The sequence below is a fragment of the Aliiroseovarius sp. genome (assembly GCF_030148435.1).
Classification (GTDB): Bacteria; Pseudomonadota; Alphaproteobacteria; order Rhodobacterales; family Rhodobacteraceae; genus JASBTN01.
Genome location: NZ_JASBTN010000081.1, coordinates 164,130 through 219,208 on the forward strand (window position 1 = coordinate 164,130; position 55,079 = coordinate 219,208).

55 protein-coding genes, 1 tRNA gene and 1 riboswitch (2 of these 57 cut by a window edge) are annotated in these 55,079 nt (G+C 64.3%); of the genes, 23 read left to right on the plus strand and 33 right to left on the minus strand.

Going from position 1 to position 55,079, the window contains the following annotated elements; translation table 11 throughout:
- The 3 genes in view from moeB to Q1V43_RS15570 are tightly spaced (at most 15 nt apart) and all read left to right on the plus strand, a layout consistent with a single transcriptional unit that may run on beyond the window.
- Positions 1–377, plus strand: partial view of a molybdopterin-synthase adenylyltransferase MoeB gene (gene moeB, locus Q1V43_RS15560; protein WP_300519981.1) — the 3' end only. It extends 658 nt beyond the left edge of the window; the window shows 377 of its 1,035 coding nt (coding positions 659–1,035); its start codon lies off the left edge, out of view; the stop codon is at positions 375–377.
- Entirely contained in the window at positions 374–559 is a 186-nt protein-coding gene (locus Q1V43_RS15565) for a hypothetical protein (RefSeq protein WP_300519984.1), read from the plus strand. The genes moeB and Q1V43_RS15565 overlap by 4 nt, the downstream gene beginning before the upstream one ends.
- A gap of 15 nt (positions 560–574) precedes the next feature.
- Positions 575–847 carry a GNAT family N-acetyltransferase gene (locus Q1V43_RS15570; protein WP_300520131.1) on the plus strand — a complete coding sequence of 91 codons (273 nt, stop codon included), beginning with the start codon at positions 575–577 and terminating at the stop codon, positions 845–847.
- 223 nt (positions 848–1,070) lie between these two features.
- Here the strand turns inward: Q1V43_RS15570 and Q1V43_RS15575 are convergent, their stop codons facing one another.
- Positions 1,071–2,279 (minus strand): PLP-dependent aspartate aminotransferase family protein, encoded by a 1,209-nt coding sequence (locus Q1V43_RS15575; RefSeq protein WP_300519986.1) that lies wholly within the window; start codon positions 2,277–2,279, stop codon positions 1,071–1,073.
- Positions 2,280–2,391: 112 nt separating this feature from the next.
- Here Q1V43_RS15575 and Q1V43_RS15580 point away from each other — a divergent pair, with 112 nt between their 5' ends.
- Complete coding sequence (locus Q1V43_RS15580; protein ID WP_300519988.1) at positions 2,392–4,416, plus strand: M3 family metallopeptidase; 2,025 nt, start codon at positions 2,392–2,394, stop codon at positions 4,414–4,416.
- Between the two features lie 244 nt (positions 4,417–4,660).
- On the opposite strand, the gene Q1V43_RS15585 is transcribed toward Q1V43_RS15580, so the two are convergent.
- From Q1V43_RS15585 to Q1V43_RS15595, 3 genes are read right to left on the minus strand one after another with little or no spacing between them, the layout of a single operon-like run.
- Positions 4,661–5,575, minus strand: coding sequence for a cation diffusion facilitator family transporter (locus Q1V43_RS15585; RefSeq protein ID WP_300519991.1), 915 nt, complete (start codon positions 5,573–5,575; stop codon positions 4,661–4,663).
- 38 nt (positions 5,576–5,613) lie between these two features.
- Entirely contained in the window at positions 5,614–6,603 is a 990-nt protein-coding gene (locus Q1V43_RS15590) for a hypothetical protein (protein WP_300519994.1), read from the minus strand.
- Positions 6,604–7,107, minus strand: a complete 504-nt coding sequence (locus tag Q1V43_RS15595; protein ID WP_300519996.1) for an SH3 domain-containing protein — start codon at positions 7,105–7,107, stop codon at positions 6,604–6,606.
- Positions 7,108–7,258: 151 nt separating this feature from the next.
- On the opposite strand from Q1V43_RS15595, the gene Q1V43_RS15600 reads away from it, so the two are divergent.
- The 5 genes from Q1V43_RS15600 to Q1V43_RS15620 all read left to right on the plus strand — a co-directional run bounded on the left by Q1V43_RS15600 (position 7,259) and on the right by Q1V43_RS15620 (position 13,343).
- Positions 7,259–8,245, plus strand: a complete 987-nt coding sequence (locus Q1V43_RS15600) for a D-glycerate dehydrogenase (RefSeq protein WP_300519998.1) — start codon at positions 7,259–7,261, stop codon at positions 8,243–8,245.
- A gap of 239 nt (positions 8,246–8,484) precedes the next feature.
- Positions 8,485–8,931 carry a hypothetical protein gene (locus Q1V43_RS15605; protein ID WP_300520000.1) on the plus strand — a complete coding sequence of 149 codons (447 nt, stop codon included), beginning with the start codon at positions 8,485–8,487 and terminating at the stop codon, positions 8,929–8,931.
- A gap of 56 nt (positions 8,932–8,987) precedes the next feature.
- Positions 8,988–9,653 (plus strand): hypothetical protein, encoded by a 666-nt coding sequence (locus tag Q1V43_RS15610; RefSeq protein WP_300520003.1) that lies wholly within the window; start codon positions 8,988–8,990, stop codon positions 9,651–9,653.
- 211 nt (positions 9,654–9,864) lie between these two features.
- Positions 9,865–12,369, plus strand: coding sequence for an FAD-dependent oxidoreductase (locus tag Q1V43_RS15615; RefSeq protein WP_300520005.1), 2,505 nt, complete (start codon positions 9,865–9,867; stop codon positions 12,367–12,369).
- A gap of 230 nt (positions 12,370–12,599) precedes the next feature.
- Positions 12,600–13,343, plus strand: coding sequence for a 1-(5-phosphoribosyl)-5-[(5-phosphoribosylamino)methylideneamino] imidazole-4-carboxamide isomerase (locus tag Q1V43_RS15620; RefSeq protein WP_300520007.1), 744 nt, complete (start codon positions 12,600–12,602; stop codon positions 13,341–13,343).
- A gap of 69 nt (positions 13,344–13,412) precedes the next feature.
- On the opposite strand, the gene Q1V43_RS15625 is transcribed toward Q1V43_RS15620, so the two are convergent.
- Positions 13,413–14,003: a phosphohydrolase gene (locus Q1V43_RS15625; protein WP_300520010.1), complete on the minus strand. Its 591-nt coding sequence runs from the start codon at positions 14,001–14,003 to the stop codon at positions 13,413–13,415.
- Between the two features lie 95 nt (positions 14,004–14,098).
- Between Q1V43_RS15625 and Q1V43_RS15630 the strand changes: the two genes are divergently transcribed.
- The gene (locus Q1V43_RS15630; protein ID WP_300520013.1) at positions 14,099–14,944 is read left to right on the plus strand and encodes a LysR family transcriptional regulator; all 846 of its coding nucleotides are present in this window, start codon (positions 14,099–14,101) and stop codon (positions 14,942–14,944) included.
- Here Q1V43_RS15630 and Q1V43_RS15635 read toward each other — a convergent pair.
- The 12 genes from Q1V43_RS15635 to Q1V43_RS15690 form a co-directional block, all read right to left on the minus strand.
- Positions 14,902–15,258 carry a carboxymuconolactone decarboxylase family protein gene (locus Q1V43_RS15635; protein ID WP_300520015.1) on the minus strand — a complete coding sequence of 119 codons (357 nt, stop codon included), beginning with the start codon at positions 15,256–15,258 and terminating at the stop codon, positions 14,902–14,904. The two genes, Q1V43_RS15630 and Q1V43_RS15635, sit on opposite strands and share 43 nt — an antisense overlap.
- Before the next feature lie 199 nt (positions 15,259–15,457).
- Positions 15,458–16,516 carry an SH3 domain-containing protein gene (locus tag Q1V43_RS15640; protein ID WP_300520018.1) on the minus strand — a complete coding sequence of 353 codons (1,059 nt, stop codon included), beginning with the start codon at positions 16,514–16,516 and terminating at the stop codon, positions 15,458–15,460.
- Positions 16,517–16,695: 179 nt separating this feature from the next.
- Positions 16,696–16,771: transfer RNA gene (locus Q1V43_RS15645), tRNA-Ala, on the minus strand.
- A 53-nt stretch (positions 16,772–16,824) separates the two neighbouring features.
- The gene (gene trxC, locus Q1V43_RS15650; protein ID WP_300520021.1) at positions 16,825–17,271 is read right to left on the minus strand and encodes a thioredoxin TrxC; all 447 of its coding nucleotides are present in this window, start codon (positions 17,269–17,271) and stop codon (positions 16,825–16,827) included.
- A 71-nt stretch (positions 17,272–17,342) separates the two neighbouring features.
- Positions 17,343–18,272, minus strand: a complete 930-nt coding sequence (locus tag Q1V43_RS15655) for a glyoxylate/hydroxypyruvate reductase A (RefSeq protein WP_300520025.1) — start codon at positions 18,270–18,272, stop codon at positions 17,343–17,345.
- A 7-nt stretch (positions 18,273–18,279) separates the two neighbouring features.
- Positions 18,280–19,425 carry a rod shape-determining protein RodA gene (gene rodA, locus Q1V43_RS15660; protein ID WP_300520028.1) on the minus strand — a complete coding sequence of 382 codons (1,146 nt, stop codon included), beginning with the start codon at positions 19,423–19,425 and terminating at the stop codon, positions 18,280–18,282.
- On the minus strand, positions 19,422–21,365 hold the full coding sequence (gene mrdA, locus Q1V43_RS15665; protein WP_300520031.1) for a penicillin-binding protein 2: 1,944 nt from the start codon (positions 21,363–21,365) through the stop codon (positions 19,422–19,424). The genes rodA and mrdA overlap by 4 nt, the downstream gene beginning before the upstream one ends.
- The gene (locus Q1V43_RS15670) at positions 21,362–21,907 is read right to left on the minus strand and encodes a rod shape-determining protein MreD (RefSeq protein ID WP_300520034.1); all 546 of its coding nucleotides are present in this window, start codon (positions 21,905–21,907) and stop codon (positions 21,362–21,364) included. Before Q1V43_RS15670 ends, mrdA begins: the two co-directional genes overlap by 4 nt.
- The gene (gene mreC, locus Q1V43_RS15675; RefSeq protein ID WP_300520037.1) at positions 21,904–22,818 is read right to left on the minus strand and encodes a rod shape-determining protein MreC; all 915 of its coding nucleotides are present in this window, start codon (positions 22,816–22,818) and stop codon (positions 21,904–21,906) included. The genes Q1V43_RS15670 and mreC overlap by 4 nt, the downstream gene beginning before the upstream one ends.
- Before the next feature lie 32 nt (positions 22,819–22,850).
- Positions 22,851–23,888 carry a rod shape-determining protein gene (locus Q1V43_RS15680; protein ID WP_300520039.1) on the minus strand — a complete coding sequence of 346 codons (1,038 nt, stop codon included), beginning with the start codon at positions 23,886–23,888 and terminating at the stop codon, positions 22,851–22,853.
- 327 nt (positions 23,889–24,215) lie between these two features.
- Complete coding sequence (locus Q1V43_RS15685; protein ID WP_300520041.1) at positions 24,216–25,757, minus strand: 2-isopropylmalate synthase; 1,542 nt, start codon at positions 25,755–25,757, stop codon at positions 24,216–24,218.
- 349 nt (positions 25,758–26,106) lie between these two features.
- Entirely contained in the window at positions 26,107–27,549 is a 1,443-nt protein-coding gene (locus Q1V43_RS15690; RefSeq protein ID WP_300520042.1) for a 2-isopropylmalate synthase, read from the minus strand.
- Positions 27,550–27,722: 173 nt separating this feature from the next.
- On the opposite strand from Q1V43_RS15690, the gene Q1V43_RS15695 reads away from it, so the two are divergent.
- On the plus strand, positions 27,723–29,396 hold the full coding sequence (locus tag Q1V43_RS15695; RefSeq protein ID WP_300520044.1) for an NAD+ synthase: 1,674 nt from the start codon (positions 27,723–27,725) through the stop codon (positions 29,394–29,396).
- A gap of 7 nt (positions 29,397–29,403) precedes the next feature.
- Here the strand turns inward: Q1V43_RS15695 and soxR are convergent, their stop codons facing one another.
- Positions 29,404–29,877: a redox-sensitive transcriptional activator SoxR gene (soxR, locus tag Q1V43_RS15700; protein WP_300520046.1), complete on the minus strand. Its 474-nt coding sequence runs from the start codon at positions 29,875–29,877 to the stop codon at positions 29,404–29,406.
- Positions 29,878–29,952: 75 nt separating this feature from the next.
- On the opposite strand from soxR, the gene Q1V43_RS15705 reads away from it, so the two are divergent.
- The gene (locus Q1V43_RS15705) at positions 29,953–30,327 is read left to right on the plus strand and encodes a VOC family protein (protein WP_300520049.1); all 375 of its coding nucleotides are present in this window, start codon (positions 29,953–29,955) and stop codon (positions 30,325–30,327) included.
- On the opposite strand, the gene Q1V43_RS15710 is transcribed toward Q1V43_RS15705, so the two are convergent.
- Positions 30,318–30,758 carry a hypothetical protein gene (locus Q1V43_RS15710; RefSeq protein ID WP_300520052.1) on the minus strand — a complete coding sequence of 147 codons (441 nt, stop codon included), beginning with the start codon at positions 30,756–30,758 and terminating at the stop codon, positions 30,318–30,320. The genes Q1V43_RS15705 and Q1V43_RS15710 overlap by 10 nt on opposite strands.
- 101 nt (positions 30,759–30,859) lie before the next feature.
- Between Q1V43_RS15710 and Q1V43_RS15715 the strand changes: the two genes are divergently transcribed.
- Both Q1V43_RS15715 and Q1V43_RS15720 read left to right on the plus strand, forming a co-directional pair.
- Entirely contained in the window at positions 30,860–31,291 is a 432-nt protein-coding gene (locus Q1V43_RS15715; protein ID WP_300520055.1) for a DUF1801 domain-containing protein, read from the plus strand.
- 66 nt (positions 31,292–31,357) lie between these two features.
- Positions 31,358–32,077 (plus strand): hypothetical protein, encoded by a 720-nt coding sequence (locus Q1V43_RS15720; RefSeq protein WP_300520058.1) that lies wholly within the window; start codon positions 31,358–31,360, stop codon positions 32,075–32,077.
- Here Q1V43_RS15720 and Q1V43_RS15725 read toward each other — a convergent pair.
- The 4 genes from Q1V43_RS15725 to Q1V43_RS15740 all read right to left on the minus strand — a co-directional run bounded on the left by Q1V43_RS15725 (position 32,070) and on the right by Q1V43_RS15740 (position 34,615).
- Positions 32,070–32,903 carry a glycosyltransferase family 2 protein gene (locus Q1V43_RS15725; RefSeq protein ID WP_300520060.1) on the minus strand — a complete coding sequence of 278 codons (834 nt, stop codon included), beginning with the start codon at positions 32,901–32,903 and terminating at the stop codon, positions 32,070–32,072. The two genes, Q1V43_RS15720 and Q1V43_RS15725, sit on opposite strands and share 8 nt — an antisense overlap.
- 2 nt (positions 32,904–32,905) lie before the next feature.
- On the minus strand, positions 32,906–33,706 hold the full coding sequence (locus Q1V43_RS15730) for a hypothetical protein (protein ID WP_300520062.1): 801 nt from the start codon (positions 33,704–33,706) through the stop codon (positions 32,906–32,908).
- Between the two features lie 73 nt (positions 33,707–33,779).
- Positions 33,780–34,178, minus strand: a complete 399-nt coding sequence (locus Q1V43_RS15735) for a metallopeptidase family protein (protein WP_300520064.1) — start codon at positions 34,176–34,178, stop codon at positions 33,780–33,782.
- Positions 34,178–34,615, minus strand: coding sequence for a CopD family protein (locus tag Q1V43_RS15740; RefSeq protein WP_300520066.1), 438 nt, complete (start codon positions 34,613–34,615; stop codon positions 34,178–34,180). Before Q1V43_RS15740 ends, Q1V43_RS15735 begins: the two co-directional genes overlap by 1 nt.
- Before the next feature lie 82 nt (positions 34,616–34,697).
- Between Q1V43_RS15740 and gltX the strand changes: the two genes are divergently transcribed.
- Entirely contained in the window at positions 34,698–36,023 is a 1,326-nt protein-coding gene (gene gltX, locus Q1V43_RS15745; protein ID WP_300520069.1) for a glutamate--tRNA ligase, read from the plus strand.
- Positions 36,024–36,129: 106 nt separating this feature from the next.
- The gene (locus tag Q1V43_RS15750) at positions 36,130–37,536 is read left to right on the plus strand and encodes an MATE family efflux transporter (protein ID WP_300520071.1); all 1,407 of its coding nucleotides are present in this window, start codon (positions 36,130–36,132) and stop codon (positions 37,534–37,536) included.
- Here the strand turns inward: Q1V43_RS15750 and Q1V43_RS15755 are convergent.
- Positions 37,533–38,099: a gamma-glutamylcyclotransferase family protein gene (locus tag Q1V43_RS15755; RefSeq protein WP_300520074.1), complete on the minus strand. Its 567-nt coding sequence runs from the start codon at positions 38,097–38,099 to the stop codon at positions 37,533–37,535. The genes Q1V43_RS15750 and Q1V43_RS15755 overlap by 4 nt on opposite strands.
- 71 nt (positions 38,100–38,170) lie before the next feature.
- Positions 38,171–38,258: riboswitch (glycine riboswitch) on the plus strand.
- A 147-nt stretch (positions 38,259–38,405) separates the two neighbouring features.
- On the opposite strand from Q1V43_RS15755, the gene gcvT reads away from it, so the two are divergent.
- From gcvT to gcvP, 3 genes are all read left to right on the plus strand, one after another.
- Complete coding sequence (gcvT, locus tag Q1V43_RS15760) at positions 38,406–39,518, plus strand: glycine cleavage system aminomethyltransferase GcvT (RefSeq protein WP_300520076.1); 1,113 nt, start codon at positions 38,406–38,408, stop codon at positions 39,516–39,518.
- 27 nt (positions 39,519–39,545) lie between these two features.
- Positions 39,546–39,905, plus strand: coding sequence for a glycine cleavage system protein GcvH (gene gcvH, locus Q1V43_RS15765; RefSeq protein WP_300520079.1), 360 nt, complete (start codon positions 39,546–39,548; stop codon positions 39,903–39,905).
- Positions 39,906–39,974: 69 nt separating this feature from the next.
- On the plus strand, positions 39,975–42,821 hold the full coding sequence (gcvP, locus tag Q1V43_RS15770) for an aminomethyl-transferring glycine dehydrogenase (RefSeq protein WP_300520081.1): 2,847 nt from the start codon (positions 39,975–39,977) through the stop codon (positions 42,819–42,821).
- Positions 42,822–42,873: 52 nt separating this feature from the next.
- On the opposite strand, the gene dtd is transcribed toward gcvP, so the two are convergent.
- On the minus strand, positions 42,874–43,311 hold the full coding sequence (dtd, locus tag Q1V43_RS15775) for a D-aminoacyl-tRNA deacylase (RefSeq protein ID WP_300520084.1): 438 nt from the start codon (positions 43,309–43,311) through the stop codon (positions 42,874–42,876).
- Positions 43,312–43,435: 124 nt separating this feature from the next.
- On the opposite strand from dtd, the gene Q1V43_RS15780 reads away from it, so the two are divergent.
- A complete protein-coding gene (locus Q1V43_RS15780; RefSeq protein ID WP_300520087.1) occupies positions 43,436–43,852 on the plus strand; it encodes an Hsp20/alpha crystallin family protein in 417 nt (138 codons plus the stop codon).
- Positions 43,853–43,886: 34 nt separating this feature from the next.
- Here Q1V43_RS15780 and Q1V43_RS15785 read toward each other — a convergent pair whose 3' ends face one another.
- The 8 genes from Q1V43_RS15785 to Q1V43_RS15820 form a co-directional block, all read right to left on the minus strand.
- Positions 43,887–44,555: a nitroreductase gene (locus Q1V43_RS15785; RefSeq protein WP_300520089.1), complete on the minus strand. Its 669-nt coding sequence runs from the start codon at positions 44,553–44,555 to the stop codon at positions 43,887–43,889.
- A gap of 64 nt (positions 44,556–44,619) precedes the next feature.
- Entirely contained in the window at positions 44,620–45,735 is a 1,116-nt protein-coding gene (locus Q1V43_RS15790; RefSeq protein WP_300520092.1) for a TFIIB-type zinc finger domain-containing protein, read from the minus strand.
- A gap of 65 nt (positions 45,736–45,800) precedes the next feature.
- Positions 45,801–46,913, minus strand: coding sequence for an SPFH domain-containing protein (locus tag Q1V43_RS15795; protein WP_300520095.1), 1,113 nt, complete (start codon positions 46,911–46,913; stop codon positions 45,801–45,803).
- A 24-nt stretch (positions 46,914–46,937) separates the two neighbouring features.
- Complete coding sequence (locus Q1V43_RS15800) at positions 46,938–47,747, minus strand: DUF2927 domain-containing protein (protein ID WP_300520097.1); 810 nt, start codon at positions 47,745–47,747, stop codon at positions 46,938–46,940.
- A gap of 128 nt (positions 47,748–47,875) precedes the next feature.
- Positions 47,876–49,066: a toxic anion resistance protein gene (locus tag Q1V43_RS15805; RefSeq protein ID WP_300520100.1), complete on the minus strand. Its 1,191-nt coding sequence runs from the start codon at positions 49,064–49,066 to the stop codon at positions 47,876–47,878.
- Positions 49,067–49,088: 22 nt separating this feature from the next.
- On the minus strand, positions 49,089–49,976 hold the full coding sequence (locus tag Q1V43_RS15810) for a 5-bromo-4-chloroindolyl phosphate hydrolysis family protein (RefSeq protein WP_300520103.1): 888 nt from the start codon (positions 49,974–49,976) through the stop codon (positions 49,089–49,091).
- 243 nt (positions 49,977–50,219) lie between these two features.
- Complete coding sequence (locus Q1V43_RS15815; protein ID WP_300520105.1) at positions 50,220–50,612, minus strand: hypothetical protein; 393 nt, start codon at positions 50,610–50,612, stop codon at positions 50,220–50,222.
- Between the two features lie 6 nt (positions 50,613–50,618).
- Positions 50,619–51,677 carry an alkane 1-monooxygenase gene (locus tag Q1V43_RS15820; RefSeq protein WP_300520108.1) on the minus strand — a complete coding sequence of 353 codons (1,059 nt, stop codon included), beginning with the start codon at positions 51,675–51,677 and terminating at the stop codon, positions 50,619–50,621.
- A gap of 171 nt (positions 51,678–51,848) precedes the next feature.
- Between Q1V43_RS15820 and Q1V43_RS15825 the strand changes: the two genes are divergently transcribed.
- From Q1V43_RS15825 to ftsY, 3 genes are all read left to right on the plus strand, one after another.
- Positions 51,849–53,534, plus strand: coding sequence for an NAD(P)H-dependent oxidoreductase subunit E (locus Q1V43_RS15825; RefSeq protein ID WP_300520111.1), 1,686 nt, complete (start codon positions 51,849–51,851; stop codon positions 53,532–53,534).
- Between the two features lie 116 nt (positions 53,535–53,650).
- On the plus strand, positions 53,651–54,295 hold the full coding sequence (locus Q1V43_RS15830) for a lysoplasmalogenase (protein WP_300520114.1): 645 nt from the start codon (positions 53,651–53,653) through the stop codon (positions 54,293–54,295).
- A gap of 68 nt (positions 54,296–54,363) precedes the next feature.
- Positions 54,364–55,079 carry the 5' portion of a signal recognition particle-docking protein FtsY gene (gene ftsY, locus Q1V43_RS15835; RefSeq protein WP_300520117.1) on the plus strand. Its footprint extends 580 nt past the window's final position, so 716 of the gene's 1,296 nt are visible here — the first part of the coding sequence; it begins with the start codon at positions 54,364–54,366; its stop codon lies off the right edge, out of view.

The window sequence follows — 55,079 nt, forward strand, 5'->3', positions numbered from 1 at the left end:
CGGACAATTTTGCCACCCGCTACCTGGTGAACCGCGTTGCCGCCAGACTGGGCAAACCGGTAATCGGCGCGGCGCTGAGCCAGTGGGAAGGGCAGATCTCAACATTTGACCCCGCCAAGGGCGCGCCCTGTTACCAATGCGTCTTCCCGGAAGCCCCCGCGCCGGGGCTTGCCCCGTCCTGTTCCGAGGCCGGCGTGGTCGGCCCGTTGCCCGGCGTCATGGGCTCGATGATGGCGGTCGAGGTGGTCAAGGAACTGTCCCGGGCGGGCGAAGGCCTGCGCGGCCGCATGCTGATCTATGACGCCATGTATGGCGATGTGCGGGTTATCCGGACGAAAAGGCGAGAGGACTGCCCGGTCTGCGGGAACGCTGCGTGAAGATCGTTTTACGGCCCCTGCGGGTCGGGGATGCCGACACGCTCTGGCAATTCGAGATCGAAAACCGCGCCTGGTTCGAACGCTGGGTCGGGCCACGTCCCGACACCTATTGGAAGCTGGGATCGCTGAGGAAGATCGTCGAGGCAAAGCAGGCGGAAACCGACGCGATGTACCCGGTCTGAGAAGGCGCGCCCCTTCTGGGCCGGGTAAACCTGGCCGGGATCGATGGCGGAGTCGCACAGTTGGGATACCGCATAGGTGAGGCATATGTCGGGCGCGGCGTGGCCTCGGTTGCCGTGGCGCTGGCGCTCGACGAGGCCCGCGCGCGGGGTCACTGGGCAGTGGAGGCGCGGGTGGCATCGGGCAATCCGGCCTCGATCCGGGTTCTGGAAAAGACCGGGTTTTACCGGACCGGTGCTGCGCAGGTCGGTGAACTGGACATGGCCCTTTACAGTTGCGACCTCGATTGACAGGCAAACGGCCCGGTTCCCGGCACTGCGAAGCTCGAAACTCTTGTGGGCACCCCGTCGCTCCGGGCACCGTTCACCTTTATCTTGCAAAAATATCCTGGGGTGAGCGCGCGAGCGCGAGGGGCAAAGCCCCTCCACCCGTTTTGCCTGGCAAAACGGGCCTGGCCCAACAGGTGCCAAGCCGAGGGCGCAGGCGGCTGGCGGGAGCCCGCATTGGCTCTGTTCACAGCACCCGGTCGAGGTCCGCGATCAGGTCTTCTGCATCCTCCAACCCCACGGACAGGCGGAAAATCCCATCCCCGGCATAGGCGCGATACGCCTCCAGCGCCGCCCCCTCCAGACGAAACGAGCTTTCCATCAGACCTTCGGTCGGCATCCAGAACACCAGGGACCGGTGATGGCCCAGCGACACGGCATAGTGGATCACTTCGAGCCGCTCCATCATGCGTTCGGCCAACGCTTCCCCCTTGGCCGCATCCCCGACCTGAAAGGACAGCATGCCCGAAAAATTCGTCATCTGGGCCCGCGCCAGCCCATACTGCGGATGTGAGGCCAGACCGGGGTAGATCACCTGGCTCACCCGCGGGTCGGCCTCCAACCAGCCAGCGACCGTCATGGCCCCGGCCTCATGCGCCCGCATGCGCAGGGGCAGGGTCGCGGCCCCACGGGCAATCAGCCAGGCATTGAAGGGCGACAGGATACCGCCATGGTGGATCGAGGCCTCGCCACGCATTTTGGCCACCAGCTCGCGCGAGCCCGCCACCGCGCCACCCACCGCGTCGCCATGGCCGCCAATGTATTTGGTGATCGAATGCATCACCAGGTCCACGCCGAACTCTGCCGGCCGGGTGCCGATGGGGGAAGCGAAGGTGCTGTCCACCGACATGATCGCCCCGGCGTCATGCGCCAGCTTCGCCACCGCCGCCAGGTCGGTCAGCCGCCCGATCGGATTCACCGGGGTTTCGGCATGAACCAGCCTGGTGTTTGGGCGCAGCGCCCCGGCCACCGCCTCCGGGTCCGACATGTTCACCACCGTGGCCTCGATCCCCAGACGGGGCAGGGTGTCGCGCACCAGTTCGGCCACGCCGGCATAAGACACATCCGAGACCAGCACATGATCCCCCGCCGACAGGAAGGTAAAGAATATTGCGCTGGCGGCCGCCATGCCCGAGGCGGTGCAGAGGCAGGCCTCGACCCCTTCCAGCGTGGCAATCTTGCGTTCCAGCATGTCCACGGTCGGGTTGCCCCAGCGCGCATAAAGCCAAGGGGCATCTTCGGGGATGTCATGGGCGGAAAAGCCCGCGGCTTCTTCGACCACGAAGGTCGATGACATGTGCAAGGGTGGCGCCGAAGCCTTGGTCGCCGGGTCGGGAGCTTCGCCCGCGTGAATGGCGGTGGTCATCGGGCCCATGGGGCGGTTCGGCTGGGACATGGCGGAAACTCCTTTGCGCCGAGGAAACGCGCGCTGCTCGACGAAGTCCAGCCCGTTTGCGTATGGACATGTCGCAATCCGTCCCTAGGTTGCATCTGCAAAGGAGACCCGCATGACCAACCCGCTTCTGTCCGCCTGGGACACGCAATTCGACCTGCCGCCCTTCGGCGCGATCACGGACGAGGATTTCGCACCCGCTTTCGAGGCCGCCCTGGCCGAGGCGCGCGGCAATCTGGCTGCCATTGCCGACAATCCCGAAGCGCCCACATTCGCCAATACGATCGAGGCGCTGGAACGGGCGGATGCCACGCTGAACCGGGTGCTGGGGGTATTTTACAATTTGGCCGGGGCGGATTCGACGCCCAGACGGGAAGAGTTGCAACGTGCCTTCTCGCCGAAACTCGCCGCCTATGCTGCCGAGATTTCGATGAATGCGCAGCTTTTCAAACGCGTTGAAACACTGTGGCTTTCGCGCGATGACCTGGCCCTGTCTGCGGAACAGGCCCGCGTTCTGATGCTGACACGGCGTGGCTTCGTCCGGGCAGGCGCGTTGCTGCAGGGGCAGGATCGCGACCGGTACAAGCAGGTTCAGGAACGCCTCGCGGTGCTCGGCACCGAATTCATGCAGAACCTGCTGGCCGACGAACGCGACTGGCATATGGAAATTTCAGGCGAGGATCTGGACGGTCTTCCCGATTTCGTGCTCGACACCGCCCGCGCCGCCGGGGCCGAAAAGGGGGCGGACAGCCCGGTCGTGACCCTCTCGCGTTCGCTGATTACCCCGTTTTTGCAATTCTCGCCCCGCCGCGACCTGCGCCAAACCGCCTTTGAGGCCTATACCGCGCGCGGCGCCAATGGGGGCGAGACAGACAACCGCGCCATCGCCACCGAAATCCTGTCGCTGCGCGAGACCCGCGCGCGGCTCCTGGGCTATGACAGTTTCGCCCAGTTCAAGCTCGAAACCGAGATGGCCGGCCATCCCGATCGGGTGCGCGATCTGCTGATGGAAGTCTGGGAACCGGCCAGGGCCGCCGCGCTGAAGGATGCGGCCACCATGACCCGGATGCTGCATGCCGACGGTTACAACGGCGATCTGGAGCCCTGGGACTGGCACTACTACGCCGAGCGTCGCCGCCAGCAGGAACACGATCTGGACGAGGCGGAACTGAAACCCTACCTGCAGCTCGACCGCATGATCGAAGCTGCCTTCAGCGTGGCCAACCGCCTGTTCGGGCTGGAGTTCACACCCCTGGAGGTCCCGCTTTATCACGAGGACGCCCGCGCCTGGGAGGTGACGCGCGACGGTCGGCACCAGGCGGTGTTCGTGGGGGATTACTTCGCGCGCGGCTCGAAGCGGTCCGGTGCCTGGTGTTCGGCCATGCGCAGCCAGCAGAAGCTCGACGGCGATATTCGCCCCATCGTGGTCAATGTCTGCAACTTTGCCAAGGCCGAGGCGGGCAAACCGGCGCTGCTGTCCTGGGACGACGCGCGCACGCTGTTTCACGAATTCGGCCACGCGCTGCACCAGATGTTGTCCAACGTGACTTACGAGTCGATCTCGGGCACCTCGGTGGCGCGCGATTTCGTCGAGCTGCCAAGCCAGCTTTACGAACATTGGCTGGAAGTGCCCGAGGTGCTGGGCGAGTTCGCCACCCATGCCGAGACCGGCGCGGCGATGCCGAAACCGATGCTGGACCGGCTGCTGGCGGCGGCCACCCATGACATGGGGTTCCAGACGGTTGAATTCGTGGCCTCGGCCCTTGTCGACCTGTCCTTCCACGACGGGGCGGCGCCCACCGACCCGATGCAGGCCCAGGCCGAAGTGTTGGAGGCCATCGGCATGCCGAAAGCCATCCGCATGCGCCATGCCACGCCGCATTTCGCCCATGTCTTTGCAGGCGACGGGTATTCCTCGGGCTATTACAGCTACATGTGGTCGGAGGTGATGGATGCCGACGCCTTCGAGGCGTTTCTGGACGCGGGTGATCCCTTCCACGCCGAGACCGCGCGGCTGCTGGAAAAACACATCCTGTCGGCCGGCGGTTCGGTGGAGGCCGAAGACCTCTATCGTGCCTTCCGCGGCCGTCTGCCGGGCGTCGAGGCGCTCTTGAAAGGCAGGGGGCTCGCCGCGGCATGACCTGAAAACCCCGGCCCGGCTCCCACCCTCGGTCGGAACTGCGGCGGGGCGGCCGGGCGCCACCCCGCTACGCCGCGTCGGGCAAGCCCCCCCTGTTCTTTATCTTGCCAAAAATATCCTGGGGTGAGCGCGTCAGCGCGAGGGGCAAAGCCCCTTCGCCCGTTTTGCACAGCAAAACGGGCCACGCCCAACCAACGACAAGCCCCACAGGGGCGCAGGCGCTGGGCGGGTGCGCCCCATTGCCTTATTGCGGCGCGCGCGAAGGGTCTTCCGGATGCGGCAGCACCCCGACCGGATCCTTGTGCAACATGACATCCGTTTGCGGATAGGCGCGCAAAATGGCGCGGCGCAGGGCGGCGCCGGTGGCGTGGGCCTCGTCCAGGCTTTGCGCGCCGTCCAGTTCGATATGCATGTTGACGAACACCTTGCTGCCGGCGCGCCGAGTCTTGAGGTCGTGATACCCGTATACGCCCGGCCAGCCGTGGGCAATTGCCTCGATCCCGGCGATCATCTCGGGGTCGGCGGCGCGGTCCATCAGCCCGTCCCAGGCGGTCTTGAAGATCCGAAGCGCACCGACCGCCAGCAGGATGGCCGCGCCGATGGCCACGGCGCTGTCGATTGCTTCCATCTGGAACCAGCTCGCCGCCCAGAGCGACAGGATTGCGCCGATGTTCGGGATGAGGTCGCCCAGGTAATGCAGGCTGTCCGCCTTGACCACCGCCGACCCGGTGCGCGCGGCCACGAAGCGTTGCCACAGCACCAGCGACAGGGTCAGCACGATCGAGGTGCCCATGACGATGATGCCCTTGCCATGGGCCATGATGGGGGCGGGTTCGCCGGACCAGAGCCGTGTCACGGCGGCAAAGGCAATGATGCCGGCGGAAACCAGGATGAACAGGCTCTGCCCCAGCGCCGCCAGGTCCTCGGCCGACGTATGGCCGAAAGTGTGGTCGTCGTCGGCGGGGCGCGCGGCGTACCAGATCGCCGCCAGGGCGCCCAATGACACCATCAGGTCCATCGCCGAATCCGCCAGGGACGCCGCCACGGACAAGGCATTGGTTTCGCCAAGGGCCCAGAGTTTCAGCAGCACCAGCGTCGCGGCGACGGAGGCCGAGGCGATCCCGGCGGAAAGGTTCATGCGTGTGCGTGTGTCGGCCATGGCACTGCGCTATCCGATTCCCTGCCCGGCTCGCAAGGTCACAGCAGTGCCTTCTCGCGGATCCGTGCCCAGGCGCGCGTCTCGACCCCCTCCTTCGCCGGTTCCAGGCAGCGCTGGCCCAGGTACCAGTAAAAGAACCTGGCGAAGGGAAACTCCGCCATCGCCTCCGGTCCGAAGCTCAATGCCTCGCGCAGGTCCGACACCCGCCGTGCGGTCAGGGTGGCTTGCCAGTAGTCCACCTTGCCGCAAGTCACCACCGCGCAGCGCTGCATCAGGGCCTCGAACCCCACTGCCGAGGTCTGAGTGACCACCAGATCCGACGCCTCGATCAGGTCATGTACCGAGGCTTCGGACAGTTTCACGTTCGGATAGTCCCGCGTGATGTCCATGATGGTGCGGCGGGCAGGTTTCGATGTTGCCGGGTGCAGCTTTACATAGATCAATGCCTCGCGATCATGTTCGGCGCAGGTGCGGATCATCTCTTCGGTGGTCAGATGGTGGAGCCGCTCGCCCGGCCTGTCCTCGATCTCCTGGCAGAACACGGTCGCCCGTGCGCCTTGCAGAGGCGCATGCACGCGCACTTCCTGCGGCCGGCCGGAGATATTTTCGCGCAGCATGTAGCCCGAGACCCCGTCGAAGAAATAGCGCGCCTTGCCCGGGTCCACCCGGTCCGCGCAGAATCCCCCGAACCGCAGGGAACTGTGGGCGCGCAGGCCCAACTCGTCCAGGTGCCAGAAGCCCCAGATGTAGCTGGGTTGAACATGCAGCGTCCGTGGCGCATAGCCCGGCGCGTCGGCGCAGATCAGGCGGATGTCCTCGGGGCGGCGGTCCAATTCGGCGGCCTCGCGGCTGCCGTGAGCGACCAGCAGCATGGGCCAGCCTTCCCTGGCGGCCTTTGCTTCGAGCTTGCGAAACAGGTCGAGATGCCCCTCGGCGATACGCTCCAGCCAGCCCGCGTCGGCATGGATGACGATGGCCCGCCCGACCCTCAGCCTCCGTGCGCCCCGGGGGGAGTCTATCAGGTCCATCTAGTGGATTACCTCGTCTGTACGAACCCCCCAGAACGCGGATTTTGGCGCCCAGCCCTTTTGCCCGTCAGCGCGCAACAGGCACCAGTCGGTGGCACATTCCTCGACCCGCGCAATGACCCCGGCTTCGAGATAGGCATTGACCCGCGTCGATGAATCGGGGCGCTGGAAAAGCGCAGTAAGGTCGGTTTCTATGATCACCGTGCGCGCGCCGGACAGAAGCGAATAGTGCATCCAGCCGCCGACGCCGTCGCGGTCGCGGACCTGGCGCCAGTGGCCAAATTCTCCGATGATCTCCAGGGGCATGCCCGGTGCCGTGAACACCCAGTCGATCCGGTGGGTCAGCGATGGGCCACGGCGCACATTGCCCTCGTCGGTCTTCAGGGAAACATAGCGCGGGATCGGCAGGTTTGTGACCGAGCCGCGCTCCTCGTTCTTTGCCGCAAGCGCAGGCAGGCCGTACACCACCATGCATCCGGCCAGAATTGCCCCGATCAACCGCATGCGGCCCCCTTCGTCCACCCGACGTAATTCACCTGACAGCCCTCGAACGTCATTCTTTTCTTTCTGCACGTGCGTTGGTGCTTGTGCAGCATCGCGTTCCTTGCCAGTTTGTCACCGTGAGCCGAGAAAGAAAAGAAGAAGGGAGGGCAGCATGGCCCCTGAACGTCTGAGTGTTGTCGTGACGCGACGGTTGCCGGAACCGGTCGAGACCCGGATGAAGGAGCTCTTCGACGTCGAGCTGCGAGAGGACGACACGCCGATGTCGCGCGACGAACTGCTCGGTGCGATGAAACGGGCCGATGTGCTGGTGCCCACCCTGACCGACCAGATCGACCAGAGCATGCTGGCGGCGGCCGGTGGCAAGCTGAAACTGATCGCCAACTACGGCGCGGGCGTCGACCATATCGACATTCATACGGCGCGGCAGCGCGGCGTTCTGGTGTCGAACACGCCCGGCGTGTCGGCGGATGATACGGCGGATATGGCCCTTGCGCTGATCCTGGCCGTGACCCGCCGTTTCCCGGAAGGCATCCGCCTGATGTCCGAAGGCAAGTGGGAGGGCTGGTCGCCCTCGGGCATGTTGGGCCACCGCATCCAGGGGCGCCGTCTGGGTATCCTGGGCATGGGGCGCATCGGTCAGGCCGTGGCCGCCCGCGCCAAAGCTTTCGGCATGCAGGTGCATTACCACAACCGCAAGCGCCTTCACGCGGAAATCGAAGAGCGCTACGAGGCGACATATTGGGAAAGCCTCGACCAGATGGTGGCGCGCATGGACGTGCTGTCGATCAACTGCCCGCATACGCCCTCGACCTTCCACCTGATGAACGCGCGCCGTTTGAAGCTGATGAAGCCGGATGCGGTGATCGTGAACACCTCGCGCGGAGAAGTGATCGACGAGAACGCGTTGACCCGCATGCTGCGCGCGGGCGAGATCTCCGGCGCCGGGCTCGACGTCTATGAACACGGGGCCGAGATCAACCCGCGTCTGCGCGACCTGCCCAGCGTCGTGGCGCTGCCACATATGGGCTCGGCCACGCATGAAGGCCGGATCGAGATGGGCGAGAAGGTGATCATCAACATCAAGACCTTCGCCGACGGCCACCGTCCACCGGACCAGGTGGTGCCGGGAATGCTGTGAGTCTCCGACGCCCATCCGAAGGCACAAAGTCACGCCGAGTCTGGAACCTGGCGGATCGGCTGACAGCCGAATTTGGGCGTCCAGCTGGACGTGCCGAAGTTTGCGGTCACCCCGAGGTTTCGGACATACTGCACAAAACCGTTTCCACGCAATATGGGGCGTGGAAACGCGCCTCCCATCCCGAGTTGTCCGGGCGTCGGTATGACCCGGGAAATGAAGAAAAACACACAGGCTGGCCTTTGAATGAGGTGCCGCCCTCTGGCGGGAAGGAACTGCTCCGCGATACGGAGTACAAGTGGGACATTCTGTTGAAGAACGGGTTTTCCTATCTGGGCGATTGGGAGGAAGATGGCGCGGGGGAAATGCGTCTGGAGCGTCAAGCCCCGGATGCGCCGGGAGTTTACGCATTCGTGGTTGGCGAAGAGGTAGTCTATGTCGGAAAGACCTCTCGCACTCTTAGGGCGCGCATGGCCGACTATCGTCGTGGGCACTACCGCCAGCGGACCAGCGCGGCAGTGAAACGGCAGATTGGCGAGGTTTTGAGGCAGGGCACAGGTGTCCGCGTTCTGGTGGCCACCCCTCCGGATGGGCTTTGGAATGGGTTGCCGATAGTCACTCTGCACGGGCTGGAGGCGGGCCTCATCCAGCTGTTGACCCCGCTGTGGAACAGGCAGGGCAAAGGCTGACTCGCCCGCTTTGGCGGGGTCTTGCTTTTTCGGGGGGCGTGCCGAAAGCTGGGCGCATGGCGCGCCTGTTTCATCTGCCCGTGATTTGTCTGTCCGTTGCCGCCTGCGCCCGTGGGCTGGCACCGGGCGAGGCCGATTTCGCCCGGGTGCTGTTCGGTGACAGTCTGGACCAGGGGCGCGTCGTGATACAGGCCGGGCTCGGGCTGACACCGCCGCCCGGAGACCCGGAGCCTGAGGCATCGGGCGAAGACCCGGCCCCCCCGCCGAACCGCCCCCCTGAAGGCATCTGCACCCGCGAGCCCAGCCCGCGCGAAGGGCTCCAATGGCCGGCCGGCATGGTGCTGTGGAACCAGATCTTTCTGAAACGCGACGTCTACCGTTCCGACATGATGGCCGGCTGGCCCCGCGTCGTGCCGCTGCCACAGGCGCTGCTGATGGCACATGAGCTGGTACATGTCTGGCAATGGCAGAACCGCGCGCGTACCGACTATGACCCGGCGACCTCCGGCGCGGAAACCGTACGCAGCCGCGACCCCTATTGGTACGCGCCCGAGGCGGACCGCGCCTTTCTGACCTACGGGTTCGAGCAACAGGCGGCCATGATCGAGGATTACGTCTGCTACACGATGTTCGACCCCCGCGCGCCGCGCCGCGCCGCACTGCGCACCCTGATCGACCCGGTGCTGCCGCTGGACGGATTCGACGCGCGGCTGGGGCGGTAAGTGGCTCGCCCGACGGGCGTGTACACGCTCTTGATTCTTGCCGCTTCAAGCCGGCCTCCGCCGTGCACGGGCCGCAATTGCCTGCGGGAAACCGACGCGGGTAGTCGTTTTTTCGCGAATTAGCGTCGGGCTGGTTTTGCGCGGGCCCCGGCAATGCGCCATGTTTGATCAGCACAAAATTTCCGACACTGTTTCCCCAAGGGAGTCGTCCATGAAAACCAATGTCAAAGCGCTTGTCGTCGGCGGGGGTGCCGTCGGGGCCTCGATCGCCTATCACCTGGCCAAGGCGGGCTGGGATGACGTCATGCTGATCGAGCGTGACGAGTTGACCGCCGGGTCGACCTGGCACGCCGCGGGCCTGCTGCCGCTGTTCAACATGTCCTATGCGACGACCCATATCCACGACTATTCGGTCAAGTTCTACAAGCAGCTTGAAGAAGAGACCGGCCTGAATGCGGGCTTCGCCGTGGTCGGCAACCTGCGCATGGCGCAGACGGATGAGCGTATGGATGAATACATGCTCTATGCCTCGACCGCGGACACCGTGGGTATCAACTATGAGTTCCTGAGCCCGGACCAGATCAAGGAACGCTGGCCGCTGATCAAGACAGACGACCTGAAAGGCGCGCTGTATCACACCGAGGACGGCTATATTAACCCCGCCGACGTAACCCAGGCCATGGCCAAGGGTGCGCGCCAGCACGGCGCCGAGATCGTGCGCAAGCTGCAGGCCGATGCGTTCCACTGGAACGGCACCCACTGGGAAGTGACCTGCACAAAGATGGTCGAAAAGGGCGGCAACCTGGTCGAAAGCGACGAGCAGGTGGTGATCACCGCGGAACATGTCGTGACCGCTTCGGGCAACCACGCACAGCGAACTGCAAAGATGCTGGGCATCAAGATGCCGGCGATCCCGGTTGAACACACGTTCATCGTCATGGACAAGGACCCCGAACTGGTCAAATGGCGCGAAGCGGGCAACCCGGAACACCCCGTCGTGCGTGACGCCGACAACGAGAGCTATGCCCGCGAAGAGCGTGGCGGCTGGATCCTGGGCATCTATGAGCGCGGCGCGCCCGCGCGCTTCGAACATGGGGTGCCGGACAGCTTCCGCGCCGACCTGTTCCCGCTGGATCTGGACCGCATCGCCGATCAGTACATGGCGATGGCGGAACGTGTGCCCTCCTGCGCCGAAAGCGGGTTGAAGGACGATTTCAATGGTCCGATCTGCTACACCCCCGACGGCAACCCGCTGGTCGGCCCCGCGCCGGGCCTGCGCAACATGTGGCTGGCCGAGGGCTTCTCGTTCGGGATCACCGCAGCGGGCGGCACCGGCTATTACCTCGCTCAGATGATGGTCGATGGCGAGGCCGAGATCGACATGGCGTCGCTCGACCCCAAGCGGTATTCGTCCAACTGGATGACCACCGAATTCGCCGCGCGCAAGAACGAGGAGTGCTACGAGCACGTCTACATCCTGCACCACCCGGACGAAGAACGCCCGGCGGCCCGGCCGCTGCGCACCTCGCCCGCCTATGACCGTCAGGCCGCCAAGGGCGCGCAATTCGGCTGGGTCAACGGCTGGGAGCGTCCGAACTACTACGGCCCCGTGGATGCGCCCGCGAACTTTGACGAGGAAAGCCGTTCGTTCCGCCGTGGTGAGTGGTGGAAATACGCCGTGGAAGAAGCCAAGGCGATCCGCGAAGGTGTCGGCCTGATCGACGCCACCGCCTTCACCAAACATGTGGTCAAGGGCCCCGGCGCGACCCGGTTCCTGGATTGGTTTACCTGCAACAAGCTGCCGCGCGTGGGCCGGATCAACCTGACCTACGCCCTGACCAGCCACGGCACCACGCGCACGGAATACACCATCGTGCGCAATGGCGAGGACAACTACTACCTCGTCTCCGCCGGGGCCTGGACCGAATATGACGCCGACTTCCTGCGCAAGGCCGCCGAGGACAAGATGGAGGAATTCGGCTACATCGAGATCCAGGACGTGACCACCCAGTGGGGCGTTTTCGCCATCGCCGGACCCAAGTCGCGTGACGTTCTGAACGAGGTGATCGTGGATGCCGAGCCGTCCACTGCCCTGTCCAACAAGCGCTTCCCCTGGCTGTCGGCCAAGCAGATCGAGCTGGGCATGTGCCCGGTCAACGCGATCCGCGTGGCCTATACCGGCGAGCTGGGCTGGGAACTGCACCACCCGATCGAGATGCAGAACTACCTGTGGGATCTGCTGACCAAGGCTGGCGAAAAACACGGCATGAAACTGGTCGGCGCCCGCGCGCAGAACTGGCTGCGTCAGGAGAAGAGCTACCGCGCCTTTGGCACCGAGCTGGGCCGCGACGCGACCCCGCAAGAGGCCGACCTGCCGCGTTTCATCGATCTGGAAAAGGATTTCCACGGCAAGGAAGCGATGCTCGCCAAGGGCATTCGTTCCAAATGCGTGACCCTGTTGATCGACGGGCCGGACGATGCTGACCCCTGGGGCCGCGAAGCCCTGTTCGACGGTGACACCAAGGTGGGGCGACTGACCTCCGGCGGCTACTCGGTGCATTTCGGCAAGTCGATCGGTATGGGCTATGTCTCGCCCGAGCTGGCAAATGTCGGGCAGAAACTGAAAGTGAAACTGCAAAACCAGCTGTGGGATGCCGAGATCGTCGAGGACAGCCCCTATGATCCGACCAACGCGAACATCCGCGTGAACGGCTGATCCTGCCTAACCCTTGCGAAAAGCCCCGCCTCGGCGGGGCTTTTCCTGTTTTTGGACCGGCCGTGCTAGGCTGGGGGTTCAGGGAAATGCCAGCGCGATTCCCATGTTGACGTTGTTTGGGTCTTATTCAGCGTATCCGGTGTCGTTTTCGCCTGTGACGGCGACGCGGGAATCGCGCTTGCTGTGATCGGGTCGCAAGACCCGTGATGAACTCTATGAGGAGGGCCGAAATGATCATTTATCCCCTGATCGAACTGCAGGAAGGGCGCTGTGTCAGCCTGCATCGCGGACGGACGGAAGAGCCGCAGATCTGGCATGTGGATCCGGTGAAACGGGCCCAGGAATATGTCGAAGCCGGTGCCGAGGCGATCCACGTGACCGATTTTGATGCCATGTCCGGCGATCATCGCAATGACGAGTTGATCCTCGAAATCATCCGCGCCGTGCATGTCCCGGTGACGCTGGGCGGTGGTTTCCGCACGATGGAGCGCATCGAGGAATGGATCGACGCGGGGGCGGCGCGTATTGTCGTCGGCTCGGTTGCGGTCTATCAGCCCGACCTGGTCAAGGAAGCCGCGCTGCGCTACCCCGACCAGATCGTGCTGTCGGTCGATGTCTGGGAAGGCCACGTTGTGACCGATGCCTGGCGCAGCTCCTCGGCGATGGATCCGTCCACCTTCCTGAAAAGCTATGCCGCCGACCCGCTGGCAGCGATCGTGATCACCGATATCGGTGCCGACATCGGCGAGGCGCTGGACAGCCTGGCGCTGGTCACGCAGCTGGCCGGTGAAGCCAACGCCCCGGTCATCGCACGCGGCACCATTCGCGAGCTGGATGATGTGTCGCGCCTGAAATACGTGCCCTATGTCTCGGGCACGATCATCGGCCGGGCTCTGTTCGACCGCTCGATCGACCTTGGCGCAGCGCTGGATCTGGCCAGGCCCGAAGTCGAGGAACGTGCGGAGTTCGTCTGATCCCGCCGTACCGGAATGAAAGAAGGCGGGCTTTCGGGCCCGCCTTTCCTGTTTTCGACTGTTGCGCGATCACCCCTCGGCGGTTTCGTTCAATTCCATATGCCCCTCGCCCCTTGACAGCACGCGGCGCAGGATCGGTTCGAAAAAGGCAAGGTCTTTGGTCGGGTAATCCGGGTCGAAGGCGCATTGATCGTATTCGTGGCAGAAATAGCGGCAATCCTCCCAATATGGGCTGTCGCGATACTTGTCGCGCGCGTTGCGGTCCCCGCCCAGATGGTGGTTGTAATACCAGCCCTGAAAGACACAGTGGTGCTTCAGGATCCAGTGAGTGCGCGCGCTGACATAGGGTTTCATCATGGCCGCGGCCAGCTCGCCATGGTTGTAGGGCGACAGGATGTCGCCCACGTCATGCACCAGGGCGGCGACGATAATCTCATCCTCCGCGCCATCGGCCCAGGCGCGCGTCGCGGCTTGAAGGCAATGCTGGTACCGGTTCACCGGGTAGGGGGTCCAGTCCTCGTCCAGCGAGCGGATCGCATCGAGGATCCGGTCGGGCAGGGCGGCGTTATAATCCTCTTCGTAGGCCATCACCGCGGCCCAGTCGGCGGGCGTGGCCTCTTCGAAACTTGTCCATTTGGGTTTGTGGCTCTTGTCCAGCATGCGCGCGTCTCCTTGTTGCTCGGATCAGGATAGGTGCGTGGATGTGAGCAGAAAAGAGAATTGAATTGCTCGCTGTGATATAGAAAACTGCTCACATGCAAATTGACGCGCTTGAAACCTTTCTGGCCATTGCACGGGGGGGCAGTTTCCATGCTGCAGCCCGCGAGCAGAACGTGACGCAAACGGCCGTGTCCGCGCGCATTCGCACCCTGGAGCGGGCGCTGGGCGTCAGCCTGTTCGATCGCGGGCCCGCCGGGGCGCGGTTGAGCCCATCGGGGCAGCAGCTTCTGCCCCATGCCGAACAGATGTTGCGCAGTTGGGAGGCGGTGCAGAACGGACTTGCCGGCAACCGGGCTGCCTTGCGCCTGGGCACCCAGCTGTCGATCTGGGACGGGGTGCTGGTCGATCTGGCGGTGTGGTTGGAAAGGGCGCAGGGGCAAGTACCATTGACGCTGAACTTCGACCACAGCCTGGATATGGGAGAGGCCGTGCGCCAGGGGCTTCTGGACATCGCCCTGGCGCCCGAGCCCGTGCCGGGGCTGGGGGGCGAACGTCTGGCAGATGATGTGCTGGTCCTGGTCTCGGATCAGCCCCGCGCTTTGGGCGAGGGTGCGCCCCTGTTCATCAACCTCGAACTCGGCGCGGCCTATACCGCCGGGTGGCAGGCGGTGATCCCGGCAGAGGCGCGTCAGCATATCGTTTTGGGCTCGGCCCGGATGGGGCTGGATTATTTGCTGAAACGTGGGGGGATCGGCTATTTCCCCGCCGCCATGGTGGCCGGGGTGCGAGGGCTTTACCCCGTCGTGGGCGCCCCGGAACTGCACCTGCCCTGCCACGTGTTATTCGCGCGGCGTTCAGGGCAGATAGCGCCGGTTCTGACCGGCCTGGCCGCGCTTCGTCAGGCCGGGACGGCAGCGGCCCTGACCGAAAGCTCGTCGTAGCATTCCAGCGCCTTGGAGGCATACATCAGGCCCGGGCCGCCGCCCATCTGGATGCACATGCCCAGCACATCGGCGATCTCTTCGCGGGTGGCGCCAGCGCGGATCAGGGCGTCGATGTGGAACATGATGCAGGCCTCGCATCTGGTGGCGACGGCGATGCCCAGGGCGACGAATTCCTTGGTCTTGAAGTCGACCGCGCCACCTGCCTTCACCGCTTTGCCGATCCCCTGAAAAGCCGTGGTCGCCTCGGGGTTGGCGCCCTTCATCCCGCGCACCTGGTCTTTGAGGGCGACAAACTTGTCGTTCCAGCTCATCGCGTTGGTCCTTTCGCGTTGCAAATCACGCGAGAGCAAAAACACAGGGGGCGCAGGCGGGCCTTGACTAAAATCATGTCATTTGAAAATTGCCTGCAAGTCCGCGCCCGCCGTAACGGCACGTGGCGTCGCCCTGATAACAGACGGACGCGGGAGATAGGAAATCGCGACGTGCAATCACAAGGGCGTGGGATGAGGATCAGCCCTCCCAGGTTGTATAGCCGATACGCATGGTGCGACCGGAATACCCGTTCACGCGGAATTGGCTGATCCGCCCTTCGCTGGTCTTCACGCAGACATAGGTGCCGACGGTCAGCCGGCTCATGTTGACGGGCCGGTTCGAGAAGGCGCCGCGCCGGCAGCCGTCAAAGCCGCGATTGGACCCGTCGCCCAGAGCGATCTGCGCACCGTTGCGCGGCACCAGGCGCCGTGTGCTGCTGTTGATGACCCTGTACCAGAAATCCGCGCCCTCGGTGGTTACGTCCCCCTCGTCCAGATCGAACATCCATGTGCCATCGACCGAGAGCTGACCGGTGGAGTAGGTGCGCAAACGGGGGGGGACGGGGGCCGGTGGCGGTGTGGGATCTCCGCCTCCCCCCCACCAGGTGGTGTAGACCGCCAGGGATGAGATCCGGTTATCGGCCAGTGGGCCAAGCGTGGCCACGTCCGAGTTGACGACCCAGCAGAAGCCACGCTGGTTCGGCTCGGAACAGACCCGTGCGCGGGCGTCGCCTTCGATGCGGATGGCGCTGATCCGGTTGTTGAACCCGTTGTCCAGACGGTCGAACCGCCCGCCTCCCAGGCAGAAATGTGCACCGGAGAACCCGGCGCCGTCATAGAAACAAGCCAGATCCTCGCTTGGGGTGGGAAGCGGTTCGGCTGGTGGTTCCGGGCTTTCGCAGACGACGCTCAAACGAGGGCGATCGCTGTCGAAGGACAGCTCAAGGCGGCAATCGCGCCCGGCGCTGCTGTCCGCCGGGGCAACCTCCAGATAGCTCGAGCTGACCCAGCCGTTCGGCCCGTCCTGGTTCACATAGCACCAGCGGTCGCGCTGGCATTCGATCACCTCGACTCGTTCCCCTGCATCCAGAGTGTCGACGACACCGTAGCTGGTGCCAGGCCCGGTCCGCACGTTCAGATCGACGCGGGCGATGGCACCGGTCTCCTGGGCATCGGCGTTCTGGCCGAGCAGAGCAAGCCCGGCAGCCAATAGGGGTGCGGGCCCGAAATACCGTAAAAGTTGGGCAATCGGTCTCATGGATCCTCCCAATCCGGGAGCAGGGCGGTTGTCCCGGCCCCCAATCGCCATGGTTGAAACAAATCGATTTCCCCCAGCCTAACCCCGCCCCCATGGGGCCTGTCAAATGCCTCAGAAGGGCAAAGTGAAGGGAAAGCACAGGTGCGTTGCCCGGAGGTCTGACTGAAACGGAAAGATTTTGGTGGAGCCGATCGGGATCGAACCGACGACCTCGTCATTGCGAACGACGCGCTCTCCCAACTGAGCTACGGCCCCATCGGGGGGGTATTTGCCCCTGCGCGGCGGGGAAGTCAAGCGGTTGTCGCGACTTAGTGGGGCATTTTCGCGTTGGACTTGATGAAGGCCTCGATCGCGTGGGCGGGCATGGCCCCGGCCTGCCGCGCGACCTCGCGGCCATTCTGGTAGAGGATCAGCGCAGGGATGCCGCGAATGTTGTTTTTCTGCGAGACTTTGGGGTGGTCCTCGGTGTTGATCTTGGCGAAGCGGGCATGCGGCGCGAGGCTCTGTGCGGCCTGGGAAAAGGCCGGCGCCATGGCGCGGCAGGGACCGCACCAGGGGGCCCAGAAATCCACGAGCAGGGGCGTCTGATCCATCTTCGCGGCCTTGGCCAGGGTGGCCGGGTCCAGCGCGCGTACCTTGCCGTCATTCATCCGCCCGCCGCAGGTGCCGCATTTCGGACCAGCGCCCAGCTTGGCCACCGGCAAACGGTTCACCGCGCCACATTCGAGGCAGGTCATCTTTACGCTGTCGGACATGTGACGGCTCCGTTCCATATTTAATATCTGGTTTTTAGAATATAAGATGCCAGCGCGGCCCCGGCAAGGGGTCAATAGCCGGCTTTTCGATCCACGAGATACAGAAACGGTTCCCCCGCCTCACCGCGCCGAATATTCTCGGCAATCACCTTGGCCGCCGTGCCCGGGCGGGTTTCCGAGGCGATGTGCGGTGTGACCGTCACATTCGAATGCGCCCAATAGGGATGGTCGTCGGGCAGGGGCTCGATGCGGAAGACGTCCAGCGTGGCATGGGCGATATGCCCGGTGTTCAGCGCGTCCAGCAGGGCGTCGTCGTCAATCAGTTCCCCGCGTCCGGGGTTCACGATCCGTGCGCCCGTCGGCAGCATCGCAAGGCTGTGCGCGTTCAGGATGCTCTCGGTCGCGGGTGTCGCGGGCAGGAGCAGCACCAGGATGTCCGAATGCGCCAGAACCGCCTCCAGCCCGTCATCTCCATGGTGGCAGGTCACGCCCGCGACCGATTTGGGCGAGCGGCTCCAGCCCGCTACATCGAAGTTCAGCCCGGCCAGGGCCCGCGCGCAGGCCGTGCCCAATTCCCCCATGCCCAGCACGCCGATCCTGCGGTCGCGGGCCAGTGGCGGAATGTGCACCTGCCAGGCGGTATTCCGGCGGCAGATGTCCCGGTCCATGTCGAGGTGATAGCGCAACACATGACCGGCGACCCATTCCACCATGCCCTCGGCCAGACCCTCGTCGACCATGCGGGTCAGGGGCTGGGTCAGGCTGGTGTTGCCGACAATCTTTTCGACCCCGGCCCAGAGGCTCAGCACGCCTTTGGCGCGGGTAAAGGGGGCGAAATCGGCAACAGGCCCGTTCGGGGCGTAGATGATGTAATCGACCTCGGCCGGTGGCACATCGGTGGAAAGGTTTATGTCCAGGCCGGCCTGGGCAAAGGCCGCCCTCAGCGGTGCCTCGTAGGTCTCCCAGCGCTCCGGTCGGGCGGAGAACAGCACGTTGATCATCTAACCCTCACTTCTGTCTGGCCCTGTGCACATGGGCGCTTTGAACCAGTCCGAAGCCAAGCAGCAGCACCAGCATGGCCGAGCCGCCATAGCTGACCAGCGGCAGCGGCACGCCGACCACCGGGGCCAGCCCCATTACCATGGCCATGTTCACCGCGAAGAACAGGAAAAACGTCATCGCGATGCCCAGGATCAGCAGCGACGAGAACCGGTCGCGGTTCTGCAAGGCCGACACGACGCAGAAAAAGAGGATCAGCACATAGAGCGCCAGCAGGCTTGCCGCGCCCACGAAGCCGAACTCCTCGGCCAGCGTGGTGAAGATGAAATCCGTGTGTTTCTCGGGGATGAAGTTTAGCCGCGACTGTGTGCCCTGCATGAACCCCTTGCCGGTCCAGCCGCCGGAGCCCAGCGTGATCTTCGACTGGGTGATGTTGTAGCCCGCCCCCAGGGGATCGCTGGCCGGATCCAGAAACGTGTCGATCCGCCGGTACTGATAGTTGTTCAAAAGCTGCCATTCCGTGCCACGGGACAGGATCACCGCAGTGACCAGCCCGACGCCCCCGGTGATCACCACGGCGAAGTACCACAGGCTGACACCGGCCAGCAGCATGACGGTGCCTCCACCTGCCACCAGCAGGATCGAGGTGCCCAGGTCCGGCTGACGCAGCACCAGGGCGGTGGGGATCACGATCAGGATCAGCGGAAGGGCGACCCAGAGCGGGCGCGAGACCTTGCTGACGTCCAGCCAGTCGTAATAGGCTGCCAGAAGCATCACCATGGCGATCTTCATAAGCTCGGAGGGTTGCAGGCGCATGAAGCCCAGGTCGATCCAGCGCTGTGCGCCCATGCCGCTGGCGCCCACAAGTTCGACCAGAACCAGCAAGGCCAGCCCGACCAGATACGCCAGTCCCGCCATGTTACGCCAGAACCAGATCGGCACCATGGCGGTGATGAACATGAGCACCATGCCCAGGGCGAAACGCTCCATCTGCGGGCGGGCCCAGAGGTCGAAATTCCCCCCCGCGACCGAATAGAGCATCAGAAAGCCGACGCTGCTCACCGCCGAGACCAAGAGCACCAGCACCCAGTTGATATAGAGCACTTTGCGCAGCCCGGTGGGCACGTGTTTGACCTTGTATTCAAGGTAGCTCACGACCGGGCCCTCCCTTCCGTCGGAGCCTGCGGTTCGCGCAACTCGAGCTTCTCGAAACGCGACCGGATCGTACCGCGCTGCGAAGACGGGTAGGCGGAGAGAGGGGGCAGGGCGTCGTAGTGGGCTTGCAGCAGGATATCGCGCGCGATCGGGGCCGCGACTGTCGAGCCGCCTCCGCCATGTTCGACAACCACGGCCACGGCAATGCGGGGGGCGTCGAATGGCGCGTAGCAGACAAAGAGTGCGTGGTCGCGCCGACCCCAGGGCAGATCCTCGTTGCTGATCACGCCGCGCGCACGTTCGGCGGTGGTGATGTTGCGCACCTGGCTGGTGCCGGTCTTGCCTGCCATGCGCAGACCCTCGGCCACAATGCGCGAACTGCCCGCCGTGCCACGCGGCGCGTTCACCACTTCGAACATGCCGTCACGGGCGAGGGCGAGGTGCTCGGGGTTGATGCCTTCCAAGGGGGTGGCGCCGCGAACTGGGGTCTCAACCCCGTCCACCGACCGGATCAGGCGCGGTTCGATCGCATTGCCGGACGCAATACGTGCGGTCATCACCGCCAGTTCCAGCGGCGTTGTCAGCACGAAGCCCTGGCCGATCGCGGCGTTCAGGCTGTCGCCAACAACCCAATCGCCCTTGCCGCTTTCCAGCTTCCAGGCTTTGGTGGGCATGACCCCGCTGACAATTCCGGTCAGGGGCAGATCGTGCCGGGTCCCCAGGCCAAGACGCCGGCCCATCTCGGAAATCCGGTCAATGCCCACGCGTTGGGCCAGTTCGTAGTAATAGACATCACAGCTTTCGCGCAGCGATTTGATCAGGTCCGTACGCCCGTGACCCGACCGTTTCCAGCAGTGGAACCTGCGATCGTGCAACTCGATAAAACCGACGCAGTTGATCTGTTCTTCCGGAGTGATCAGCTCGGCTTCGAGCGCGGCCAGCACCGTGGCCATCTTGAAGGTCGAACCGGGCGGGTAGAGGCCGGAGGTGGATTTGTTGAAGAGCGGGCGATAGGGGTCTTCGTTCAACGCCTTGTAATCGCCGACCGAAATGCCGTGCACGAACTTGTTCGGGTCATAGGTCGGGGCCGATCCGAGCGCCAGGATGTCTCCCGTAACTGTGTCCATGACCACGGCAGCGGCGCTTTCGCCCGCCAGTCGCGCCTGCACGAAGTTCTGCAGCGCATGGTTTACTGTCAGCTGGACGTTGGCGCCCGCGATGCCTTCTTCGCGGTTGAGCTCGCGCATGATGCGGCCAAAGACGTTCTTTTCCACCTCCCGCGTGCCCGCCTTCCCGCGCAGGTCGCTTTCGGCCTTGTTCTCCACCCCGATCTTGCCGATCTGGAACCGTGGCAGGCGCAGCAGCGGATCCTGATCATCAAGCCGGTTGAGGTCATAGTCCGATACCCGCCCGACATAGCCCACCACGTGAGCGAAGTCAGTGTCCAGCGGGTAGACGCGGCTGAGGCCCACCTCTGGCCGGATGCCGGGCAGGGCGGGGGCGTTCACGGCCACGCGCGACAGCTCCTCCCAGGTGACGCGATCGGCGATGGTGATCGGGTCGGCGGGCTTGCGCCTGGCCTGTTCCAGCGCCTCAGCCAGGTCCGTGGAGTCGAGGCGCAAAAGGCGGCCCAGATGTTGGGTTACTGCCTCGGCATCGCCGACGTCCTCGCCGACCATGACCACGCGGTAGGTCTGTTCATTGCCTGCCAGAAGCACCCCCTTGCGGTCGAAGATCAGCCCGCGCGCGGGCGGGAGCAATTCGAAAGCGATGCGGTTTTCCTCGGCCAGCGTGCGATAGCGGTCGGCCTGATCGACCTGAAGGTAGCGCATGCGGCCCAGCAGCACCCCGGCAAAGCCCAGCTGGAGCCCGCCGACAAGCAGGCCCCGGCGCGAAATCAGGCGCACCGAGCGTTCGGTATCCTGGGGCGCGCGCCTCATGTCGCGGCCTGTCGGCGCATGGCTTCGGCCTCGGCTGCCGTGATGCGGCGCACACCGAACAGGCTGGCCGACAGCAGCACAACGAGCGGGTAGATGGCCACCGTCATGAGCAGGCGCATGACCGACAGCCCGACGCCGACCCGGTCGATGAAGAACAGGCCCAGAACCATGCGCTCGACCACCAGGACCGCGCTCAGGGCCACGGCGACCATGGCCCATTCCGCCGCGAAGGGCAGGTCGCGCATATGCGTCTCGCGGCGGCGCAGGAATTCAAACGCCAGCACGACCAGCGCAGTATGCAGGCCGGGCGGGCGCTGGAACAGCATGTCGGTCAAAAGCAGCACCATGGCGATCAGCAGGACCGGCACGTAGTCCGGCCGTCGCATCACCCAGGCCGCGCTCAGTGCCAGAATCACGTCGGGGCCGGGAAAACGGCTGGGGCCGGGTTCCAGCGGCAGAAGGCGGGCAAAGATCACCAACGAACAGAGCGCCAGCAGCAACAGGGCGTAAAGCCAGCGATGCAGGGTCAGCCGGTCGATCATCCGTCACCCTCCTCGGGCTCGGGGCCGGGAGCGGCGGGTTGGGGCGGTAGCGGGTTCGTGACTACAAGGGCACCGGGGTCGGTCACTGCTTCGGTCCCGTGGCTGCGCAGCACGCGCAGGAACTCCAGCCGTTCATAATCGGCCGCCAACCGCACCCGAAGGCGCCGGTCATTGCCCTGGGCCACGTGGCCGACCAGCAGGCCGGCGGGGAAGACGCCGCCGTCGCCGGAGCTGACCACCCGGTCGCCCGGGCGGACCAGGTCAGGCAATTCGATGAAGTCGATGGGTGGAAAGATGGTATTGTCCCCGACCATCAGGGCGCGTTGACCCGAGGGCTGAATCGTCACCGGAATGCGCGAGTTGGTATCGGTCAGCAGGATGACCCGGCTGGTCTGGTTGCCGACGCCGGAAATCCGGCCCACCAGGCCGATCCCGTCCATTGCCGCCCAGCCGTCCAGCACCCCGTCCCGTTTGCCGATGTTCAAGAGGACCGACTGGCGGAAAGGGGAGCCGCTATCGGCCAGCACCACGCCGGAAACGTAGGACAGGCGCGCATCCAGGCGCACGTTGTTCAGGTCCAGAAGGCGGGCGTTTTCCTGTTCGAGCTGGGTCGCGGCCTCTTTCCAGGCCTTCATCTGCTGAAGCTCGCGGCGCAGCTCCTGGTTCTGTTCGTAGATGCGCGCGTAGCTTTGGAAGCCCTCGATCATCTGGGACACCCTGGTGACAGGCACCAGCGCCCATTCGAAACTGGGCACCACCCGGTCTACCAGGTTTGCCCGCAGCCGTTCCACACGCGGGCTGTCGATACGCCAGAGCAGGAACAGGCCGATCAGGAACAGCATCAGAATCCCGACCAGAATGCGCCGGATCGGGCGGGTGTATTCTTCGCTCTGACCTCGGTCGCGTGCCATCGGGCCTCCCGCCGCGGAGAATCAGGTTGGGATCAGCTGTCGTAGTCGATCACGTGGCGCAGCTGCTTTTCGTATTCCAGCGCCTTGCCGGTGCCCAAAGCCACACAATTCAGGCTTTCGTCCGCGACCGAGATCGACAGGCCGGTCTGCTCGCGCAGGGCCAGGTCCAGCTCGCCCAGCAGGGCGCCGCCACCGGTCAGCATGACACCGCGGTCGACGATGTCGGCGGCCAGGTCCGGCGGGGTGGTTTCCAGAGCGGTCATCACCGCCTCGCAAATCTGCTGCACCGGTTCGGCCAGGGCCTCGGCCACCTGGGCCTGGGTAATGTCGGTTTCCTTGGGCACACCGTTCAGAAGGTCTCGGCCGCGGATCTGCATCGACGCGCCGCGCCCGTCGTCGGGCATCCGCGCGGTTCCAATCGAGGTCTTGATGCGTTCGGCGGTGCTTTCGCCGATCAGGATATTCTGTTGGCGGCGCAGATAGGAGATGATCGCTTCGTCCATGCGGTCGCCGCCGACGCGCACCGAACGCGCGTAGACGATGTCGCCCAGCGACAGGACCGCGACTTCGGTGGTGCCGCCGCCGATGTCCACGACCATCGAGCCGGTCGGGTCGGTGATCGGCATGCCCGCGCCGATTGCCGCGGCAATGGGTTCGGCGATCAGGCCGGCACGACGGGCTCCCGCGCTCATCACTGAGGTGCGGATCGCGCGTTTTTCGACCGGGGTCGCGCCATGGGGCACGCAGACGATGATCTTGGGCTTCGAAAAGGTGGTGCGCTTGTGGACCTTGCGGATGAAGTGTTTGATCATCTCTTCCGCCGAGTCGAAGTCGGCAATGACCCCTTCGCGCATCGGGCGGATTGCCTCGATCGAACCGGGGGTGCGGCCCAGCATCAGCTTGGCGTCCTCACCCACCGCGAGCACCTTTTTCTGACCGTCCTTGACATGATAGGCGACTACGGAGGGCTCATTCAGGATGACCCCCTTGCCCTTCACGTAGACCAGCGTGTTCGCCGTTCCCAGGTCGATCGCCATATCCGATGAAAACAAACCCGCAAAACCCGCCATGTGCCGCATATCCCGCTTATCAATAGCCAAAAGGCCCGCGACTCTCCGGAGGCGGACCGTGCGTCGTTATAGGCGGGGGCGGGTTTCAGGAAAAGGGGCAAGGGTCGCGAAAACGGCACCTTTCCGCGCATGGGCTGTGGGAGTCGGCTTCAAAATCGGCCAAGATTATTGAGAAACTGAAAACCGTGGTAAGATCTGGCCCTCTAACTGACCTGAAATGTTCGAAATGTGGAATCTGTAGCCAGTTTCACTTTTCCTCTAAAAAACGCGAAAAGCGCGAGGAGGGCCCGCGCTTTTCGGTGATTTTCAACCGGATACCGGTGGCGCTCAGACCGCGTCCGGCTTGGTCTTTTCACGGCGCACCAGCAGGTTGTTCAGCGCGTTCACATAGGCTTTGGCCGAGGCCACCACCGTGTCCGTGTCCGAGCTTTGCCCAGTGACGATCTTGCCGCTTTCTTCCATGCGCACCGAGACCGTGGCCTGGGCATCCGTACCCTCGGTCACAGCGTGTACCTGGTAGAGCTGCAGCCGCGCCTCATGCGGGAACAGGCCCTTGATCGCGTTGAAGGTCGCGTCCACCGGTCCATCACCGGTGGCGGTTTTCTGATGATCCACCCCGTCGATTTCCAGCGTCAGGTCCGCCGACTGCGGCGCCTCGGTGCCGCAGATCACGCGCAGGAACTTGACCTGGACGCGGTCATTGGCGCTGTCCGTGCCATCGGTCATCAGCGCGATCAGGTCGTCGTCGAACACTTCCTTCTTGCTGTCCGCCAGTTCCTTGAACCGTACGAAAACATCCTTCAGCTGGTTGTCGCCCACGTCGAAGCCCAGATCCTTCAGCTTGGCATTCAGCGCGGCGCGGCCCGAATGCTTGCCCAGCGGCAGCGAGGTCCCGGCCAGGCCGATGTCCTCGGGGCGCATGATCTCGAAGTTTTCCGGGTTCTTCAGCATGCCGTCCTGATGAATGCCGCTTTCGTGTGCAAAGGCGTTCTTGCCGACGATCGCCTTATTGAACTGCACCGGAAAGCCCGAGACCTGCGCCACGCGACGCGAGATGGCCATGATGCGCGTCGTGTCCACCTGGGTCTTGTAGGGCATGATGTCATTGCGCACCTTCAGGGCCATCACGACCTCTTCCAGCGCGGTGTTGCCGGCGCGCTCGCCCAGACCGTTGATGGTGCATTCGATCTGACGCGCGCCGGCCTCGACCGCGGCCAGGGCGTTGGCAGTGGCCATGCCCAGGTCGTTATGGCAGTGGGTGGCGAAGGTGATTTCATCCGCCCCCGGCACGCGGTCGATCAGCATCCTGATCAGGTCGGCGCTTTCGCGCGGGGCGGTGTAGCCGACGGTGTCGGGGATGTTGATCGTGGTGGCCCCCGCCTTGATCGCGATCTCGATCACCCGGCACAGGTAGTCATGTTCCGTCCGGGTCGCATCCATCGGCGACCATTGCACGTCATCGACCAGGTTGCGCGCGTGGCTGACGGTCTCGTGGATCAGGTCGGCCATCTCGTCCCGGGTCAGGTTCGGAATGGCGCGGTGCAGGGGCGAAGTGCCGATGAAGGTGTGGATGCGTGGGCGCGCGGCCTTGCGCACGGCCTCGGCGCAGCGGTCGATATCCTTGAAATTTGCGCGGGACAGCCCGCAGATGGTGGAATTCTTCGACTGGCGGGCAATATCGCTGACCGCCTGAAAATCGCCTTCCGAGGCGATCGGGAACCCGGCCTCGATGATGTCCACGCCCATCTCGTCCAGCATCTCGGCGATCTCGAGCTTCTCGTCATGGGTCATGGTCGCGCCCGGGCTCTGTTCGCCGTCACGCAGGGTTGTGTCGAAGATCAACACGCGGTCGGATTTGGAATTGGTCATATCTCTGGTCTTTCGTTGTTCTTAGCCGTTGGGGATATGGCGCGGGGGGCATGCATCCTCTGAGCGGTCGCGCCGAACGGCACGCTCAGAGGCGGCTAAGAAGAAGCAGCGCGTTCAGGCCCGCGAAAACGAGGGCCGAATTGGGGATATGCGTCTGCGGTGCCATGGCCGCGACTATAGCTGCGGCGACGCAGAGTTAAAGAGGTTTTTTGCGGGCTTTGCACCGCGGTTGCTTCGCGCGCTTTTGGCAAAGCCTATGTCACAACGCCCAACCAGAGGCGCCCGTCCCTGATGATCGACGATGGGCGGAAACGCCCCGTTTGCGGATGAAACCTCGGCGGGGGGCGGCTCAGTTCGAGCCGGCCTCCTCCTGCGTACCCTCGGTCAGGATGCCCTCTTCCCAGGTGCCGGACGCGCGCGTGCCGTTGGCATATTGCACGCTCCCCTGGCCGTGACGTTTGCCGTCCAGGAAATTGCCCTCGTAGACATCGCCGTTTGCATAGGTCTCGACCCCAGTGCCGGTCTTCACGCCGTTCAGCCACTCGCCGTCATAGGCGTAGCCCTCGGGCGTGGTCAGCTTGCCGCGACCGTGGCGTTGGCCCGCCTTGAACATGCCTTCGAAGACCGAGCCGTCGGCGAAGGTGGACTTGCCTTCACCCTCGGGTTGCCCCGCGACCCAGCTGCCGTCCTGCACATAGCCGTCCGGGTAGGTCAGCTTGCCCGTGCCTTCGAAAGTCGCATTGGCGAAGCTGCCCTCGTAAGTGGCGCCATCGGCAAAGCTCGCCCTGCCGTCGCCCTGAATGACGCCGCCAACCCAGCCTCCTTCATAGGTGCCGCCATCGGCATAGGCGATCTTGCCTTGCCCATCGGCCAGGCCGCCGCGGAACTGGCCTTCGTAGGTCGACCCGTCGGGATATTTCACAACACCCTGACCTTCCATCACGCCCGCGACCCAGCTGCCCTGGTAGTCCAATCCGTCTGCGCCGATCACGCGGCCTTCGCCATGGCGCCGGTCGGCCTCGAAGCCGCCTTCGTAGATATCGCCATTGGCATAGACCAGGCGCCCCGTGCCGGTGCGCTCGCCGTTTGCGAAGGCGCCGGTGTAGACATCACCGTTGGACTGGGTCAGCACGCCCTGACCCTGCATCCGGCCGCCTTCCCAGGTGCCGTCGTATTTCATCCCGTCCGGGCTGATCAGCGTGCCGCGCCCGGCGCGTTCGCCTCCGATCATGGCCCCTTCGTAGACCGAGCCGTCGGGGAAGGTGGTGCGCCCCTGGCCTTCGCGTTTGCCGCCCACCCAGTCTCCCTCATAGACATAGCCCGAGGGCGCCTCCATCCGGCCCTGGCCGTGGCGCTGGGCGTCGCGGAAGCTGCCCTCGTATTTCACGCCGTTGGCATAGATGCGCAGGCCGACACCATTGATCGCACCGTCCTTCCAGTCACCTTCATAGGTGCCGCCGTCGGCGAATGTGATCTTGCCGAACCCATCGGGCTTGCCCTTCACGAAACTGCCTTCGTAGACGGCGCCGGAGGGGAAGCGGGCCACGCCCTGGCCGCGAATCTCGCCCTCGATGAAAGACCCGGTGTATTCATAGCCCGAGGGCAGGCGCAGGGTGCCCTCTCCATGCTGAAGACCGTCCCTGAACGTGCCTTCGTAGATGCCGCCATCGTCGTATTGTTTGATGCCCGACTGACCGTCGCCGGTCTGATCCTGCGCCATGCCCGGCGCGCCAAGTCCTGCAAGGCCCACGGCCATCACGGCGGCCTTCGTCCACCCCTTCAGATGCGACATATCCATCCTCACCCTGACTGATCTTTCGGCGCTTCGCTGTCGGGTGCGCCCTTCGGCGCCAGCCTAGGTCAGAGAGGCAGATGAAACAACGGTTTTCCCCCGACTTGGGCGGGCAGCCCCTTCCCCCTCGGCGCAAACCCGCTATATCTGGCGCGAGCAGAGGATATATGCGCATGAGTGACACTTTCCGCCTGACCCTGGCCCAGCTGAACCCGACTGTAGGGGCCATTCAAGCCAACTGCGACAAGGCCCGCGCCGCCTGGATCGAGGCCCGTGATGCCGGCGCTGCGATGATTGCCTTTCCCGAGGCTTTCGTGACCGGCTACCAGACCCAGGATCTGGTGATGCGCCCGCAGTTCTTCCGCGACGCGATGGCCGCGGTCGAGGCGCTGGCAGAAGATTGCGCCGAGGGGCCGGTGATCGGCATCGGCGCGCCATTTCACGATGGCAGCGACCTCTACAATGCCTATTACATCCTGTCGGGTGGCAAGATCGCGCACCGGGTGTTGAAGCAGCGCCTGCCGAACGAGACCGTATTCGACGAGGTGCGCCATTTCGCCGCCGCCGAACCGCAAGGCCCCTATTCGGTCGGTCCGATCCGTATCGGTACACCGATCTGCGAGGACGCCTGGCATGCCGATGATGTCTGCGAGACGCTTGAGGAAAGCGGCGCGGAGTTTCTGCTGATCCCCAACGGATCACCCTATTTCCGCGGCAAAACCGACGTGCGCATGAACCAAATGGTGGCCCGCGTGGTCGAAACCGGCCTGCCGCTGATCTACTTGAACATGGTTGGCGGACAGGATGATCAGGTTTTCGACGGCGGCACCTTTGCGCTGAACCCGGGCGGGGAGCTCGCCCTGCGCCTGCCGGTGTTCGACGAGGCGCTGGCCCATCTGGACCTGACCCGCACCGACGATGGCTGGCGGATCGACAAGGGCGATCTTGCGCCGCTGCCGGATGACTGGGAACAGGACTACCGTGCGATGGTGGAAAGCCTGCGCGACTATTGCGGCAAGACCGGTTTCGGCAAGGTGCTTCTGGGCCTGTCCGGCGGGATCGACTCGGCCATCGTGGCGACCATCGCCGTGGATGCGCTGGGGGCGGAGAACGTGCGCTGCGTCATGCTGCCGTCCGAATACACCTCGCAGGGGTCGCTGGACGACGCCAGGGACATCGCCACGCGCCTGGGCTGCGCCTATGACTTCGTGCCGATCAGCGAGGGGCGTCAGGCCATCACCAATACGCTGGCCCCGTTCTTTGAAGGGCTGGAGCCCGACATCACCGAGGAAAACATTCAATCCCGCCTGCGCGGCCTCTTGTTGATGGCCCTGTCCAACAAGACCGGCGCCATGCTGCTGACCACCGGCAACAAGTCCGAGGTCGCGGTCGGCTATGCCACGATCTATGGCGACATGTCCGGCGGCTACAATCCGATCAAGGATCTCTACAAGTCGCGCGTTTTCGAACAGTGCCGCTGGCGCAATGCCAACCACCGCGACTGGATGGCGGGGCCGGATGGCGAGGTGATCCCGGTTTCGATCATCGACAAGCCGCCCTCGGCCGAGCTGCGCCCGGACCAGAAGGACGAGGATTCACTCCCGCCCTATGACGTGCTGGATGCAATTCTGGAAGGGCTGATCGACGACGAGAAATCGGTGGCCGAGCTGGTTGCGGAAGGCTTCGACAAGGCGACGGTGAAGAAGGTCGAGCACCTGATTTTCATCTCGGAATACAAGCGTTTCCAATCGGCGCCGGGCACGCGGCTGACACCGCGCAGTTTCTGGCTGGACCGGCGTTATCCGATCGTGAACCGGTGGCGTGACATGTCCGGAGACGCGCAGTAGCACATCCTCAATTCGGGCTGTTCTCCAGATCCGCCGACCGGTCCCCCAAAAGGTATCTGGGCCCGGTCCCCAGCCTGCGCGCGCCGTCCCCGGGGTTGTAGAGCTTGCAGCGCTGCAGGCTCAGACAGCCGCAACCGATGCAGCCGTCCAGGTTGTCCCGCAGCGCTTCCATCGCGGCGATGCGCCGGTCAAGCTCATCGCGGAACCCTCGCGCCAGCCTCTCCCAGTCGCGTTTGTTTGGCGTGCGACCTTCGGGCAGGCGGGAAAGCTGTTCGTGGATTTCGGCGATGGTAAAGCCCAGCTGCTGGGTGATGCGCACGAAGGACAGGCGGCGGATGTCGGCGCGGTGAAACTGCCGCTGCCCGCCGGCGGTGCGGATCGGACGCACCAGACCCTCGGTTTCATAATAGCGAATGGCAGAGACGGCGAGCCCGGTTCGCTCTGCCATCTGCCCGATCGAGATCATCGGTTTCTGCGCCATTCAACACCTCTTGACCTAAAGCTTACTTGAGGAATTAGAACCTTCGAATCAGATCTATGCAAGAAGGGAAAATCAATGGCACATCTGGAACACGTCAACGTCACCGTGACCGACCCCAAGCGCACGGCGGCGATGCTGTGTGACCTGTTCGGCTGGCACATCCGCTGGGAAGGCGCGGCGATCAGCGGGGGCTACTCGGTGCATGTGGGCGACAAGAACGGATATTTGGCGGTCTATTCGATGGGCGGCGACAGAAAGGCTGCGAACAGTTACACAACCGTCGGCAGCCTCAACCATATCGGCGTTGTGGTCGACGACATCGAGGCCACCGAGGCACGGGTCAAGGCGCTGGGTTTCACCCCGCGCAACCATGCGGATTACGAACCCGGACGGCGGTTCTATTTCGACGATGCAGACGGGATTGAATTCGAGGTGGTCAGCTACGCCTGAGCCCGCGTGCGCGGGGAGGGGGCGGCCAGCAGTTCGGCGATGCGCCGTTCCGGACGACCAAGGCGCAGCAGGGCTTCGGTCTCGCTGCGCATGACGTGTACCGGTGGCCCCTTGGCTGCGTTGACGATGGTTTCGAACAAACTTGCCATGCTGAAGGCCAGATCATTGTCTGCCAGCAGCAGTTTTGCCGCAGGCGGGCCGTGGACCTCATGCAGTTTGCCCAAGCGGTAGACCATATTCGACATGGTGCGATAGCTCATGTCGAATTCAGTGATTTCGCGAAGATCTACCAACTCCGTCGCCTTTGGCGAGAAATTCGGATCGGCCACATAATCCCGTGCAGCGCGCAAGACCTGATCGGCATCAACCACGCCCGCGTAATGAATATAAGTGAGTAGCTGGTCAGGGAATATCGTGTAGGAAATCGGCATGGGGCCTCCTTAACATAACAGAATTCAAGTTCATTGACCTTACGTCAAGTGAGGTTTTAAGACAGGTTGCGCTTTGCAAATTGCAAAGTCATGCTGAAGATATGAGCGCAAACAAGACCCAGCCCACAACGGCATCGGTTCAGGCCTTCCTTGATGCGGTTGAACCTGAACGCCGTCGCGCGGATGCTGTGGTACTGGATCGGCTGTTTCGCGACGTGACCGGGTTCGCGCCAGTAATGTGGGGGGCATCGATCGTCGGCTACGGCGCCTACCACTGTGTCTATGCCTCGGGTCGCGAAGGGGATTTCCTGGCCACGGGGTTTTCACCGCGCAAATCGGCCCTGTCGCTCTACATCATGCCCGGGTACCAGGATTTCGGCGGGCTGCTGGACCGGCTGGGTAAACACAAACGCGGGAAGTCGTGTCTGTATATCAACAAGCTGGCGGACGTGGACCTTGAGGTGTTGGCAGAACTGATCCGGGAGGGACTGGACGGGCTTGACAGGATCTGGCCGGTGCGCATCACCCCGTGACGGCTTGCGACCCGCGGGGCAGGACACTAGGGTGCGCGCGATCTTCATTCAGCCTGGGAGCCGACCATGGCCCGTCTCATCGCCCATATGGCCACCTTCCCGGGCCGCGTTGAATTTGCGGAAGATGCCGCACGGTCCATCGCCGTACAGGTGGACGAACCGCGTGTGGTGTTCAACGAGTTCGACGGACCGCCCGCCTGGGCCGGGCAGGTTGACAACCTGGTGCCGATCATCCCACCGTCGGACACGAAGGATACCGGCAAGTTCCTGCCCGAGGTGGCGCCGGAGGACTTGGTGTTCCTGTGCGACGATGATCTGGACTACACGCCGGGCTATGTCGCGCAGTTCCTGTCACAGGCCGAGATATTGGGGTTGGAGCAGAACGTGCTGGGCCTGCACGGCACCATCTACCGTCGTGTCTTCGGCAAGCTGCGCAGCCTGCGCTCGCGCAAGCAGTTCCACTATGCCAAGGGGTTGGATCAGCCGCGTTACGTGGACCAACTGGGCACTGGCACGGTGCTGGTGCGGGGGGCAAACCTGCCCGGTTTTGCCGATATGGAGACCAGCCAGAAATTCGTCGATGTGCGCTTTGCCCGTCTGGCCTGCGAACGCGGGTTGAACATGGTGGCGATTGCGCGGCCCTCAAAGATTCTGGTGCTGCGTGGCGGGCGGGAAGGGTCGATTTATCAGACGTTTACCCGGCAGAGCCCGGAGAATGTGCTGGCCGAATCCCGTGCCTTTGCAGGTAAGCATTCCAAGCTGGGACAGGTCGCCGGGATCAAATAATGCCGCGAAAGCGCTCGGGAATTTCCACCACCGGGTCGCCCTTGATCATCGCGGGTTTGTTCCAGGCAAACCAGGGGCGGCGCCAGGTCTGCAAGCGGCGCGCGGTGGAGAAATAGTCATCGCCCGGCATGGGCGTGCTTTGGTCGATGATCTTGAACAGCCGCTCGCGCCGTTCCAGGTGTCCTCCCCAACCTGTTGCCAGGCGATCCTTGTCGGCGGTCTTGCCGGTGGAGCGGGCGTAGTCGATCATCCCGAAGTGGAAGCCGTAGAGCTGGTCCGAGATGTGGAAGTTCTGCCTCTTGATCCGGTGAAAGCCCGACCCCCAGGTGCAGGGCTGGTAGCTGATCGAAGGCTTGGTATAGCGGCTGGACAGATGCGCGAACCGGCGTTGGTCCAGCATTTTCTGCGCCGGGTCCAGCTCCGGCTCCAACCGAATATGCTGCCCCACGTCCAGCCCCAGGCCCGAGATCGAGCGGGTGGTGTTCTGGTGCGCCGCGACGAAAGCGTTCAGGTCCGGGAATTGGTCTGGATCGGGGATGATGAATTCGTCCACGTCGCCTGCAATCACGCAGTCATAGAAACGGAACAGACCCCGTGCGATATCCGAGACCAGCCGGGCGCGGCGGCGCATCGCGGGCACGCGCTCCAGCGGTTTGCGCGGGATGGTCAGGGTGTTCACTTCGGGCGCATGGTCCGGCGTCGGCTGATCCTGACCGTCCAGAATCACATAGAGGTTCTTGTGTCCAAAGTTCGACCCGTAATAGTCGATCCAGCGCTCCAGGAAGAAGTCGTCGTTGCGGACCGAGGTGATGACGGCAACATCCATGATCACACGCCCTGCTTGGTGAACCAGGCGTCCTTTACCGCATGGCGGCGCGGGTCCGGTTCGAAACGCGGGGTGTTATGTCCTTCGAAGTCGTAGCCGTAGGCGTCGATCTCCCAGGCCGCAACGCGCGCCACGTGATCGCGGGTCTCTTTGTCATACATATCCTGATAGCTGCGGCCCTTCTTGGGCCGCGTGGTTCGTTTGGCGTTCACACCTTCCAGCGACAGGCCGGGCAGTCCGATCCTGTCGCCCAGCGCCTGCATGTCCTCCTCCAGACACTCGTAGCGCAGCATGTGGTCGACCATCGATACGCCGTCGATCATGTAAAGGTCACGGTGCGACAGTTCCCGGTGCTTGTACCAGCCCCAGAGGTGGCGCTTCCACGAGCGGGCGAAATAGGTCAGGGCATATTTCTTGAACCGCGCGCGCTGTTCTTCGATTGGCAGTGCCTTGGCGTCATAGAACCGGCGCGTCTTCCAGAAATAATGCGAGACCGCCAGGTCCCAGGGGTTCCGGTCGATCGAGATCACCAAGTGGTTTTCCAGATCCCGCCCGAAGGCGCGGTAGGCGCGGGTCAGCGGGCAATGTTCCGACAGGCGCACGGGGCGGCGGCCGATAGCTGGTTTGCGTAGAGTGGTCAGTTCGGTCACGTGCCGGTCGAAATTGGTCTTGCCGGTATGTTCCTTGAGATAGGTCGAGATATCGCCGTCCTCAAGGCTGTCACACAGCTTCAGCTCGACCGAGGTACCGCCTACCTTGCGGGTTTTCACTAGCACATAGTTTTTCGAGTTCGAGATGATCATGACCGGACCCCTTGGTATTGGCGCGGGCCTACCCTGTCAGGGGCGTGATTGCAACTGTGGCGGGGCAGGCCGCCTATTCCCACCAGCGATCCACTGCCGCGATATCCCCGTCCGACCAGCCGAAATGATGGGCAAATTCATGCACGGTGACATGGGCGACCAGTTCGGCCAGGGTGACGTCGCCACGGGTAATCCATTCGTCCAGGATGGCACGGCGGTAGAGCCAGACCGTGTCCGGCTGCAGGGGCTGGTCGAAAGCGGACTTCTCGGTCAGGGGAATGCCATCGTAAAGCCCGGTCAGCTCGAACGGATCCTCGATCTGCATCTCGTCGAGGAGTTCCCGGCTCGCGAATTCCTCGACCCGGATCGCAACCTGCATCGCCAGGTCGCGCAGAGGGGCGGGCAGGGCCTTGACCGTGGCTATGGCCAGCGCGTGGATGTCGTCAGCTGAGGGCGCGGTGGCACTGTCCATCAGAACCCACCTGTGCGAATCCACACGCCGGCCATGACAAACACGACGGAAAACAGCGTCACCGCGCGGATGTGCCAGCCCATCAAGGGCAGGCTTTCGGCGCTGAGTGTCGGGATCACGCGAAAGCGTGCGTTTGCGGCGAACAACGCGGTGGCCGCCAGCAGGCAGAGCTTCACCCCCACCGCCGCGCTCACCGGGTCCGCGAAGGACAGCCAGCGGCCCGGGTCGGAGACCTGGCTGGCCAGCCACAGCCCCGTGGCCACCTGAACCACCAGGGCCGGTATGCCGATCCTTTCGAACCCCTGCTCAAAGCGCAGCAGGATGCCGGGATCGCCCGCCGTCAGCGCGCGCGGCAGCACGGTCGTGGCCAGCACCAAATGGCCGCCGGTCCAGATGGACGCGCCCAGAACGTGAAAGGTCAGGATGAGCCAGAGCATGGTGCCTCCGATGAGATTCTCCCGCGCAATATGGACATATGCTTCGGGATGTGAAAGAGCATCCGCGCGAAGGAGACACGCCATGACCATCACCCGTTTCGCGCCCTCGCCCACCGGTTACATCCACGTGGGCAACCTGCGCACCGCCCTGATGAACTACCTGATCGCCCGCAAGGCCGGCGGGCAATTCATCCTGCGCCTGGACGACACGGACCCGGAGCGGTCGAAGCAGGAATATGCGGATGCGATCCAACAGGATCTGGAATGGCTGGGCCTGACCTGGGATCGTCTTGAAAAGCAGTCCGACCGCCTGGAGCGTTATGAGGCCGCCGCGCAAGAGCTGCGCGACATGGGCCGGTTCTACGAGGCGTTCGAGACCCCGACCGAGCTGGACCTGAAGCGCAAGAAACAGCTGAACATGGGCAAGCCGCCGGTTTATGACCGCGCCGCGCTGAACCTGTCGGAAGACGAAAAAGCCAAACTGCGTGCCGAGCGCGGCAATGGCGTATGGCGATTCAAGCTGGACCACGAGCGGATCGAATGGACCGACGGTATTCTGGGCGATCTGTCGATTGACGCGGCCTCTGTCTCGGATCCGGTGCTGATCCGGGGTGACGGGCAGTTCCTTTATACCCTGGCCTCGGTCTGTGATGACGTGGATTACGGCGTGACGCATGTGGTGCGGGGCTCCGACCATGTGACCAATACCGCGACGCAGATCCAGATCATCCGCGCGCTGGGCGGCACGGTGCCTGAGTTTGCGCACCATTCGCTCCTGACCGGCTCGCAGGGCGAGGCCCTGTCGAAACGCCTGGGCACACTGGCCCTGCGCGACCTGCGTGAAGCGGGCGTGCAGCCTGCCGCGCTGCTCAGCCTGATGGCGCGCCTTGGGTCGAGCCAGCCGGTGGAGCTGGTCGGTTCGCTCGACGAACTGGCTGAAGGGTTCGACATCAACAGCTTCGGCTCGGCCCCGACCAAGTTCGATGCCGACGACCTCTACCCGCTGACCGCGCGCTACCTGGGCGGGCTCACGGTCGCCGACGTGGGTGCTGAACTGGACGCGCTGGGCGTTCCGGCGGATGAGGCCGAGGCCTTCTGGACCGTTGCCCGCGAGAATATCACGACACTCAAGGATCTGGGCGCCTGGTGGGAACTCTGCCAGTCCGGTGCCGACCCGCTGGTGGCCGACGAGGACGCCGATTTCATTGCCGAAGCCATGACCCTTCTGCCCGACGGGCCCTATGACGCCTCAAGCTGGGGCGACTGGACCTCGGCCGTCAAGGCGGCGACGGGGCGCAAGGGCAAGGGCCTGTTCATGCCGCTGCGCAAGGCCGTTACCGGTATGGAACGCGGCCCGGACATGTCGGCTCTGATGCCGCTTTTGAAGGTCATCCGCGCCAAGGGGTGACAGGCGGGGCTTCAGGACCGAGGCCCGCAACCCGGTGCGAATTTGCAAAGCCCCCTGTGCGGACAGGGGGCTTTCCTTTTGCCTCCGCGCCACGCATCTTCGGCCAATGGCTCAAGAACAGGCAAAGTTCCTCGAAGGCTCCTTGATGGGTCATATCACGGTGATGGCGCTGACGGCTTCGGTCGGGCTGATGGCGATCTTTCTGGTCGACCTGGTGGACATGATCTTCATCTCGATGCTGGGCAAGGAGGAACTGGCCGCCGCCGTGGGCTATGCCGGTGCAATCCTGTTCTTTACCTCGAGCTTCGGCATCGGCATGTCGATTGCCGCTGGCGCGCTGGTGGCCCGTGCGCTGGGCGAGGGGCAGGTCCGAATGGCGAGCCGCCGGGCCGCGACGGCAATGCTGTACGGCGTTGGCTTCGGCGCGATTTTCGCGGCGCTGGTCTGGGTCAACATACCAGCCCTTGCCGCGCTGATGGGGGCGCAGGGCGCGACGCTTGACCTCGCCGTCGGCTATCTGCGGATCATCATCCCCTCGCTGCCTCTATTGATCATCGGCATGGTCGGCGGGGCGATCCTGCGCGCGCATGGCGACGCGCGCCGGGCGATGATCGCAACCATCGCGGCAGGCGTGGTAAACGCGGTGCTGGACCCGATCTTCATCTTCGGCTTCGGGCTGGAGCTGACCGGAGCCGCGATGGCCTCGGTCGCCTCGCGTGTGGCGATTGCCTTTGCCGCGCTCTATCCGATCTTTCGGTGGCACGGGGGGCTGGAGAAACCCTCCGCGACCGAATTCCGGGTGGATTTCCCCGCCATCATGACCATCGCATTGCCCGCGATCCTGACCCAGTTCGCAACCCCACTGGGGCAGGCCTATGTCACCCGCTCCATGGCCCAGTTCGGCGCGGATGCGGTGGCGGGCATGGCGATCATCTCGCGTCTTGTGCCGGTGGCTTTCGGGGTGATCTTTGCCCTGTCCGGTGCGATCGGCCCGATCATCGGCCAGAACTTCGGCGCCGGGCGCCACGACCGCGTCCGCGGCGCGCTGCGCGATGGGCTGGTGTTTACGCTGGCGGTGACGGTGCTGGTGTCCGCCCTGCTGTTCATCGCCCGTGGCCCGATCGCGGATCTGTTCGGCGCCACGGGCCTGACCCGGGAACTGGTCTTCCTGTTCTGCGGCCCGCTGGCGCTGGCGTGGTTTTTCAACGGCGTCATCTTCCTGTCCAACGCCGCCTTCAACAACCTGGGCCACCCGTTCTATTCCACCTGGATCAACTGGGGCCGCCATACCTTGGGCACGATCCCCTTCGTGATCGTCGGAGCCGCCTGGTGGCAGGGCCCGGGGGTGCTGATCGGCCAGGCACTGGGCGGGGCGGTCTTTGCCGCCGTGGCGCTGGTGCTGGCCGCCAAGGTGATGCGGGACAAGGCGGCAGGCGTCGAACCCGAAATCGAGGCCCCGCACCCCTATGCGCGGCAGACCAGACAGATCACCTTGTTCAACCTGCGACGTTAGGGACGTTTCAGGCCCACCTTCAGCCGCCCAAGCGCCTCATCCACCACATCGCGCTCCTCGGCACTCACCGTGGTTGCGCGCGGATAGATCGGGGCCGCGCGGTCGTCCAGAACCGGGGCATCCCAGCCCTCGGTGGTTTCGAAGAAATGCGCCGCGCCCTCGGGGCCGAACTCGGCCAGGAATCCCTGGACCACCGTGTCGATATAGCTCAACAGCACCGGGTTGTCGGCCCCGGGCTTGCGGTGAAACCCGTCGGGGATGGCGTAGATGGCGACATCCAGGGCGTGCTCAAGACCATGGCTGACCTGGTGGGTGGCGTCATGCCGGTCGTAAGCCCGTTCGCGTTGGTCGAGCGAAGCCCAATGGGCACCGGGCACAGCGGCGATCAACCCGTCGACATAGTCGTCCTGCGCGGGCACCACGGTCAGGAAACTCACGTCGCGCAGGGGCGTGTGGCGCCAGGCGCGTCGCCAGCCTTTCACCGAGGCCGTGGTGGCTCGCAGATAGTCGTGGGTCTGCCGGTTCACCAGGGAACCGTATCCGAAGAAGAACGGGTCGCTCATCCGCTCAGCATGACGCGGTATGCGAATGGGCACAAGCACTTGCCTATGGGTCGGCCAACCGCTACGAATCCGTCATTGCATCGGGAGAATCCGACACTGTCGGTGCCGAAGGAGCAACCGCCCCGGTAAACTCTCAGGCCCCCGGACCGATGTGATGAAGAACACTCTGGAGAGTGGTGCGGCTGCCCGTGCCCGCCGAAGGGATAACGATCTCAGGCATCAGGACAGAGGGGGCATCGCTGGGCGCTACCCGCGCCCGAATGATGCCGGGTACATGGGTCCGGCCGACAGGACAAAGGGACCGACATGGCCGATCTGCTCCGCACACCGCTTTATGATCTGCACGTCACGCTCGGTGCCAGAATGGTTGCTTTCGCGGGCTACGAGATGCCGGTGCAGTACCCGCTGGGCGTGATGAAGGAGCATCTGCACACCCGCGCCCGGGCCGGGCTGTTTGACGTCAGCCACATGGGCCAGGTGATCCTGCGCGGGGCTGATCCCGCGGGCGCGCTGGAACGGCTGGTGCCGGTGGCGATCAAGTCGCTGGCCGAAGGGCGCCAGCGCTATGCGCTCTTTACCGATGACGAGGGGGGGATCCTGGACGACCTGATGGTTGCGAACCGGGGCGACCACCTGTTCCTGGTGGTCAACGCCGCCTGCAAGCAGGCCGACATCGCCCACCTCCGTGCGGGCCTGCCTGAATGTGAGGTCGACGTCATTACCGACCGCGCCCTGATCGCGTTGCAGGGCCCCGCCGCCGAAGAGGCGCTGGCGCAGATCGCGCCGGAGGTGGCCGAAATGCGTTTCATGGACGTGGCGGTCATGGAAACGGCTTATGGTCAGCTCTGGGTGACACGCTCGGGTTATACCGGCGAGGACGGGTTCGAGGTGTCGGTGCCCGAGGCGCAGGCCCGCGCCTTTGCCGAGGCGCTGTTGGCGATGGACGAGGTCGAAGCGATCGGCCTGGGCGCCCGCGACAGCCTGCGGCTGGAGGCGGGGCTGTGCCTTTACGGCAATGACATCGACACGACCACCAGCCCGGTCGAGGCGGCGCTGGAATGGGCGGTGCAGAAGGTGCGCCGTACCGGCGGCCAGCGCGAAGGCGGCTTCCCCGGCGCGCGCCGCATCCTGGCCGAGTTCCGCAAGGGGGCAGGGCGCCGTCGTGTCGGGCTTCTGCCGCAGGGCCGTGCGCCGATGCGGGCAGGTACAGAGCTCTTCGCCGCGGAGGACGCGGACGAACCCATTGGCCAGATTACCTCCGGCGCCTACGGCCCTTCGATAGAGGCGCCGGTGTCGATGGGATATGTCACCACGCCCCACGCCCGCACGGGCACCGAGCTTTTTGGCGAGGTGCGCGGCAAGCGCCACCCCGTCACCGTGGCGGACATGCCGTTCCGGCCTTCAACCTACAAACGCTGACAGAAACATTTCACCAGGAGAGACCCAATGAAATACACCGAAGAACATGAATGGCTGCGCGAGGAAGATGGCGTGATGGTCGTGGGCATCACAGCCCATGCCGCCGAGCAGTTGGGCGACGTCGTGTTCGTCGAACTGCCCGAGGTGGGCGACACCGTGTCCAAGGATGACGAGATCGTGGTGATCGAAAGCGTCAAGGCGGCTTCGGACATCCTGGCCCCTCTGGACGGCGAGGTCGTCGAGGTGAATGAAGCCATCGTGGATGAACCCAGCAAGGTCAACGACGACCCGGAAGGCGAAGCCTGGTTCTTCAAGCTCAAGGTCTCGGACGCCTCGCCGATGGACGACTACATGGACGAAGCCGGCTACAAGGCCTTCATCGGCTGACCTGACCTTTCGGCGGGACCAAAAATCTTCGAAGAGTTTTGGTCCCGTTTGCCTCACGCGGAGCATCCCATGTCTTTCACCCCCACCGATTACCTGCCCTATGATTTCGCCAACCGCCGCCACATCGGCCCGTCCCCGTCCGAGATGAACCAGATGTTTGACGCCGTCGGTGTTGCGGACCTGGAAGGCCTGATTGCCGAAACCGTGCCCGGCTCGATCCGCCAGGCCGAAGAGCTGAGCTGGGGCCGCCCGCGTTCGGAACGCGAAATGCTGCATCAGATGCGGGTGACTGCGGCGAAGAACAAGGTGCTGCGCTCGCTTCTGGGGCAGGGCTATCACGGCACGGTCACGCCGCCGGTGGTCCAGCGCAATATCCTGGAAAACCCGGCCTGGTACACGGCCTATACGCCTTACCAGCCGGAGATTTCCCAGGGCCGCCTGGAGGCGCTCCTGAATTTCCAGACCATGATCTCGGACCTCACGGGGCTCGAAATCGCCAATGCCTCCCTTCTGGACGAGGCCACGGCGGCGGCGGAGGCGATGGTGATGGGGCATCGCATCGCCAGGTCGAAGGCCAGGGCCTTCTTCGTTGACGAAAACTGTCATCCGCAGAATATCGCGGTGATGAAGACCCGGGCGGCGCCTCTTGGGATCGAGGTCGTGGTGGGCGATCCGGAAAGCGAGCTGAACGCCGAACAGGTCTTTGGCGCGATCTTCCAGTATCCCGGCACCTATGGCCGCGTGCGTGATTTTACCGACCAGATCGCGGCGCTGCACGCGGCGAAGGCGGTGGGCATCGTGGCGGCCGATCCTCTGGCCCTGACCCTGTTGAAGGAACCCGGTGCGATGGGGGCGGATATCGCCGTGGGTTCGGCCCAGCGGTTCGGCGTTCCGGTGGGCTTCGGCGGGCCGCACGCCGCCTATCTGGCCACCAAGGACAAGCACAAGCGCAACATGCCCGGTCGGATCGTCGGCGTTTCGGTCGATGCGCGCGGCAACAAGGCCTATCGCCTGTCGCTACAGACCCGCGAGCAGCATATTCGCCGTGAAAAGGCGACCTCGAACGTCTGCACCGCGCAGGCGCTGCTGGCGGTCATGGCGTCTTTCTACGCGGTGTTCCATGGCCCCGAAGGGTTGAAGGCGATCGCCCAGCGTATCCACCGCAAGACCGTGCGCCTGGCCAAAGGGTTGGAGGAGGGTGGGTTTACAGTCACCCCCAACCATTTCTTCGACACGATCACGGTCGAAGTCGGCGGCTTGCAGAAAACCGTGATGGAGGCCGCTGTCACACGCGGCATCAACCTGCGGCCCGTGGGCAAGACGCAGATCGGCATCACGCTTGACGAAGCCACCCGCCCGGCCACGATCGAGGCTGTCTGGGGAGCCTTTGGCGTCACCCGCAAGGATGACGACTATACGCCCGAGTATCGCCTGCCCGACGCGATCCTGCGCAGCTCGGATTACCTGACCCACCCGGTGTTCCACATGAATCGGGCCGAGACCGAGATGATGCGCTACATGCGTCGCCTCGCGGACCGCGACCTGGCGCTGGACCGCGCGATGATCCCGCTGGGAAGCTGCACCATGAAGCTGAATGCGGCGGCCGAGATGATGCCGGTCTCCTGGCGCGAATTCTCCATGATCCACCCGATGGCCCCGGACGACCAGACACAGGGCTATCTGCATCTGATCAATGACCTGAAAGACAAGCTCTGCCAGATCACCGGCTATGACGCCATGTCGATGCAGCCCAACTCCGGCGCGCAGGGCGAATATGCGGGGCTCTTGACCATTGCGGCCTATCACCGGGCCAACAGGGAAAAGCGTGACATCTGCCTGATCCCGATCTCGGCCCATGGCACAAACCCGGCCTCGGCGCACATGGCGGGGATGGAGGTCGTTGTGGTGAACTCGGCCGAAAACGGCGACATCGACGTCGCTGACTTCCGCGCCAAGGCGCAAGCGGCCGGGGACCGGCTGGCCGCCTGCATGATCACCTATCCATCGACCCATGGGGTGTTCGAGGAAACCGTGCGCGAGGTTTGTCAGATCACCCACGAGCACGGCGGCCAGGTCTATATCGACGGGGCCAACCTGAACGCGATGGTGGGCCTGTCGAAACTGGGCGAGATCGGCGGCGATGTGAGCCACCTGAACCTGCACAAGACCTTCGCTATCCCGCATGGCGGCGGTGGCCCCGGCATGGGGCCGATCGGTGTGAAGGCCCATCTTGAACCGCATCTGCCGGGCAATGGGCTGGTGGGGGAAGAGGGGGCAGTTTCGGCGGCCCCCTATGGCTCGGCCAGCGTGTTGCCCATCAGCTGGGCCTATGTGCTGCTGATGGGAGGCGCCGGGCTGACACAGGCGACAAAGGTGGCGATCCTCAATGCCAATTACATCGCGGCGCGGCTGAAAGGCGCCTATGAGGTGCTGTTCACCGGCCCCGGCGGGCGCGTTGCGCATGAGTGTATCATCGACACGCGTCCCTTTGCCGACAGCGCGGGCGTGACCGTCGATGACATTGCCAAGCGCTTGATCGACAACGGGTTTCACGCGCCAACCATGTCCTGGCCGGTGGCCGGTACGCTGATGATCGAGCCCACGGAATCGGAAACCAAGGCCGAGCTTGACCGGTTCTGCGACGCCATGCTGGCGATCCGCGAGGAAATCCGCGAGATCGAGGAGGGCCGCATCGACCCGCAAAACAACCCGCTGAAACACGCCCCCCACACGGTCGAGGATCTGGTGGGTAAATGGGACCGGCCCTATTCGCGCGAACAGGGCTGCTTCCCGCCGGGCAGCTTTCGCGTCGATAAATACTGGTCGCCGGTCAATCGCGTGGACAATGTCTATGGCGACCGTAACCTGGTTTGCACCTGCCCGCCTCTGACCGACTACGCCGAGGCGGCAGAATGATCCTGTCGGGGGGCGGGGATTTCCCGCCCCTCGACCTGTACGCAGGCGGGGATCAGAAATCCATCCAGATCGTCACCGGCCCGTCGTTGACCAGCGACACGGACATGTCGGCGCCGAACCGGCCCTGGGCCACGGTAATCGCGTGGCCGCGCAGCTGGTCGGCGAAGTATTCATAGAGCCGCTCGCCTTCCGCCGGTGGCGCGGCGGTTGAAAACCCGGGGCGATTGCCGCGCGAGGTATCCGCGGACAGGGTGAACTGGCTGATCACCAGCGCCCGCCCGCCCGTGTCCAGAAGCGAACGGTTCATCTTGCCTGCCTCATCCTTGAAGATGCGCAGTTTCGATATCTTGGCGGCGAGCGTATCTGCATTCGCCTCCGTATCGCCCTGCATGGCGCAGACCAGGATCATCAGGCCCGCGCCGATCTCGCCGATCACCTCGCCATCGACCCGCACCGCGGCTTCGCTCACGCGTTGTACCAATGCTCTCATCGCAGCCTCCGTTTTCGTCCTCGTAGCGCGGGGATGGACCCGCGTCCATGCCCTGCGGCAATTCCGCCCGTTGCCTTGGTCGCCCGGCCGCTGAAACCCATATAAGCGGAGAAGGAGGTGCATCATGGTTGAAAAGACACAAGATACCGGTTTCTGGCCGTCACTCTATGACCCGCTGCGCAGCTTCGGGCATCGGTTGAGCGAATTCCTGACCCCTGCTTCCGAAGCCTCGCTGGCCGATGACGCCTATCGTATCGCCATTGAACTGCCGGGTGTGGCCGAGGAAGATGTGGAACTGACCGTGCATGACGGGCTGGTCCAGGTGAAGGGCGAGAAAAGCTCCGAACGCGAGGAAAAGGGCGACACCTGGTTCTTCTCGGAACGTCAATACGGCGCGTTTTCCCGCAGCTTCCGCCTGCCACCGGATGCGGAAGAGACGCAGGTGGCCGCCGAGATGAAGGATGGGGTGTTGACCATAACCGTGCCGAAATCGGAGCCGCGCGCGCAGAATGCCACGCGGGTAAAGATCAACACTGGCTGACGGAGACCCGGGTTCAGGCCTGGATCAGTTACCCTCAGCCCTTCCAGGCCACCCATTCCGTCAGATCAGCCCGGTCAGTGCGAAAGGCATTGGCCGGGTGTTTTTCGTCCGGCAAACCGAAGGCGATACCCGCCAGGATGGTGCGGTCTGCATCCAGATCGAACCAGTCACGCAGGAAAGGGGCGAACCCGGCAATGGCCGCCTGCGGGACCGTGCCCAGCCCAAGGCTTTTGGCGGCCAGACAGAATCCCGTGATGAACCCGCCACAGTCCAGGTAGGCATATTGTCCAAGCTCCCGGGGCGCAGTGATCAGCGCCATGTGCGGGGCGCCAAAGAAGCGGAAGTTTTCCATCATTTGACGGGCGGACCCGGCGCGGTCCCCCTTTTTCACCCCAACGGCGTCATAGAGCTGCCAGCCGCAGGCACGGCGGCGGTCCCGATGCTTGTCGGTGTAGGCGGTTGGGAAGGGAATTTCCGGCGCCGGTGTACCCGCCATCGCCTCGGAATAAAGCGCGTCGGCAAGGCGGGTGGTTTCTTCCTTTCCGGTGATATGCACCTTCCATGGCTGGGCGTTGCACCAGCTTGGCACATGTTGGGCGGCGCGCAGCACCCGTTCTATCGTTTCGCGCGGTACCGGGTCGGGCAGGTAGGCGCGGCAGGAATGGCGGGCGGAGAGCAGCTCGGTCAGGGCGTCATGGGTCATGGGGGCAAGTTGCCGCAAACAGGGGGGCGATCAAGCGGGACGCAGCGTCCAGTGCCCCGATATGTTACTGCGACTGTGCCGCCAGATATCCGATCCCCCCGGCGACGATCAGTCCCAGCACCACGGCAATGGCAATTTTCCACGCCGACCAGGGCCGTTCGCCCTGCACCTTTCCGCTTTGCCCGTTGACCACGAAACGGTAGGTCTTGCCGCGATACTTGTAGGCCGCCAGCCAGACCGGCAGGAGCACATGTTTGAAGGTCACGTCACTGACGGTCGTATTGACCGAATGCACCCGCTGACGGTCGCCGCCGATGTCGAATTTCACGTCCCGCAGGATAACCCGGTCCATCTGGGCGCGGGCCGCGTCATAGCCGTCGGGCAGTTCGACCGTATACCCCTCGGCGCGAAAACCGGCCAGATATTCGGGGCGGTAGGGCTCCAGCTCGGACAGATCCCAGGGCTGCAGCGCATCGGTATAGCGTTTTGGCAGGCTGCGCGAGGCCAGTACCAGCACATCGTCGAACCAGCGCGCCACCCGGCCCGAGGCCGGACGCCAGCGGATCTTCTGCACGCGGCGGGTCTGCTGTTTGCCGTTTACCGTGACGGTCCTGGTCACGTAATAGACCGTGCCGTGTTCGCCGGTGTAGCTTGATTTCGTATCCGCATCGAAGGTCCAGTAGGGCACGTAAATGCCGGACATCCGGCGCCCTTTTCGGGCATAGTCCTGCAGCCCGTTCGGTGCGAACCAGAGCTTGCCCAGCCAGTCCGTCATGGCCGCGCGTGCCTCGCGTTCCTCCAGGGCGAAGGGCAGCACGCCCTTGGGTTTGATATGGCGGTTCGTGCCCGTGTCCGTCACGAGCGGGGTTGCACAAAACGGACATTCCAGGGCGTGGACATTGGCATCCAACGTCAGTTTTGCCGCACAATTCGGACATTCCGTGATGCGGGTCTCTTCGATTTCGGCGTCCGGCAGCTTTGCGTCCAGGGCCGCGCGGAAATCAAGCTCGCGGATCGCCTCGGATTGCGCCGCGTGGCCCTCAAGCGGCACGGAAAAGCCGCAATGGTCGCAAGTCAGCTGCCCCGCCTGCGGGTCGAAGCGCAGGTCTGCGCCGCACTGTTCACAGGGAAAACGGTGTTCGTCGTCAGGTGTGGCGAGCGCGTCGGACGGGTGCGCCATGTCTTTTTGCCTCCGGCGGGGATATTTTCAGAAAGATGAAAGGGGCAGAGCGGTCCCTTCCCGGATTACGCGCCCGGCGGGGGCGGGGGGAGAATGGTGAAGAGCTGGGCCAGCTCCGCTACCTCATCGGCCGTCTTCCAGCCGTCCTGCCCGGCGGTCCAGACATGGGTCTCGCGGGTCAGTTCTCCGGAAGTGACCATGCGGCCCAGGGCAGCCTTGGAGAAGGGTCCCCTGGTCTCGCCACTCTCGGCGATGTGCCAGACTTTCTCGACCGGCGGCGGGGGAGGCGGCGGGGCGGATGCGGCAGGTTGTGCGACCGGTGCCGGGGCAGCCCCCCAGGGGCCTGTCTGCGCCATCGCCATGCCCATGCCAGCGCCCATTCCCGCTCCCATCGAGGCGGCCATGGCAGAGCCCTCGGCCCCCATCGCCTCGGCCGCATTGAACTTCACGTAATTGTCCAGGTTTCCGACGATTCCCATCGAGGTGCGCTTGTCCAGCACCTGCTCGACCGCCGGTGGCAGGCTGATGTTCTCGATGTAGAACTCCGGGATGGACAGGCCGTATTCTGCAACCACGCCAGAGATTTCGCGTGCCACCACCCGGCCCAGATCGGCGGTATTGGCGGCCATGTCCAGCACGGGGATGCCCGAACTGGCGATCACGCGCGAAAATGCCTGCACGATGATGTTGCGCACCTGGAAGCTGATCTCGTCCATTGTGAACTCGCCGTCCGTGCCGACGATCTCGGTCAGGAACCTGGCCGGGTCGGTCACGCGCACCGAATAAGTGCCATAGGCGCGGATACGGGTCGGGCCGAATTCGGGATCGCGCAGCATACTCGGGTTCTTGGTGCCCCCCTTCAGGTCGTTGAACCGGGTCGTGTTGACGAAGTAGATTTCCGACTTGAAGGGTGATTTGAAGCCGTGGTCCCAGTGCTGCAGCGTGGTCAGGACCGGCATGTTGTTGGTTTCGAGCATGTAGAGCCCGGGGGTAAAGACATCCGCCAGCTGGCCTTCATGCACGAAAACGGCCGATTGCCCTTCGCGCACGGTCAGCTTGGCGCCGTACTTGATTTCGTGCCCCTCGCGTTCGAAGCGCCAGACCATCGTGTCGCGGGTGTCATCCACCCAATGGATCACGTCGATGAACTCACCGGTCAGAAAATCGAAAATTCCCATATCTTCTCCCCCTGTCTGTGGGTGCTAAACGGCGCTGCCGGTCAGTTCGGCAGCGATCTGGTTGACGATCGGGCGGGCTTCCTCTTCGGTCATGCCGGGGCGCAGGCGGCGATCGTAGAGCATTTGCAGAAGCAACTCGTCGTGGGTGGTCAGGAGCCCGAATTCCTCGTCGTCGTTGAAGATCGAAGGCCGGGCGCGCGGGCTGTCGTTGGGCAGGCCCAAGCCTTGCGCGATTTCCTCGTGCAGGCAGGCGGTGCGCAGAAGCGACGGATGCTCGCCACGGATCACCGCGACCGCTGTGTCGGGCGTGGAGTTGTTGCCTCCATCCGTGGTGAAGACCGCGCAATAGGTGTCACGCGGCAGGTTGATCATATGGGCCAGGGAGGCGTTCGAAATTCCGGGCACAAGACGGCGCAGGCGCGGGGCCAGGGCGCGGCGTTCGGGTTCGTTCACCACCAATACGTGGAAATTGGGCGCAGTGTCAGAGACCGTGACCGGGTGGCCGGTCACGCGGGTCAGGCGGGCGGCGAACCGGGCGATCTGCTGGCGGTCACGTTCGCGCACCTCGATGGGGACCGACGAGCCGAAGTCGATCGACAAGCGCACGGGCTTGGTCCATCGCTGCAACCGGCTGGCATTTTCCCGGGCCACCAGGCGCCCGCCAACATCCTGGTATTCCTGAAAAAAAGCGATGCGCAGAAAGTTCTGCGCCAGATCGCGGGATGAAAACGGCGTGTCGGTGCCACCGCCATCCGTGCGCAGAAGTCCGCGCGTCAGCAACCCCCGCTGCACGCTGTTGTAATAACGGGCCAGGGCCTCGCTTTCTGCGCTCATGGGCGTGACGGCATCTGGGGGTGGCATCGGCCCTGTGCCCGGCCCGGTGGACACGAGGTCCACGCAGCCGCCCAGAAGGCTGGCTGCTGCCAGTGCCCGGATGGCAGGAGAGCGCCCCGGCCTTGGCATCAGCCCTCCACCGCGTCGCCGATATTGTGTCCCGAGGCCGTGCCACGCGCCTTGGCGGCGGCCAGCGTTTCCTTGAGCTCGGCCTCCATCTTGCGCAGTTCTTCCTCGGCGGCAGCGCGTTTGGCCTTGCCTTCGTCCGCGATGGCCAGGCTTTCTTCGATCGTGGCGATCAGCGTGGCGTTGGCGGATTTCACCGCTTCGATGTCAAAGACGCCGCGTTCCATCTCCTTGCGGACCATGCGGTTGGCCTCCTGGAGGTTCTCGGCATTGGCCTTCAGCAATTCGTTGGTCAGGTCGGTCGCTTCCTTCACTGCCTTTGCCGCATCCGCCGAGCGCTGGATCGTGACCGCCTGGGCCAGTTGGGTTTCCCACAGCGGCACGGTGTTCACCAGGGTCGAGTTGATCTTGGTCACAAGCGACTTGTCGTTTTCCTGCACCAGCCGGATCGAGGGCAGGCTTTGCATTGTCACTTGGCGGGTCAGTTTCAGGTCATGCACCCGGCGTTCCAGATCGTCGCGGGCGGCCCGCAGGTCGCGCAGTTCCTGAGCCTTGATTACGCCTTCCTCTTCGGGCGCGGCGTCGACCTCGGCCTCCTTGGCGGGGATCACCGTGTCATCCAGATCGGCCAGCTTCGCCTCGCCGGCGGCGATGTAGAGCGCCAGCTCGTCGTAAAAGGCCAGTGTCTTTTCATAGAGCTTGTCGAGCGACTTGATGTCTTTCAGCAGCGTATGTTCGTGGCCCAGCAGGTTGTCGGTGATCCGGTCGATCTGGCCCTGCACCTCTTCATAGCGCGCGGCGAATTTTGCAGCCGGGGCCAGGCGGCCCATCAGTTTTTCCCAGAAGGTGCGTTCGCGGCGCACGTCGAGTTCGCTGATCGAAAAGCCGCGGATCGTGGTGACGATGTTGCGCAGGCTGTCTCCCGCCGGGCCCACGTCCTTGTTGCGCACACCGGCCAGCATATCCTGCGAAATCACCTGCAGCTCGGCCTGGGCCGCCGAGCCGAATTCGATGATCGACTGGGTATTGGTCATGTCGATCTCGGCCATGCGCCGGGTAATCTCGGCGCTTTGCGATTCATCCGCTTCGGCCAGAGGCACAAGGGCCGTCGAGGGTTCGGGCAGCACGACCGCCGTGACCTCTTCGACAAGTTTCAGGTCTTCGGCGGCCTTCTGTTGAATGGTCTGAGTCATTTCCGTCTCCCGTCAAATACGTTCAATCACTGGTGATGCCCTCGCGGGCGAGCCTCTCGCGCAGCACCTCGATTTCCACATCGAGATCCGTGCGGTTGTCGCTCAGCAGCTGCTGCGTACGGGCGGCAAAGTTCGCCTCGAGATCGTCCAGAAGCTGTTCATAGTCGGCCCGCGCACCCGCATCCCGGCTGCGCGCAAAGAGGTCGGCGAATTTTACCGTCGCATCGGTCGCCCCGCGCAGGTAGACGCCAAGGTACTTGCGCGCGGCGGTCAGGTCTCGCGGGTCGTCCTCGATGGTGCGGAACATGTCGCGCGCGGTGGCCTGGAAAACATCGACACGGGCTTCGAGCTGACGGTCGCGGGCCCGTTTGATGGCGTCCTTCATGGCGGTCAGGTGGGCCTCGGCCTCGTTGACCGCGCGGGCAACCCGGTCGGTCTGGAACGTGTCGATCCCCTCCATCCCCTTGTCGCGCATCGGGTCGATCCCGAAGGCGCCAAGGTGCAACGCCGCGCCGACCCCGCCCAACAGGGTGGCGATCAGCAGGCTGCCATCGACCAGCCCGGCCAGGCCAATGCCCGCGCCCATCAGAACCGCCCCGACGATCTTGCGCGGCAGGCCCGGTCTGCGGGCGATCTTGCGGGATTCATAGGCAGCTTCGGCGCGCATACCCTCGCGGGTCATCCAGGCCGCCGCCATCATCAGGGCCACGCCGCCCAGCGATAGTACCAGGTCCGTCGGCCCCCGAAAAAAGGCCATCACCGCCAAGGGCAGGGGCACCAGAAACAGCGCATTCACCCGGGCGCCCATCGGTGTCGGGCTCTTGCCGTCAAAGGGGCTGCGCGGGGGCGAACCGTTCGTCGGGGAGGGTTTTCCGGCCGGGCTGAATTCACCGCCATATCGCTGCGCCATCACGCACCTCCCGTGAGCGAGGCGTAAAGCACCAGCGCCAGAAGCGCTGCATAGGCCAGTTTGCGCAAACCACTATCCGTCACATTCCACCCACTTTCGACCCTGCACGCGAAGCGGCGGGTTGGAAAATCCAATACACCCATGGATATAAGCGAAAACCGTAGCTGGTGCTAGCGCGAACAAGGGGAAATTTCCGCCGGGTTGCGACAGGGGTGAGGCTTTGCTTCACGCAGGGGCGCATGTTCAGACGCCCACCTCCGGCCCAAGGCACAGCAGCGGTTCATCGGCCTGTTCGACCTCGTAGAGTTCGTCGGCCTCGGCGTTGTTCTCGAACCGGGCGATCAGGCCGGAGGCGCCACGGGTGAAACTCCAGCACTGCGGGACGGGGTCGTCCTCGTAGACAAAGCAGATCAGGCTCCCCGCCTCGTACCAATAGCCGTCCTTGCATTTGCCATCCAGGAAGGACCAGCGCACGCGGCGGTCGTCCAGGTATTGCTCGCCGCCGTAGGCTTCACCGTTGCTGCCGAAATAGAGCGTCTTGCCGGTGGCATAGGCCTCGAAATCCGCGCCACTCATCGTGGGATTAGCCAGGGCCGGGAAAGCGAGAAACAGAAGGGCGATCTGGCGGTATAGCATGGGGCCTCAGGTGCCGGGTGCGGTTGGCGCGGGACGCGGGTGAGACGCATGCCACCTGCGCAACTCGCGCCCCATCACACGCTGCCACAGTTTCGGCACGAGGGCCAGAGTGGCCATGGCGGGCAGGGAATAGGGCAGCATCGGGGCCTCGCCGACCCGCAGGCGCAGCGCCGGGTAGGGACGGGCCGGATGCGCGTGGTGATCCGAGTGGCGTGGCGCGTTCAGCATCAGGTGCGTGGTGAACCAATGCGGTGCGTTCCAGCTATGTTGCGGGCCGACCGGTTCCAGCCGACCGGGCCTGACCTCGACGCGCATCAGCCCATAATGTTGCACGTAATCCGACAGCATCAGCTGCACCTGGGCGTAGAAGGCAAGGCCCAGATGCGCCAGCACCCCAGCCCAGCCGCCGATCAGCGCCGAGATCACCAGCACCCCCGCCGCCCCGGCCAGATAGGCCACGTAGGGATGCGGTCCGCTGCGCCCCGCGCGGGCCATGTCGGCGCGTTCGACCTCATAGCCCGCCTTGAAGGCACCGATCCAGGCGCGGGGGAAGAACTGGTAGAAAGCCTCGCCCTCGCGGGCGGAATTCGGATCGCGTTCCGAGGCGACATAGCGGTGGTGGATCTTGTTATGCGCACTGGTGTGATGGCCGAAGAGCAGGCTGATATAGACCCACTTGCCCAGGGTGAAGAGGCTGCGCGTCGGGCGGTGGATCAGCTCATGCGCGTTGGAATTCGACACCTGCCCCATGAACAGGCCCGCGGCGAAGAACAGCGCCAGTTTTTCGCCCCATCCCAGGGTGTCGCCCGACAGGGCGTACACGACCGAGGCCAGAAGCGCGAAATGGCCGAGCGCAAGCAGGACCGAGAGGCGATTCGCCCAGGCGAAGTCCCGGTCGGCCTCGGCAGTCGGAGCCATGGCCGCCACGCCCTCGTCCGCGGCAAAGGCGACAAGGGTGATATAGGCCAGCGCCGCGCCAACGGCCCAGCCCCCCGACAGGGCGCCAAGGCCGATCAAAACAGCGGGCACAAGGGCTATCAGTGCGAAAAAGCGGATCATTTTCATCGGGCGGCTCCTGGGGCGTTGGGGAAATCTACGCGCAACGCGGCATGGCGAAAACCCGCATCAGTCAAATTCCGGCTGCGCGAACTGCCCCAAGCATGTCGTTTTTGGCGTGTGCCCGTGACGGCTCAGGCGTTATTGTAGCCCAGTGACCAAGCGGAGTTGACGTGAGCCATGGCACTGGACGAGAAAAAAGGCATCTGGAAAAACGCACGCGGCAAAGGCCGGCGCACCCCGAAGGGGCGGCAGCTGGATCTGGACGCGCATGGTGAGGTGCTTGCTCTGCTGGGCGACCGCCCGCGCCGCCGCGACCTGCTGATCGAGTTCCTGCATCTGATCCAGGACGAATATGGCCACCTGTCGGCCCCGCATATCCGCGCGCTGGCGCAGGAACTGGGCACCGGCCAGGCCGAGATTTACGAGGTCGCGAGCTTCTACGCCCATTTCGACCTGGTGAAGGAGGGCGAGACGCCCCCGCCGTCGCTGACCATCCGTGTCTGCGACTCGCTGTCGTGCGAGCTGGCCGGGGCCGAGGCGCTGCACAAGGCGCTCGAAAACGGGCTGGACCCGACCGAGGTCCGCGTGGTCCGCGCACCCTGCATGGGTCGCTGCGACACGGCACCGGTGCTGGAGCTGGGCCACAACCACATTGACCACGCCACGCCCGAAAAGGTCGAGGCCGCGATTGCCGCCGGGAATACCCACGCGCATATCCCGAACTACGAGACCTTCGATGCCTATGCCGCCGGCGGGGGCTACGGGACCCTCAAGGATCTGCGCGCCAATGGTGACTGGGAAGCGGTTCAGGCCAAGGTGAAAGAGGCCGGCCTGCGCGGCCTCGGTGGGGCCGGTTTCCCGTCCGGCACCAAATGGGGCTTCGTGCGTGCCAACGAGGGGCCGCGTTACCTGGCGGTGAACGGCGACGAGGGCGAGCCCGGCACGTTCAAGGACCGCTATTACCTGGAACGCACACCGCATGTGGTCCTGGAAGGCATGCTGATCGCCGCCTGGGCGGTCGAGGCGGAAACCTGCTTCATCTACATGCGCGACGAATACCCTGCCGTGCTGGAAATCCTGCGGCGTGAAATCGCCGCGCTGGAACAGGCGGGCATCGTGGAGCCGGGCTACATCGACCTGCGCCGCGGGGCCGGGGCCTATATCTGCGGCGAAGAAAGCGCGATGATCGAGTCGATTGAAGGCAAGCGCGGCGAACCGCGCCACCGTCCGCCCTTCGTGGCCCAGGTCGGCGTCTTCGGCCGTCCGACGCTGGTGCACAATATCGAGACTCTCTACTGGGTCTGCAAGATCAATCGCGAAGGCCCCGAATGCCTGAATTCGGTTGAAAAGAACGGCCGCAAGGGGCTGCGCTCCTATTCCGTGTCGGGCCGCGTGAAGAACCCGGGCGTACACCTGCTGCCTGCCGGGTCCACTATCACCGACATCATCGAGGCCGCCGGTGGCATGCTGGACGGGCACGAGTTCAAGGCGTTCCAGCCGGGTGGCCCGTCCTCGGGCCTGCTGCCCGCCTCGATGCATTACGTGCCGCTGGATTTCGACACGCTGCAACCGTATGGCACCTTCATCGGTTCGGCCGCCGTGGTGGTCCTGTCCGACAAGGATTCGGCCCGGGACGCCGCGCTGAACATGCTGCGCTTCTTCGAGGATGAAAGCTGCGGTCAGTGTACCCCCTGCCGGGTCGGCTGCGAAAAGGCCGTGAAGCTGATGCAGGCAGATCACTGGGACCAGCCGTTGCTGGAAGAACTCTGCACCGCGATGGGGGATGCCTCGATCTGCGGTCTGGGGCAGGCCGCGCCGAACCCGATCCGTCTGGTGATGAAGCATTTCCCGGACGAAGTCTGAACGATCCGAACGGGCCTGCCCGGTTTCGCACCGGGCAGCGCCCCGACGTCACCCATCCTAGCGCTTGACCCTCTATTGCGCGGTGGGCAGGGTTCCCCGGACACCGAGGAGCCCCCATGCCCTATTTCATCGCCCTGACCGGCCTGGCCATCGCCGTGACCTACCTGCCGATGACCGACCGGCCCACCGGTGGGTTGCGCTCTGTCTGGAAAACGGTGCCCGTTGCGGCGCTCGCCCTGGCGGCCTGGATCGCGGGCGGACCGGCTCTGCTGGTCGCGGCCCTGTTTCTGTCAGCCCTGGGCGACTTCGCCCTGTCGCGGGACGGCGAGGCGGCCTTTCTGTACGGCCTGTCCAGTTTCGCTCTCAGCCATCTTGTCTATATCCTGCATATCCTGGCAATTTCCGGCCTGATGCCCTGGGAAGGATTTGCACAAATCCCACTTGCGGCGATTGTTCTCGCGGGGATCACCATTTCGACCGAGCTTTGGCTGATCCCCCATACCGGCGCGATGAAATGGCCGGTGCGGGCCTATGTGCTGATCATCCTGACCATGGGCCTGTCGGCGCTGACCCTGCCCGGGGCCGCCTGGCCTGCGATCCTGGGTGCCGGCCTCTTTACCCTGTCCGACCTGATCCTGTCGGTCGAGCTTTTTCGCCTCGGCCCCGACCACGGTCTGACAGCCCTGGCGTCAAAAATCGTCTGGATCACCTATATCGCCGCGCAGGCCGGGCTGTTCTGGGGGCTTGGGGGGCTGGGCTGACGCGCCGCCCCTTCCATCCGGCGCCTTGTTGGCTTAGGTGATTGGAAAGATTACCCGGGGGCGCAGACATGGCGTTTTTCAAGAAACTCAAGGATCGGCTGTTCAAATCCTCCTCGAAGCTCGAGGAAGGGCTGGAGGCGATCGTCGAGGACGGCGGCGAGGAAGAGTTGATCGAGGCCCAGCCGGAGCTTCAACCGGAACCCCAGCCGGACCCCGAGCCCGCGCCCACGCCTGAACCCGATCCGTTGCCCACGCCGGAACCCGAACCGACCCCGGAACCGGAGCCCCGGCCGGAGCCCGAACCGCTGCCGGAACCCTCGCCCGAGCCGCAGCCCGATCCCGGCCCGCAGCCGGACCCGACGCCGGTGGAGCTTCCCGAGGCGCCCGCCGAAACCCCGGCCCCCACCCCCCTCGAAGCGCCCCAGCCGGTTGATCCCAGCCCCGCGCCGATGGACCTGACCGTCGACATTCCGGACCAACCCACCCAGAAACCCGGCTTCCTCGGCCGCATGCTGGGGCGTGGCGGCAAGGTCACGCGCCGGGTTCTGGATGACGAGATGCTGGAAAGCCTCGAGGATCTGATGATCGCCTCGGACATGGGGGTCGACACCTCCATGCGCGTCACGGCAAACCTGTCGCAGAGCCATTTCGGCAAGAAGCTCTCGGTCGACGAGATCAAGGATCTGATGGCCGCAGAGGTCTCGCGCATCATGGAGCCGGTGGCCAAGCCCCTGCCGATCTACCCGAACCGCCCGCAGGTGGTGCTGGTGGTCGGGGTGAATGG

Excerpts from the sequence above, each read along its gene's own strand:
- Q1V43_RS15575 (WP_300519986.1), bottom strand. The coding sequence starts at position 2,279 with ATGTCCCAGCCGAACCGCCCCATGGGCCCGATGACCACCGCCATTCAC.
- Q1V43_RS15580 (WP_300519988.1), top strand. The coding sequence starts at position 2,392 with ATGACCAACCCGCTTCTGTCCGCCTGGGACACGCAATTCGACCTGCCG.
- Q1V43_RS15585 (WP_300519991.1), bottom strand. The coding sequence starts at position 5,575 with ATGGCCGACACACGCACACGCATGAACCTTTCCGCCGGGATCGCCTCG.
- Q1V43_RS15590 (WP_300519994.1), bottom strand. The coding sequence starts at position 6,603 with ATGGACCTGATAGACTCCCCCCGGGGCGCACGGAGGCTGAGGGTCGGG.
- Q1V43_RS15595 (WP_300519996.1), bottom strand. The coding sequence starts at position 7,107 with ATGCGGTTGATCGGGGCAATTCTGGCCGGATGCATGGTGGTGTACGGC.
- Q1V43_RS15600 (WP_300519998.1), top strand. The coding sequence starts at position 7,259 with ATGGCCCCTGAACGTCTGAGTGTTGTCGTGACGCGACGGTTGCCGGAA.
- Q1V43_RS15610 (WP_300520003.1), top strand. The coding sequence starts at position 8,988 with ATGGCGCGCCTGTTTCATCTGCCCGTGATTTGTCTGTCCGTTGCCGCC.
- Q1V43_RS15615 (WP_300520005.1), top strand. The coding sequence starts at position 9,865 with ATGAAAACCAATGTCAAAGCGCTTGTCGTCGGCGGGGGTGCCGTCGGG.
- Q1V43_RS15620 (WP_300520007.1), top strand. The coding sequence starts at position 12,600 with ATGATCATTTATCCCCTGATCGAACTGCAGGAAGGGCGCTGTGTCAGC.
- Q1V43_RS15625 (WP_300520010.1), bottom strand. The coding sequence starts at position 14,003 with ATGCTGGACAAGAGCCACAAACCCAAATGGACAAGTTTCGAAGAGGCC.
- Q1V43_RS15630 (WP_300520013.1), top strand. The coding sequence starts at position 14,099 with ATGCAAATTGACGCGCTTGAAACCTTTCTGGCCATTGCACGGGGGGGC.
- Q1V43_RS15635 (WP_300520015.1), bottom strand. The coding sequence starts at position 15,258 with ATGAGCTGGAACGACAAGTTTGTCGCCCTCAAAGACCAGGTGCGCGGG.
- Q1V43_RS15640 (WP_300520018.1), bottom strand. The coding sequence starts at position 16,516 with ATGAGACCGATTGCCCAACTTTTACGGTATTTCGGGCCCGCACCCCTA.
- trxC (WP_300520021.1), bottom strand. The coding sequence starts at position 17,271 with ATGTCCGACAGCGTAAAGATGACCTGCCTCGAATGTGGCGCGGTGAAC.
- Q1V43_RS15655 (WP_300520025.1), bottom strand. The coding sequence starts at position 18,272 with ATGATCAACGTGCTGTTCTCCGCCCGACCGGAGCGCTGGGAGACCTAC.
- mrdA (WP_300520031.1), bottom strand. The coding sequence starts at position 21,365 with ATGAGGCGCGCGCCCCAGGATACCGAACGCTCGGTGCGCCTGATTTCG.
- Q1V43_RS15670 (WP_300520034.1), bottom strand. The coding sequence starts at position 21,907 with ATGATCGACCGGCTGACCCTGCATCGCTGGCTTTACGCCCTGTTGCTG.
- mreC (WP_300520037.1), bottom strand. The coding sequence starts at position 22,818 with ATGGCACGCGACCGAGGTCAGAGCGAAGAATACACCCGCCCGATCCGG.
- Q1V43_RS15680 (WP_300520039.1), bottom strand. The coding sequence starts at position 23,888 with ATGGCGGGTTTTGCGGGTTTGTTTTCATCGGATATGGCGATCGACCTG.
- Q1V43_RS15685 (WP_300520041.1), bottom strand. The coding sequence starts at position 25,757 with ATGACCAATTCCAAATCCGACCGCGTGTTGATCTTCGACACAACCCTG.
- Q1V43_RS15690 (WP_300520042.1), bottom strand. The coding sequence starts at position 27,549 with ATGTCGCATCTGAAGGGGTGGACGAAGGCCGCCGTGATGGCCGTGGGC.
- Q1V43_RS15695 (WP_300520044.1), top strand. The coding sequence starts at position 27,723 with ATGAGTGACACTTTCCGCCTGACCCTGGCCCAGCTGAACCCGACTGTA.
- soxR (WP_300520046.1), bottom strand. The coding sequence starts at position 29,877 with ATGGCGCAGAAACCGATGATCTCGATCGGGCAGATGGCAGAGCGAACC.
- Q1V43_RS15705 (WP_300520049.1), top strand. The coding sequence starts at position 29,953 with ATGGCACATCTGGAACACGTCAACGTCACCGTGACCGACCCCAAGCGC.
- Q1V43_RS15710 (WP_300520052.1), bottom strand. The coding sequence starts at position 30,758 with ATGCCGATTTCCTACACGATATTCCCTGACCAGCTACTCACTTATATT.
- Q1V43_RS15715 (WP_300520055.1), top strand. The coding sequence starts at position 30,860 with ATGAGCGCAAACAAGACCCAGCCCACAACGGCATCGGTTCAGGCCTTC.
- Q1V43_RS15720 (WP_300520058.1), top strand. The coding sequence starts at position 31,358 with ATGGCCCGTCTCATCGCCCATATGGCCACCTTCCCGGGCCGCGTTGAA.
- Q1V43_RS15725 (WP_300520060.1), bottom strand. The coding sequence starts at position 32,903 with ATGGATGTTGCCGTCATCACCTCGGTCCGCAACGACGACTTCTTCCTG.
- Q1V43_RS15730 (WP_300520062.1), bottom strand. The coding sequence starts at position 33,706 with ATGATCATCTCGAACTCGAAAAACTATGTGCTAGTGAAAACCCGCAAG.
- Q1V43_RS15735 (WP_300520064.1), bottom strand. The coding sequence starts at position 34,178 with ATGGACAGTGCCACCGCGCCCTCAGCTGACGACATCCACGCGCTGGCC.
- Q1V43_RS15740 (WP_300520066.1), bottom strand. The coding sequence starts at position 34,615 with ATGCTCTGGCTCATCCTGACCTTTCACGTTCTGGGCGCGTCCATCTGG.
- gltX (WP_300520069.1), top strand. The coding sequence starts at position 34,698 with ATGACCATCACCCGTTTCGCGCCCTCGCCCACCGGTTACATCCACGTG.
- Q1V43_RS15750 (WP_300520071.1), top strand. The coding sequence starts at position 36,130 with ATGGCTCAAGAACAGGCAAAGTTCCTCGAAGGCTCCTTGATGGGTCAT.
- Q1V43_RS15755 (WP_300520074.1), bottom strand. The coding sequence starts at position 38,099 with ATGAGCGACCCGTTCTTCTTCGGATACGGTTCCCTGGTGAACCGGCAG.
- gcvT (WP_300520076.1), top strand. The coding sequence starts at position 38,406 with ATGGCCGATCTGCTCCGCACACCGCTTTATGATCTGCACGTCACGCTC.
- gcvH (WP_300520079.1), top strand. The coding sequence starts at position 39,546 with ATGAAATACACCGAAGAACATGAATGGCTGCGCGAGGAAGATGGCGTG.
- gcvP (WP_300520081.1), top strand. The coding sequence starts at position 39,975 with ATGTCTTTCACCCCCACCGATTACCTGCCCTATGATTTCGCCAACCGC.
- dtd (WP_300520084.1), bottom strand. The coding sequence starts at position 43,311 with ATGAGAGCATTGGTACAACGCGTGAGCGAAGCCGCGGTGCGGGTCGAT.
- Q1V43_RS15780 (WP_300520087.1), top strand. The coding sequence starts at position 43,436 with ATGGTTGAAAAGACACAAGATACCGGTTTCTGGCCGTCACTCTATGAC.
- Q1V43_RS15785 (WP_300520089.1), bottom strand. The coding sequence starts at position 44,555 with ATGACCCATGACGCCCTGACCGAGCTGCTCTCCGCCCGCCATTCCTGC.
- Q1V43_RS15790 (WP_300520092.1), bottom strand. The coding sequence starts at position 45,735 with ATGGCGCACCCGTCCGACGCGCTCGCCACACCTGACGACGAACACCGT.
- Q1V43_RS15795 (WP_300520095.1), bottom strand. The coding sequence starts at position 46,913 with ATGGGAATTTTCGATTTTCTGACCGGTGAGTTCATCGACGTGATCCAT.
- Q1V43_RS15800 (WP_300520097.1), bottom strand. The coding sequence starts at position 47,747 with ATGAGCGCAGAAAGCGAGGCCCTGGCCCGTTATTACAACAGCGTGCAG.
- Q1V43_RS15805 (WP_300520100.1), bottom strand. The coding sequence starts at position 49,066 with ATGACTCAGACCATTCAACAGAAGGCCGCCGAAGACCTGAAACTTGTC.
- Q1V43_RS15810 (WP_300520103.1), bottom strand. The coding sequence starts at position 49,976 with ATGGCGCAGCGATATGGCGGTGAATTCAGCCCGGCCGGAAAACCCTCC.
- Q1V43_RS15815 (WP_300520105.1), bottom strand. The coding sequence starts at position 50,612 with ATGCTATACCGCCAGATCGCCCTTCTGTTTCTCGCTTTCCCGGCCCTG.
- Q1V43_RS15820 (WP_300520108.1), bottom strand. The coding sequence starts at position 51,677 with ATGAAAATGATCCGCTTTTTCGCACTGATAGCCCTTGTGCCCGCTGTT.
- Q1V43_RS15825 (WP_300520111.1), top strand. The coding sequence starts at position 51,849 with ATGGCACTGGACGAGAAAAAAGGCATCTGGAAAAACGCACGCGGCAAA.
- Q1V43_RS15830 (WP_300520114.1), top strand. The coding sequence starts at position 53,651 with ATGCCCTATTTCATCGCCCTGACCGGCCTGGCCATCGCCGTGACCTAC.